Genomic DNA, 55,438 nt, shown 5'->3' with positions numbered 1-55,438 from the left:
CGGCTTGCCGAAGCTGATGGCGTGACCATGGCTGCGCCCAATTAACTTCTCGTCCACCATCCGCCCCGGCCCGCCGCCGGTAACCATCGCAATTAACAGACCCTCAACGCACCCCCGACAAATCTATCAATGTTTCTGGAGATTTCGCCGTGGATCTGTTGGTTTTCGAGTTCCTGGGATTGGCCTTGGTCGCCATGTGCGTGATCGTGGTGGCGCTGCCCTGCGCCCGCAAATCCTCGCACCGGATCCGTTACGAATAGGAATTTCGTCGGAAAGGGACGATTCCGGCCCGATGCAAGGCTCGAATTCGCTTAGAGCCCCTTGACATCACAGCACTTTCGGCGGAACGGCTGATACCAAGTGTCATGGGCCGTTCATGGATTTAATTACCACCACCGCTGACCTCGCGGCTGCCTGCAGCCGGCTGGCCAAGCACCCCGTCATAACAGTCGATACCGAATTCCTGCGCGAGACCACTTACTACCCGCTGCTGTGCGTGGTGCAGATGGCCAGCGCCGAGGAAGCCGTGGTCATCGACACCCTGGCCGAGGGGATCGATCTCAAGCCGTTCTTCGAGCTGATGGGCAACGAGGGCGTGCTCAAGGTGTTTCACGCCGCCCGCCAGGACATTGAGATCATCTGGCACCAGGCGGGCATCATCCCGCACCCGGTGTTCGACACCCAGGTGGCTGCGATGGTGCTCGGTTACGGCGACAGCATCGCCTATGACGCGCTGGTCGAGAAGGTCACCGGCCACCGTCCGGACAAGACCCACCGCTTCACCGACTGGTCGCGCCGGCCGCTGACCAAGGAGCAGATGCATTACGCGGTCTCCGACGTCACCCATCTGCGCGACGTGTTCGCCGCGCTCGACGCCGACCTGAAGAAGCGCCGCCGCAGCGAATGGGTCTCCATCGAGATGGAGGTCCTGACCTCCCCCCGCACCTATGATTTCCATCCCGAGCGCGCCTGGGAGCGCCTGAAGACGCGGGTCCGCAAGCCCAAAGACCTCGCGGTGCTGATGGAGGTCGCGGCCTGGCGCGAACAGGAGGCGCAGAGCCGCGACGTGCCGCGCGGCCGCGTGCTGCGCGACGAAGCCGTCACCGATATCGCGACCCACGCGCCGACCACGCTGGAGAAGCTCGCCCATCTGCGCTCGGTGCCGAAGGGGTTCGAGAAATCCAAATGGGGCGCGGACATCATCGCCGCGGTCGAGCGGGGGCTGGCGCGGGACTTCTCGAAGCTGCCCAAGCTGGAGAAACCGCGCAACAATTCCAACGGCGCCGCCATCGTCGAGCTGTTGAAGGTGCTGTTGCGGATGACCGCCGAGCGCCACGCAGTCGCAAGCAAGGTGATCGCGACCGTCGACGACTTAGAGGAGATCGCGGCGGACGATGAGGCCGACGTGCCCGCCTTGCGCGGTTGGCGCCGCGAGCTGTTCGGCGACGCCGCGCTGAAGCTCAAGCGCGGCGAGCTCGCGCTCGCGATCGAGAAAGGCCGCGTGATCGGGGTGCAGCGGGCGTAGGGGCACGCTGTCGCGCCGATTTCCCGTCATTGCGAGCCAACGGGTCCGCGCGAAGCGCGGCCCGATGACAGGTTCAGGGAAGCAATCCAGAATCCCTCGTCGGAAACAGTCTGGATTGCTTCGTCGCAAGAGCTCCTCGCAATGACGACGGAGAGAGCGACGAAGCCTTACGCCGGCGTCAGCTTCGCCACTTCGCTCTTCATGTCGTTCAGCACGCCGGAGATCGCGTCCACCAGTTCGTCGATCTGGATCTTGGTCGTGATCAGCGGCGGGCAGATCGCGATGGCATCGAGCATGTTGCGCGAGATCACGCCGCGCTCCTGGAGCATGCGGCTGGCGATGCCGCCGACGGCGCCCGGCGTTGCCGCCGCGGTCTTGCGCGCCTTGTCGAGCACGAGCTCGAGCGCGGCGATCATGCCGACGCCGCGGACCTCGCCGACCAGCGGGTGGCTGGCGAGTTCACGCAAGCGGCCCTGCATGTAGCCACCGAGCTCGGCCGCGTGTGCGACGAGGCCGCGCTCCTCGATGATCTTGAGGTTCTCCAGCGCAATCGCCGAGCCGACCGGATGGCCGCCCGCGGTGAAGCCGTGGCCGAGCACGCCGATCTTGTTGCTCTCGTCCGCGATCGGCTCGAACATGCGGTCGTTCAGGATGATCGCCGAGAGCGGGAAATAGCTCGATGTGATCTGCTTGGAGACGACGATCGCATCGGGCTTAATGCCGTAGGTCTCGCAGCCGAACATCTTGCCAGTGCGGCCGAAACCGCAGATCACCTCGTCGGCGACCAGGAGAATGTCGTACTTCTTCAGGACCTTCTGGATCTTGTCCCAATAGGTCGCCGGCGGCACCACGACACCGCCCGCCCCCATCACCGGCTCGCCGAAGAACGCCGCGATCGTATCCGGCCCTTCCTTCTGGATCAGGGCGTCGAGCTCCTCGGCCCGGCGCGTGGCGAAGGCTTCCTCGCTCTCGCCGGGGGCGCCGTCCTTGTAGAAGTGCGGCGAGCCCGTATGCAGGATGTTCGGCAGCGGCAGGTCGAACGAGCGGTGGTTGTTCGGCAGGCCCGTGAGGCTGGCGGATGCGATGGTGACGCCGTGATAGGCACGCAGGCGGCTGATCACCTTCTTGCGCTGCGGTTGGCCGAGCGCGTTGGAGCGATAGGCGATCAGCTTCAACACGGTGTCGTTCGCTTCCGAGCCGGAATTGGTGAAGAACACCTTGCTCATGGGCACCGGCGCGAGCGCGACCAGTTTCTCGGCGAGGTCGATCGAGGGACCGTGCGATTTGGCGGAGAACGTATGGTAGAACGGCAGCGCCTGCATCTGCTTGTGCGCCGCCTCGACCAGTCGCTTCTCGTTGAAGCCGAGCCCGACGCTCCACAGGCCCGCCATGGCTTCGAAATAGCGCTTGCCCGACGCGTCGAAGACGTAAGGCCCCTCGCCGCGCTCGATCACCAGCGGACCGGCCTGCTGATGCGTGCGCGCATTGGTGTAGGGATGGAGCTGATAGGCCACATCCCGGGCCTCTTGCGAATTGGGCAGCATGGACATTTGCGATGATCCCTAAAAGCGTCACGCCGCCGGCGGGCCGGCGTCATCACTCGATGGCGAGTACTTGTCTCAAGTACTTGGCTATTGCCACGACGCAAAACTTGCAATGCCAATTCGTCGGCGGCAAGCGCTCAGCAGCGATGCACAAAGCCGCACATGATAGGACCGCGGATCGCAGAATCGGGCTGGGCAGCTCTCACGCCGCGCCGTCGTCGTCCACTTCGTCGGTGGCGGAAACGGCTTCCCTCACCTCCACCAGCGCCATCGAGAGCAAGTAGACCGTGGTAGGCAGCCCAAGTCTGCGCGCCTTCTCGGCGGCATGCGACAGATCGCTCGCCAGCTCCTTGAGCTCGTCTCCCCGCGACAATTCTCAACCCCATCGACCGGCCGCGGCCGCCTACACCGCAACGGCGCCGCTGGTTCTGATCAGTTCGGCGCTGGACTGGATTGTAGCAAAATTCGCAATGACATCCACTACCGCATGCCGGTAGGCCGCGGCATCGTCCGTGCCCGGCTGCCGGCAAGCCACCGCGTCGGTGATCACATGGTAGCGATGACTGCGGTGAAACCCCTCGACGGCAGTGGCCAGGATGGTCTCGTCCAGGGAAAAGCCGATCAGGATGCAGCGTGTGGTGCGGATAGCGGACATGTGGCCGCCAAACCGCGACGAGCTGTAGGCGGACGGCAGTGGGTGCTCGAACGTCATCTCGCCCGGTTGTGGCCTGGTCTCCGCGATCCAATCGGTCAGCCTGGATGACGGATTGAACCAAGCCGCCTGCGCGATGCGCTTCAGATGCATCACCGGCCATAGATTGCTGCGCCACAGCGTCAGGAGTTCCAGGCAGCGCGCTGTCGTCGCATCGCCCTCGCGGATAACGTGACGGCGGCCGGGGGTCAGGTACTCGACCTGAAGATCCGCACAGACCAGGATCGGCGGATCATCGTGCATTGAAACCAGCATCGAGTTGCGCGCAGCTGCACCTGTTTCAGCGGTCGGCGAGCGCGAGGTCCCGCAGCGGCGAGGTCACCGCCCGCCCGGCCGAGGCATCGAGCACGCCAGGACGGTCCCAATCGCCCTCGGGACGAATAATCACATAGGGATCGCTATCCAGCGTGATGGCGTCCGGGCCCGGCTCGATCTCCAGCAGCATCTCCGTGTAGGAGAAATCCGAGAACGTGATCTTGCGGTTGTGACCGAGCGGCTTGGCACCGAAATGGGCCCAGAAATCGACCAGCCGGTCCTGCGCCTGGCCGTAGATCTTGCGAAAGCCCTTGCGCTTCACATAATCGACACTGGCCTGCACCAGCTTGAACGAGACGCGCGAGCGCCGATATTGGTGACGCACCGCAAGCCGCTCCACCTTGGCGAAATCGCCGAAGAAGCGCACCCGCAGGCAGCCCGCAGGCTCGTTGCCGACGAAGCCGATGAAATGCGCCGCGACCATGTCGTTGCCGTCGAACTCCTCCTCGAACGGACAATCCTGCTCGGCGAGGTAGACCGCCGAGCGGATGGCGGTCACCAGCATGAGATCGCTTGGGTCGCGCGCGAGGCGGATGGTGATAGCGCGGGAACAGGGCTTGGCGACTGGAATCCTAGTACCGTGCATCTGCAAAGCTCCTTGATTGGATGATCGCTCCCGGCATGCGCATCGGCTGTCGATGCCAGGGCCGCTCGTAGCACCAAAGGTCGGGTTGGAAGCTCGGGACGGGCGCAAAGCCTGTCGCCTTCATGATGTCGCGTCCGGCCACCGTTGACGGCTGCGCATAGCAATCCGCATCGCGAAACCTTATCTGCCGCAGATGAGCCGCGGCCTTACCGAGACCGGCGATGCCGCGGCCCGTCGCCGCGATCGCCCAGATGTAGATGGCAGCGACGTCTTCGTCTGCCGATGCGAGATAACGCGTCTCGGGCGCGGTGAGGCAAATCTCGTCGAGCAGCAGCGCGTCATGTCCGCGGTCATTGAGAAACAGGAAGGCCATGCCGCCGACGAGCTTGCCTTTGCGGCTGAATGTCAGGATGCTCTGGGGATCGAAGACGTAATATTTGGCAAGCTCCGCCGTCCCGATCTGCACGCCCGGCACCAGCCGGTGCGCCATCTCCGAAAGCGCTCCAATTTCGGAAAATTGCGCACAGCGGACGTCGACGTCCGGGCTCAGCGGCAAGGCATCGAAATCATGCCTTGCGGCAAACGTGCCCCTTTCCATACTCATGTCGCGCCTCTATCGTTCGAGGCTTTCATGCCCCGCTACGACGAGCTTAGCGGTTGGGGATCAGGAGTATGCAGCAGTTATTGCACCGGGGTGCTGCGATGATGCAGCACCGTGAAGAAGCCCTGGGCGCGTCCTGGGATGATTTGAAGCTGTTTTTAGCGTGCGCAAAATTTAAAAGTTTTCGGAATGCCGCCGAAGAGCTCGGCCTCACCTCCACCACGCTGATGCGCCGCATCGACCGGCTCGAGGAGAGCATTGGGTGCAAGCTGTTCCTGCGCGACCAGAGCGGGCTGACGCTCAGCGATGAAGGCGCCGCGATGATCGCCGACGTCACGCATATGGAGCGTCATGCCTTCAACGTCTTCCGCCGCGCCGCGCGGTCCTCGAACGACACCTCGGGCACCGTTCGCGTCGCGGTGACGGAAGGCCCCGGCAATTTCTGGATCCTGCCGCGGTTGATCGACTTCCAGAAGACGTACCGCAAGATCACGGTCGATCTGCGCTGCGCGATGGAGCAGGCCGACGTCGCGCGGCTCGAATCCGATATCGCGATCCAGCTCGAGCCGCCGACCAATCCCGATCTGATCGTCGCCAAGCTCGGCCGCCTCCACATCTATCCCTTCGTCTCCAAGGAGTATGAAAGCCTCTACGGCGTGCCGGCAACGCTCGCCGAACTGAACAATCACCGCATCATCAAGCAGAGCGCGCCGCAGGTCGACGACGGCGCCTATGCCCGCGTGCTCGGGCTGAAGTCGCTCGAAGGCATCGTCGGGATCAAGACCAATTCGTCGGTGGGCGTGCTCTACGCGGTGGAGCGCGGCGCCGGCATCGGCTTCCTGCCGACGGTATCGATCGCGCTCGGTGCGCCGCTCGTTGCGGTCGATCTCGGCGTCAGCCATCACGCCGATCTCTGGCTCACCTATCACAAGGAGTTCCGCAGCTCCGAGCGGCACAAGATCGTGGTCGACTGGCTGAAGAAGATCTTCGATGCCAGGACCTATCCCTGCTTCCGCGACGAGTTCATCCATCCGAACGCGCTGGTGCCGATGATGACGGCGGCGCGCGAGGGCTTTGGCCTGGCGGGATACGTGGCGACGGCGCCGACTTAACGCAGGCGAGCGTCAGCTCACCATTTGTATTCGAAGCCGAGCGTGCCCTGGTGCGAGGTGAGCTCGTTGCGAAATTTGCCGTCGTAATTGACGTAGAGCCTCGCCACGTTGGTCAGGCTGAGCGAAGCCGAGGCGCCGGCATCCGCGCCGTAACGGCTCTCGCCGATGCCGGGGACGATGACGTTCTGGGCGCCCAGACTGACCTGGATGGATCCGAGGTCCTGGTGGAAATTGTCGACGAACTTGCCGTAGGCCGAGAGGTCCAGGATCTTCTGGTCGATGATGAAATAGCGGCCGACCTCGGCCCCGAGCATGATGCGCGCGCGCGAGAGCGCCGACGAGCCGACGTTGAGCGGATCGAGCCCGCCGGTCTCCTGGAACGCGGCGCTGGTGGCACGCACATATTCCAGCGCGCCCTTGGGCACGATGCGCATCTCGTCCTTGGTCCAGTAATAGCTGATCTCGGTCAGCGCGCCGTCCACGGCGGCGCGATAGCGCGCGGTCGCAAGGCCAAGGCCGGTATCGCGGCTGGAATGGACCTTGCCGAAGCCGTGCACCATGGCAAAGGCCCAGGTCCACGGGCCCTTGTCGATTGAGCCGCTGAAGCCGAGCTGGGTGAGATCGAGGGTTGCGGATTGCAGCGCCAGCGGCACGTCGATGTCGGTGTGGCTGTGGTCGACGGAGAATCCGATGTTGACGCCGGGTGCGAGCCGCGCGCCAAAGCCGGCAACGCCGCCGAAGGTCTTGCGCTTGTCGCCGACGAAGTCGCCTTGCGCTTCGGTGCGGACCGACAGGCCATAGCCCTCGAACCAGGTGCGGTAGCGCGGATCTTCCGCAGCCACCGAGGCGCCGCCGCCGCCCGGATTGGTGCGGAACGCCCGGCTGACGCCGCTCGAGGCCTGATTGCCGAGCCGCTCCAGAAAGCCTGAGCCGAAATTGAGCATGCTGTTGCCGGCTGACTGATTTTGATTGGTCGAGGTCGGCGACGGAATCGGGGTCGGTGACGGCGTGGGTGTCGGCGTGGGCGTCGGGGTCGGCGTGGGCGTGCTTTGCGCGAAGCCGGGCGTTACGGCCGCCATCGTCACGACCAGGGCAAACGCCATCGCGAGCGCAGCCACGATCCGGCGGACGCGGTCCAGCCCGATCGTCTGCCGTGTCCCGAAGAGCTGCGCGGCGCAGCGCATGCGATGAATCCCGAAAGCGAAGTGGCGGGCGCGCAAAAATGCAACACGGTCTGCGGCGCTTGCGGCGATTTGGGCCGAACTGCCACGAGGGGTCAACCGGTTGGCGCATAACGGCCGAGGCTATTGCACCGATTGTGGTTCTGCTGCCACAGGTCGCAAATTGCGCTTGAAGGCACCTGGCTTGCTCTTGAAATCCGCGCGCGGCTTGCTAGCCGGCGAATTTCATGTTGCAATAACGTTCACAATCGGAATTGGCCGTTTGCTGTGCGTTTCGCGACATTGCGCCTCAAGACTCGAACAGACTTCCGGGAGCCCGTTTGTGGCGTGGCACGCGAAAAAGCGGCCGCGTCGTTTTTATATCTAGTGGAGGAGACGAGCGATGCCGCAAAAGGGCACCGTCAAATGGTTCAACCCGACAAAGGGCTATGGGTTCATCAAGCCGAATGGCAGCGACAAGGACGTGTTCGTCCACATCTCCGCCGTCGAGCGTGCGGGACTCTCTACCCTCAACGAGAACCAGGTGGTTGAATTCGACCTCGTGGAGAACCGCGGCAAATCATCCGCGGAGAACCTCAAGGTTTCCTGATGTCTCTCGCGGCATGCGAGCGATCATGACGTTGCCCCCGGCTCTGCCGGGGGATTTTGTTTGTGGCGCCGAAACGGCGACGACTCTTCAGCGCGCCACCGGCGCAACCAGAAAATTCTCCGACGCTGCGCTTCCCGCCGTCCTGCAGACATCGCCCTCGATGCGGACCTTACCGGCCGCGAGCAGCCGCAGCGCCTCGGGATAGATGCGGTGCTCGACTTCGAGGATGCGCTCGGACAGCGTCTCCGCGGTATCGTGGTCGCTGACGGGAACCGCGCCCTGCATCACGATCGGGCCGGCATCGGTCTCGGGAATGACGAAGTGGACCGTCGCGCCGGAGAGCTTGACGCCGGCGCGCAGGGCCTGGCCGTGCGGGTCGAGGCCGGGGAACGATGGCAGCAGCGAGGGATGGATGTTGAGCATCCGCCCGTACCAGGCCTTGGTGAACTCGGCCGTGAACAGGCGCATGAAGCCGCCGAGACAAATCAGCTCGATGCCGTGCTTGTCGAGCGCGGCCTGCAGCACCGTCTCGAAGCCGGCGCGGTCCCTGCCGAACGGCTTGCTTTCGATCACCTCGGTGGTCACGCCGCTCGCTCTGGCACGTTCGAGCCCGGGCGCATCCGCCTTGTTCGAGATGACGAGCGATATCTCCGCCGGGAAATCCGCGGCGGCGGCTGCCCTGATCAGCGCAGCCATGTTGGAGCCGCGCCCGGAAATCAGGATGGCGACGCGGCGCTTCATCACGGCGCCAGTCATTAAAGCGCCATGTCGAGGTGGCCGTTATAGACGACGCGGTGCTCGCCCTCGGCCGGAATCACGGTGCCGAGCTGCGCCACGGTCTCGCCTGCGTCGGTGAAGACTTCGACGACCTTGTCGACCTTGTCGGGCTCGACGATCGCGATCATGCCGATGCCGCAATTGAAGGTGCGCAGCATTTCCAGCTCGGCGATGCCGGCTTGGGCCGCCAGCCATTTGAACACCGGCAGCACCGGCAGGCGTGCCAGGTCGATGCCGACACCGAGATGCTTCGGCAGCACGCGCGGGATGTTGTCGGTGAAGCCGCCGCCGGTGATGTGGGCGAGCCCCTTCACCGCCCCGGTCTCGCGGATCGCGCGCAGGCACGATTTCACGTACAGCCTGGTCGGCGTCAGCAGCGCGCCGCCGAGCGTCATCACCGGCGCGAACGGCGCCTGCGCCTCGAAGCCGAGGCCCGACTGCTCGACGATCTTGCGGACCAGGGAGAAGCCGTTGGAATGCACGCCGGACGAAGCGAGACCGATCACGGCATCGCCCGCGGCGATGTCCTTGCGCGGCAACAACGTACCGCGCTCGGCGGCGCCGACGGCAAAGCCGCCGAGATCGTAGTCGCCGTCCTTGTAGAGGCCGGGCATTTCGGCAGTCTCCCCGCCGATCAAAGCGCAGCCGGATTCGCGGCATCCCTCCGCAACGCCCGCGACGATGGCGGCCGTGGCCTCCGGATCGAGCTTGCCGCAGGCGAAATAGTCCAGGAAAAACAGCGGCTCGGCGCCCTGGACCACGAGGTCGTTGACGCTCATGGCGACGAGGTCGATGCCGATGCCGCCATGCAGGCCGGTCTCGATCGCGATCTTGACCTTGGTGCCGACACCGTCGGTCGCGGCCACGAGGACCGGATCCTTGAAGCCGGCCGCCTTGAGGTCGAACAGGCCGCCGAAGCCGCCGATCTCGGCATCGGCGCCCGGCCGCGCGGTGGCGCGCACCATCGGCTTGATCAGGTCGACCAGGCGGTTGCCCGCGTCGATATCGACGCCTGAATCGGCGTAAGTGAGGCCGTTTTTGCGGTCGGTCATGCCCGATTTCCAGTGGGTTTGCGGCTGGTTACGTTGAATTCCGGGGACGCGCAATGGCTCGCATGGCGCTCCCCGCTATACTATGTAGACATATCAACCGGTTCAGCCTGCAACGGGCCGGATTTGAGGTCAGAACCGGTGCCGGGAAGCGCTTTCGTGAGTATTCCGAATATCATTACCTTGGGCCGCATCATGCTGGTCCCGATCATCGTCTGGGCCATCGTGTCGAGCCAAATGGAGGTGGCGTTCGCCGTCTTCCTGATCGCCGGCATCAGCGATGCCGTGGACGGCTTTTTGGCCAAGCGCTTCAACATGACGAGCGAGCTCGGCGCCCTGCTCGATCCGCTCGCCGACAAGGCGCTGCTGGTCTCGATCTACATGGCGCTCGGCATCTGGGGTGCGATCCCGCGCTGGATCGTGATCCTGGTGGTCTCGCGCGACATCATGATTGTCGCCGCCGTGATCGTGTCCTGGTTGTTCGACCGGCCGGTCGAGATGAAGCCGTCGAAAGTGTCCAAGCTCAACACGGTGGCACAAGTGGCATTCGCAGCTTTGGTGCTGGCGGCGCTTGCCTTCGGCTTCAAGCCCGCGCCTTATGATATCATCCTGATGGGTCTCGTCACGGTCTTCACGCTCTCCTCCGTGTCGCTCTATCTCGTCGAGTGGCTGCGGCACATGAGCACGATCGAGGCCAAATGAGCGAGGAAGCAGCCCAGCAAAAGGCCAAGTCCCGCACCATCAAGTCGAATCTCTACAAGCGGGCCGGCGCGCCGGCATGGAGCAGAGCAAGCGTGGCAGGCCGCGTTCATCCCCGACAATTGGCGTTTGCGCTTCCGCATGCGGAGAGCCTCAGCCGGGACAACTTCCTCGAAGGCCCCGCCAATGCGGCCGGTCTAGGCCTCATCGACGGCTGGCCGGAATGGCCGAACCGGATCATGTGGCTGGCGGGCCCGGAAGGAAGCGGCAAGAGCCATCTCGCCGCGATCTGGGCCGAGGAAGCCGGCGCCCGCTCGACCACCGCCAATGCGCTGACCGCGATGGACGTGCCCGGTGCGCTCGCCACCGGCGCGCTGGTGGTCGAGGATCTCAAGGCTGGGGACTTCGACGAGCGTGCCCTGTTTCACCTGATGAACCTCGCCCGCGAGGACGGCGCCTACGTCCTGTTCACCGGCCGCGAGGCGCCGGCCGCGCTTCCGATCGAGCTTCGCGACCTGCGCTCGCGCCTGCGGGCCGTTCCGGCGGTCACGCTGCTGCCTCCAGACGACCAGCTGTTCCGCGGCCTCATCGTCAAGTTCTGCGCCGACCGCCAGCTCAATGTGGACGAGAGCGTGGTCGGCTACCTCGCGACGCGCCTGGAGCGGTCCTCGGCCGCCGCCCGGCGGGCCGTCGAGCTGCTCGACAGCGAAGCCCTGCGGCTCGGCCGTCCCGTCACCCGGGCGCTGGCCGCCGAGCTGCTCCGGGACGCCTGACAGGCTCGCAGGCCTCCCCGAAGTCCGCTTGACGCGGCGCAGGGGCGGAACATCAATGTCATCGAAACGTCATGGCTCTAACACATGCTCCCGCCGATTTTTGCGCTTGAGTCGCAATTGGGGTGAACTGGATGGACCGACTTCTGATGGACTCTGCGCAAGCTGTTGAAACGAAAGAGAAAGCCCCGGAAACCGAGAGCCTTCCGGCGATCGCGTCCAGTCCCGAGCGGTTCATCAATCGCGAGCTGTCCTGGCTGCATTTCAATCGCCGCGTCCTGGAGGAATCAGTCAATCCCAGCCACCCCGTGCTGGAGCGGGTGCGATTCCTGTCGATTTCGGCCAATAACCTCGACGAGTTCTTCATGGTTCGCGTCGCCGGCATCAAGGCCCAAGTCCGCGAGGGCATCGCCGAGCGCAGCCCCGACGGCCTGACGCCGTCCGAACAGCTCGCGCTGATCAACCGCACCGTCTCCCAGCTCGCCTCCGACCAGCAGGCGATCTGGCGCGACCTGCGCGCCACGTTGGCCGAGGTCGGCATCGTGCTGGTCGACGGCAAGGACGTCACAAAGGCGGAACGAACCTGGATCGAGGACTACTTCCTCCACAACGTGTTCCCTCTCCTGACCCCGCTGGCGATCGATCCGGCCCACCCCTTCCCGTTCATTCCGAGCCTCGGCTTCACCATCGCGCTGCAGCTCACGCGCGCCGCCGACGGCAAGCAGATGAACGCGCTGATCCGCATGCCCGGCAAGATCGACCGCTTCATCCGCCTGCCGGCGGATGGCACGGTGCGCCTGATCTCGCTGGAGCAGGCCACCGCCCTGTTCATCAACCGCCTGTTCCCCGGCTACAATCTGCACGGCCAAGGCGCCTTCCGGATCATCCGCGACTCCGAGCTCGAAATCGAGGAGGAGGCCGAAGATCTCGTCCGCCTGTTCGAGACCGCACTGAAGCGCCGCCGCCGCGGATCGGTGATCCGGCTCGAGATCGACGCCAAGATGCCGGAGCAGCTGCGCAGCTTCGTGCAGCACGCGCTCTCCGCCGCCGACGACGAGATCTTCCTGGTCGACGGCGTGCAGGCGATGAACGAGCTCTCGCAGCTCACCCGCCTCGACCGGCCCGACCTCGAATTCACCCCTTACGTGCCGCGCCACCCCGAACGCGTGCGCGAGCATGGCGGCGACATCTTCGCCGCGATCCGGCAGAAGGACCTGATCGTCCACCATCCCTACGAATCGTTCGACGTGGTGGTGCAATTCCTGCAGCAGGCCACGCGCGACCCCGACGTCGTTGCGATCAAGCAGACGCTCTACCGCACCTCCAACAATTCACCGATCGTGCGCGCGCTGGCCGAAGCGGCCGAAGCCGGCAAATCAGTCACCGCGCTGATCGAGCTGAAAGCGCGGTTCGACGAAGAAGCCAACATCCGCTGGGCACGCGATCTCGAACGCGCCGGCGTGCAGGTCGTCTACGGCTTCCTCGAATTGAAGACGCACGCGAAGCTCTCGATGGTGGTGCGCCGCGAGGGCGGCAGCCTGACGACCTACGTCCATACCGGCACCGGCAATTATCACCCGGTCACCGCGCGCATCTACACCGATCTCTCCTACTTCACCTCGGACCCGACGATCGGCCGCGATGCCGCGCGCGTGTTCAATTTCATCACCGGCTATGCCGCGCCGAGCGATCTGGAAAAGATGGCGGTGTCGCCGCTGACCTTGCGCAAGCGCATCATCGAGCACATCCAGGGCGAGACCGCACATGCGCGGCATGGCCGTCCCGGCGCGGTCTGGATGAAGATGAACGCGCTGGTCGATCCTGATATCATCGACGCGCTCTACGAGGCCTCGCAGGCCGGTGTCCAGGTCGAGCTCGTGGTGCGCGGCATCTGCTGCCTCAGGCCCGGCATTCCCGGTCTGTCGGAGAACATCCGCGTCAAGTCGATCATCGGCCGCTTCCTGGAACATGGCCGAATCTACTGCTTCGGCATGGGCCAGGGACTGCCGAGCGCGAAAGCGGCTGTGTATATCTCGTCCGCCGACATGATGCCGCGCAACCTTGACCGCCGCGTCGAGGTGCTGTGTCCGCTGCAAAATCCGACGGTGCATCAGCAGGTTCTCGAACAGATCATGGTCGCGAACCTGAAGGACAATGAGCAGAGCTGGCAGTTGTTGCCGGATGGGTCTTCAACGCGTATGAAGACCGCGAAGGGCGAGGAGCCTTTCAACGTCCACAACTACTTCATGACGAATCCGAGTCTGTCTGGCCGTGGAAAGTCGCTCAAGGAATCCTCGCCGCGTCGTCTCACGCGCCGGAACGAACGTCATCAATCCTGATCGGGGGTTTGCGACGTGAAGCGGCCGCGCAAGCGCGGCTCGAGCGTCGCGGTTATCGACATAGGCTCCAACTCGGTCCGCCTCGTCGTCTACGAGGCGCTGGCGCGCAGCCTGATCCCGATCTTCAACGAGAAGACGCTGTGCGGCCTCGGGCGCGAGGTGCAGAGCACGGGCCTGCTCGCGCCCGACGCCATCGACAAGGCGCTGAGCTCGCTGAAACGGTTTCGCGCGCTGTGCCGGGTGATGAAGGTCGGACGCGTGTTCGCGATCGCGACCGCCGCATGCCGCGACGCCTCCAACGGCCCCGATTTCATCGCCAGGGCCGAGCGGATCTGCGCGGTGAAGATCGAGATCCTGTCGGGCTCGCGCGAAGCACGACTGTCCGCGCTCGGCGTGATCTCCGGCATCCACCATCCAGACGGCATCGTCGGCGACCTCGGCGGCGGCTCGCTCGAGCTGATCGACGTGCGCAGGAACGCCGTACGCAGCGGCGTGACGCTGCCGCTCGGCGGCCTCGCACTGCAGGACCTCGCCCACAAATCGCTCAAGCGCGCCGACCGCATCGTGCGCGAGGAGATCGACGGGGTCCAGTTACTCACTGCCGGCCGCGGTCGCACCTTCTATGCCGTCGGCGGCACCTGGCGCGCGCTCGCGCGCATCCACATCATCCAGAGCGGCTATCCGCTCCAGGTGATGCACGGCTATTCCATTCCGGCTGCCGAGGCGCTCGACTTCTCGCGCCGCCTGCGGCGCCTCGCCGCCGCCGACATGCTTGCCGACATCGAGATCGTCGCCGATGCGCGGCGCCCTCTCCTCACCTATGCGGCGCTGGTGCTCGAGCACATCATCCGCGTCGCGAAGCCAAAGAACATCGTGTTCTCCACCTTCGGCGTGCGCGAGGGCCTGCTGCACGAGAAGCTGCCCGAGACCGAACGCAACAAGGACGGGCTGATCTGCGCGGCGGAGGAGCTGAACCAGCTGCTGTCGCGTTCGGCCAGGCACGCGCGCGAGCTGATTGCCTGGACCGACCGCTTGGTGCGCGTCGTCAAGCTGCGCGAGACGGAAGTGGACCGCCGCCTCCGCCACACCGCGTGCCTGCTCTCCGACATCGGCTGGCGCGTGCATCCCGATCATCGCGGCGAGCAGACGCTCAGCCTCGTCGTCAACGGCAATTTCGGCGCGATCACCCACACCGAACGCGCCTTCGTCGGCCTGTCGGTGTTCTATCGCTATGCCGGCCTCAGCGAGGAAAACCAGCCGCCGGTCACCACGCAGGAGCTGCTGACGCCGGCCCAGCTCGAACGCGCGCGCCTCCTGGGCGCTGCGTTCCGCGTTGCGCATCTGATCTCGGCCGCACGTCCCGGCGTCCTGCCAGCCACGCATTTCCGCAGCCAGGGCCGCAAATTGATGCTGGTGTTCGAGCACCGGCTCGGCGACCTCGTCGCCGACCGCGTCGGCAGCCGCTTCCGTCAGCTCGCCCGCCTGGTTGGCCGCGCCGGTTCAATCGTCAGGCGCTGACCTCTCAGCCGGGCCTCATCCTCCCGGGCCGTCTCTTGAGCCACATCATCGCGCCGCTGACGAAGAGGACTAGCGGTGCGAAGCCGGCCGCGAACACCAGTAGGCGTCCTGCGAATCCGAACGTCGCGCCATTGTGGAGCCAGAGCTGCTCGGCCAGATAGCGATCCCCCATCGACATGGTGCCCGGCGTGCGGTCGTGCACCACAGCGCCGCTCCACGGATCGAGCCAGATCGCTCCACGCGACCGCACCGCGGGATCAGCTCCATCAGGACGGAATTGCACCCGCCAGGTGTTGCGCGTTGCGGTCGGCGGATTGAGCATGGCGACCGTCGCACCGGGCTTGACCTCTTGCGCGCGTCGCATGATCGCGTCAGGTGAGAGCACCGGCGTCCCTGCCGGAGGCGGCATTTCGACTCGCGGCGAGCGATCAGGCGTCGGCTGCGACACGAGGCCGACGATGGGCCGCACCAGGTCGGGAAAAACGATGCCGACGCCGGTGATCGAGATCAACAAGAGCACGGCCAGCGCCCAAAAGCCTGCCGCACCGTGAAGGTCCAGAACAAATCGAAGCAGCGAGACGTTCTTGCGCACCGAGATCGATCGCCAAAATCGCCCCGGCTTCGGCCACCAAAGGAAGAGACCCGAGACCGCCAAGCCGAGCAGCACGAACCCGGCCACGCCGACCAGTTCCTTGCCCCAGAACTCGTAGAGCAGCAGCGTGAAATGGAGACGGTAAACCTTGAGCGCGAACGCGTTGGCGTAGTCACGCTGCCCGAGCACCTTGCCGTTGGAAGGATCGACCATAGTCGTCCACCGGTTCGGGTAGCTGCCTGGCGTGGTCTCGTGCGAATGGATCACGATCCAGACCGGCCAGGTCCGGTCTGGCGCCAGGATCGTCGCGATCGGCGCGGGATCCGCTGCCGCGGCGGCGTGCATCACCTCCGCTAACGTGACGCTCTGCTCCGGACCGGCGGGCGCATAGAGCGCCGGATTCAGGGCGACATCGATCTCCCGGTAGAAGACGATGAAGCTTCCAGTCAGGCCGATCAGCACCACGACGATGCCGCCGATCAATCCGAACCAACGGTGCACCCACAGCAGCGCGCGCTGCACGCGTCCGGGCATCATCCTGGATCGGGCGGGCGCCGAGCCGCCTCGACGTGGCGCCCTGATTGTTTGGTCCATTCAGAGCACCCGTCGTCTGCGCCTGATCCAGCTCCGCAGCCGGCCCGAGGAGGCCAAAGCTCAGAAGTCGGTCGACATCGACAAGAGCAGGGTTCGGGGCGAGCCTTGCGCTAGCGCAGAGAAGCTCGCGACGCCAGCCCAGTAGTTGGTGTCGAACACATTCTGGACCAGGGCCCGAACCGTCACTGGCCGGTTGTTGATGCGCGTGGTGTAGCGCGCGCCCAGATCGAGCCTCGTCCAGGCCGGAACAACCTGCGTGTTTGCCCCATTCAGATATTGGTGCCCGGTATAGATGGTGTTGGCGACCAATGTCAGCCCTGGTGCGAACGGGGTGTCCCATTCGGCGGACAGATTGGCCTGCACCTCGGGCACTCCGATCGGCGTCTTGCCGAAATTGGCCAGCGTGCTCGTCTTCGTCAGCTCCGCATCGATCAATGTCACGCCGCCAAGAACGCGAATGCCCGGCTGCACTTCTCCAAACACGGTGAATTCCACGCCGCGATTGCGCTGCTCCTGATCAGCCCGGAAGACGTTGCCGGCACCCGTCTGCCCCGACGGCTTGGTGATCTCGAACAGGCTGATCGTGGTCGCGAGCGTGCCGAAATCGACCTTGACGCCTGCTTCCTTCTGCTTGCTCAAATACGGCGCAAGGACCTCGCCCTGATTTGCGGCCGTCGTCGGCGCGGTGTCGCCCTTGCTGAGCCCTTCGATATAGTTGGCGTAGAGCGAAACGTTGCTCCAGGGCTTGACGACCACGCCGACCATCGGTGTGAACGCCGTCTGGTCATAGGCCGAGCTCACGGCGCCCGTGGTGGTGTTGTAGTTGTTCGACCTAACGCCCTGCTGCCTCACGCCGACCGTCAGCTGAAGCCGCTCCTGGAGAACCGACATGGTGTCCGCCAGCGCAATGCCGGTCAGCTCGGTGTCCGACAGCCGCGGCACGGTCGCGGGAGCCGCAACGAACTGCTGGGGACGGGCGATCGGCGCATAGATGTTGGACGACACTGCCGTGCCGTTCACCGAGCCCCGCGAGATCTCATCCCCGTAGTAGCTCCCCTGCAAGCTCACGGCATGACTGATCGCGCCAGTCTCGATCCGGGCCCGCACGCCGACGTCGGCCACGTTCCTGTCGATGTCGAACTTGAACCGTCCCGGGGTCGACGTGGTGTTGCCGGCCGCATTCAGGATCGTTGGCGTCCCGAACAGACGGTCGACCTGGGTCCTGCCGCCTCCGACATCTGCAAACACCGTCACGGCGTCAGTCACATCGTACTCGGCGCGCGCCAGAAGCGAATTGTCGTGAACCTTGGCGAATTCCCAGGCCTGGGTGACATTGCGCCGTCCGACCGGCGCGGTCGGAACGGCCACGCCGGTTGCGACCAGGAACGGTCTCGTCGGCGCGTCGAACTTTTCCTCCTGCTCGATGAAATCGAGCGAGGCCCTGAACTTCTCGCCGCGATAGTCGAAGGCTGCAGAGCCGACATGCGCCTCCCGCGTCTGGTTGTCCAACGGCGTATCGCCGTTGTGATAGCTGCCATTGACGCGAATACCGAATTCGCGATTTTCACCGAACCGCCGGCTCACGTCGAGATGTGTGCCGAGCTGGGTGTTCGACGCGTAGTCGGTCGTGACGCGCGTGAGATCGATGTCCCCGGCACGCTTCGGCACGATGTTGATGGTGCCGCCGACACTACTGTTCGGCGCCATGCCGTAGAGCAGCGCCGTCGGGCCCTTGATGATCTCGATGCGTTCGACGTAATCGGTGAACACGCGGTAGTTCGGTGCAACGCCGTAGACGCCGTTGAAGGCGATTTCTCCGACATTGCCCTCCCCGATCGGAAAACCGCGGATGAAGAAAGAATCGAAAATGCCGCCGGGTTGGCTCCCCAAGCGGACTGAGGGATCGTTGGTGACGACATCGGCGACGGTGACGGCCTGTTGATCTTCGATCTTCTTCGCCGTGTAGCTTGTGATGTTGAAGGGCGTATCCATGAAATCCTTGTTGCCGAGCAAACCGACCTGGCCTCCACGTGCCACCTGCCCGCCTGCGTAAGTCCGCGGCAGTGCACCGGGCCTCGCAGCCGTCGGGGTCGCTTCCGCCTGCAATTTAGCCCGCTCGTTCGCGGGCGCGCCGCGGCCCGCCCTCCTGACTGGATTGGCTCGTGAACGCGCGCGCGGCTTCGGCGCGTCTGCGGTGACGGTCACCGCCGGCAACGTGCTTCCCCCCGCGGCCTGGGGCGCAGCGCTCTGCGCGCTGCTGGCGTGCAGGACGCCGTCGCTGCACAAGGCAATGGAGACCACGGAAACCGCGAGGGCTCTCGGGCTGGCGCACGTCAGAAGCGTCTTGATGCGAGCGGCAAGAACGGCAACAGGACGACAAAACACTTTCGACGACATCGCACCTTCCGATTTCATGAACATGAACGTCGGGGTGAGGTGCCGTGGGAACCCTCGTCGAGTCAACGAAAGCACCCTTGAATCTTAGTAGTTTATAATAAGACAAGGTCTAAATCGCGTGAGGGTTGCGAACGACCACTCTCCACGCAACGCCCGCGCGCACGCGCGCGCGACGCGAGCTTTCGCGAAGCGTGATGCGCGCCGGTCATACGAATGCAATGATGGGAGGACTCGGCCGAACCCGTGGCCGGTGATCGCTCGCGTCCTGCCAACGCGGGAAGCGGCCTCAGTGATGTGGACGCCTCTCATCGCTGGAGGGGCGGCCGCACCGATCAGCGCTTCAACGTCACTCCGTGGAGGCCTTGGCGTGCCGTTCGGAGGATTCGAGGGCAGCCGCGGTGAGACTGCGCCGGCGCCAGATGGTGCCGACCACCAGCACGACGACGACTCCGATCACAGCACAGAAATACTCGCCGCCGGCCCCGTCATGACCGAATTGCGGCGGGATGCGCGAGACCCCGAGCATGGCGTCGAGCGAGGCGCCGAACGGCCCCTCGAACAGCGCGTGCAGCCGCGGCGTGACCCCGGGATCGGTCGCCATCACCTCGCCCGCGATCCAGCCGAGCAGCGCCGCACCGGCCCAGACCAGCACCGGGAGCTTTGTGAGCAGTGCCATGATCAGCGCGGCGCCGGCGACGATCAGCGGCACGCTGATGGTAAGGCCGAGGATCAGCAGCGGCACGCTGCCATTGGCCGCGGCAGCGACAGCAATGACGTTATCGAGACTCATGACGATGTCGGCCACCACGACGATCTGGATGGCGTGCCACAGATGCGCGGCAGCGTCGACGTCGTTCTCGTCCTCGTTCTCCGGCACCAGGAGCTTTGCCGCGATCACGATCAGCGCAAGGCCGCCGAGCAGCTTGAGGTACGGCAGCTCCATCAGGGTAGCGACGACGCCGGTGAAGATGATCCGGAGCATCACCGCTGCGCCGGCGCCGAAGATCATGCCCCAGAGCCGATGCCGCGGCGACAGACCGCGGCACGCGAGCGCAATCACCAGCGCGTTGTCGCCGGAGAGCAGGATGTTGATCCAGATGATCTTGCCGACCGCGATCCAGAAAGTCGGTGCGGCCATCTCGTTGCGGAACTGGGTAAAGAAGGTCCCGATCGTAGCGGGATCGAAGATCTGCCAGAGCCAGTCCACAATGAGTCCCTTCGCCGGTCGCCTCTAGTCTGCCGACTGGATCAGCCGACGATCTCGTTACCCGAGAAGAACTGCGCGATCTCGATCGCGGCGGTCTCCGGCGCATCCGAACCGTGCACCGAGTTCTCGCCGATCGACTTGGCGTAGAGCTTGCGCACGGTGCCCTCGGCAGCCTTGGACGGATCGGTCGCGCCCATCACCTCGCGGTACTTGGCGATCGCGCCCTCGCCTTCCAGGACCTGAACCACGACCGGGCCGGAGGTCATGAATTCGACGAGCTCGCCGAAGAAGGGGCGCGCCTTGTGGACGGCATAGAAGGTCTCGGCCTGCTCCTTGGTCATGCGGATGCGCTTCTGCGCGACGATGCGCAGGCCCGCCTTCTCGATCACGGCGTTGACTGCGCCGGTCAAATTACGCTCGGTCGCGTCGGGCTTGATGATCGAGAAAGTGCGTTCGATGGCCATGATCTTGTCCTTGGGGAGAAAGCGGGGGTTCGGGGTTGCGGGGCTTATATCGGCGCCTTTGCCGGACGGCAAGCGACCGCGGAACAGCCTCATAGGCGGTTTCCGCGAGGGGATGGCTCCCGATCCGCTGGATGACGACAATTTCACCCAGATGAACCCAATCTGAAACCGCTGTCAGGATCCGGTTCAGCTTCCCCGGCGTAAGGTTGGGCCCATCGAAACCGAAGCCTGACCTCAGGCGACCGTTTCGGCGGCCTTTCCATCGGCGCGATAGCCCCGCGCTGGCAGTCTTCAGGAGATAACCATGTTGAGGAAACTTTCGCTTGCCGCTGTCGCCGCAGCCGCGCTGGGAGCTGCGCTGGCGCCGACCTCGGCCTCCGCTCATTGGCAAGGCGGCGGGCATGGCGGTGGCCGGCACCACGGGCACGCGCACCATCACCACGGCCATCACCACGGCCATGGCTGGGGCGGACCGCGCTTCTACGCCGGCGGTCCCGTCTCCTACGGTTATGGCGGCTGCTATGTGCGCCGGCTGGTCCCGACCCCCTGGGGACCCCGCTGGCGGCTGATCAACCGCTGCTACTGAATCCGTCAGCACCTTCCGAAGGCTACCTAAGCCCCCCAGGTACCTTCCAAGAGAAGCCCCGGCGCCCCCCTCGCCGGGGCTTTGCCTTGAGCGTACAAAGCGCCGCTCATACAATTTTTACGAGAATACCCGGCTTTCCCCAAAGCCAGCGAAACCATTTCGCCGGCAATGACTTGGTACCGTGTCTTTACTTCGAGAACACGGAACCTTGCGATGGCTGGGCTTTTTGCCAATGACAGCGAACAGATCGACCGGCGCACCAGCCGCTCGATTTGCGATGCCGTGGGCGAACGGCTGCAGCAGAGCCTCCGGCCCGAGCCGCGCCTTCCGACCCATCTCGAGCAGCTCCTGAACGAGCTGCAGCGGCGCGAGCGCGAGACGCACTAACGCAAAAACGAGTTGCGTTCGCCGCGCCTTGCGGTGACAAGGCCGCATGCTCGCCATCACCGACCTCTCCATCCGCCTCGCCGGACGCCTTTTGATCGACCAGAGTTCCGTGCAGATCACGCCCGGATCGCGCGTCGGCCTGGTCGGACGCAACGGCACCGGCAAGTCGACGCTGTTCAAGGTGATCCGCGGCGAGCTTGCGGCCGAGCACGGCTCGGTGACCCTGCCGCCGCGCTGGCGCATCGGCAGCCTGGCGCAGGAAGCGCCGAACGGTCCCGAAAGCCTGATCGCGGTCGTGCTCAAGGCCGACCTCGAACGCGACGCGCTGCTGACCGAGGCCGAGCACGCGACCGATCCGCACCGCATCGCCGAGATCCAGACCCGCCTCGTCGACATCGACGCGCACTCGGCGCCGAGCCGCGCGGCGGCGATCCTCTCCGGCCTCGGCTTCTCCGCCGCCGATCAGCTCCGCCCCTGCGCCGAGTTCTCCGGCGGCTGGCGCATGCGCGTCGCGCTCGCCGCAACGCTGTTCGCGGCGCCCGACCTTCTGCTGCTCGACGAGCCCACCAACTATCTCGACCTCGAAGGCACGCTGTGGCTGGAGGATCACCTTGCGCATTATCCGCGCACGGTGATCGTGATCAGCCACGACCGCGACCTCCTGGAAAGCTCGGTCGACCAGATCCTGCACCTGGAGCGCGGCAAGCTCACGCTCTACAAGGGCAGCTACTCCTCGTTCGAGGAGCAGCGCGCCGCGCGCGAGCTGCTCGACGCCAAGGCGGTCAAGCGCCAGGAGGCCGAGCGCGCCCGCCTGCAGTCCTTCGTCGCTCGCTTCAAGGCCAAGGCCTCGAAAGCCCGACAGGCACAGTCTCGCGTCAAGATGCTGGAGCGGCTGAAGCCGATCACGGCGCTGGTCACCGAGGACGTGCGCGAGATCAGCTTCCCGGCACCGGAGAAGATCTTGTCGCCACCGATCATCGCCGTCGACAACGCTTCGGTCGGCTACGACCCGGCGAGCCCGGTGCTGGGCCGCGTCACCTTGCGCATCGACAACGACGACCGCATCGCGCTGCTCGGCGCCAACGGCAACGGCAAGTCGACGCTTGTAAAACTGCTCGCCGGACGGCTCGCGCCGTTCTCGGGCAAGGTGACGCGCGCGGACAAGCTGTCGATCGCCTATTTCGCGCAGCACCAGCTCGACGAGCTCAACGAGGACGCCTCCGCCTACGACCACGTCCGCAAGCTGATGGGCGATGCGCCCGAAGCCAAGGTGCGGGCGCGCGCCGGCGCGATCGGCTTCTCCGGCAAGGCGGCCGATACCAAGGCCGGCAAATTGTCAGGAGGCGAGAAGGCGCGCCTTCTCCTGGGCCTTGCGACCTTCTTCGGCCCCAACATGATCATCCTGGACGAGCCGACCAACCATCTCGACATCGACAGCCGCGGCGCGCTTGCAGAAGCGATCAACGAGTTTCCCGGCGCGGTGATCATGGTCTCGCACGATCGCTACCTGATCGAGGCCTGCGCCGATCGGCTGTGGATCGTGGCCGATCGCACCGTGACCAATTACGACGGCGACCTCGACGAGTATCGCCGCCTGGTGCTGTCCACGCGCAACGCGGAAGCCCCGCGCGAGCGCAGTGCGCCGCCTGAGAAGCCGCAGCGGCCGAAAGCGGACAATCGCGGCTCGCTGAAGAAGCGCATCGCCGAAGCCGAGGCCGAGATCGCCCGCGTGAGCGAGATCATCGCCAAGATCGACACGGCGCTGGCCCTGCCCGACATTTTCACGCGCGATCCCAAGCAGGCGGCGCAGCTGTCCAAGGCGCGTGCCAATGCCGCCGACGCGCTGGCACGCGCCGAGGAGCAATGGCTCGAGGCGAGCGCGCAGTTCGACGAGGCGGCGGGCTAACGTCTCCACCGCACTCCAACCAAACGTGCAAAACAACCCCATGCACAGTACCGGCATGATGGCACCGGCGAACTAGCCTTTGAAGGAGTTGCTTTTTGCCCGCTCGGCCGGCAAGCCCAGCGGGGCGCCATAACTCAATCCGCGTATTGCCCGGCCGCCTTGATGATCGGCGCCCAGCGGTCGATCTCGCTCGCCAGCATCGCACCCAACGCCTCCGGCGTCGCCTTGTCCTGCGGGACCGGCTCGGTGTTGATGTCGTTGAATCGGGCGATCAGCGCAGGATCTCTGAGCGCGGTCTGCAGCGCCGCGGTCAGCTTCTGAACGACCGCCGGCGGCGTTCCCTTGGGCGCATAGATGCCGTGCCAGACACCGAGCTCGAAGCCTTTGAGGCCGGCCTCGTCGGCCGTCGGCAGATCGGGCAGGCTCTTCAGCCGCTCCTTGGTGGTGATCGCGTAGGCCTTGACCTGCTTGGCCGTGATCGGCCCGGTGGTGTTGGTCGCCTGGTCGCAGGTGAGATCGATCTGCTTGCCGAGCAGGTCGTTCATGATCGGGCCGTTGCCCTTGTAGGGCACCGTGGTGAGCTGCTTCTGGATCGCGGTCATGAACAGCATGCCGCACAGATGGGAGGCCGCACCCAGGCCGGCGTTGGCGTAGGTCAGCTTGTCGCCCTGCTGCTGGGCGTAGGCGACGAGCTCCTTGAGCGTGTTGGCCGGGAAATCGGGCCGCGCAATGATGGTCATCGGCGCGTTGGTCACGAGCCCGATCGGCGCAAAGGCCGTCTTGGTGTCGTAGCTGAGGTTGCGGTAGAGCGTCGCCGCTGTGGAGATGCCGACGTGATGGATCAGCAGCGTGTAGCCGTCCGGTTGGGCGCGCGCAGCGCGGGTCGTGCCGATGGTGCCGCCGGCACCGGTCGCGTTCTCGACGATGACCTGCTGTCCCAGCGATTTCGCCATGCCGGCCGCGGTCAGGCGCGCGATGGTGTCGGTCGGCCCGCCCGCGGCGAATGGAACCAGCATGGTGATGGGCCGGGTCGGATAGTCCTGGGCGAACGCCGCACCGAGCGGCAGAAGAAGCGCCGATACAAGGGCAATGAACCGCATAGTTTCCTCCGGATTGTTGTTTGCGCCATCAAAGCGCATTCCGGGGCGCGCGGCAAAGGATTACGGTCAGCGCTTGCGAGCCGCTGTTTTTGTCGAGGCCGGCTCTGGTGGCGCCGCCGAAACCGCGAACGTCACCCATGTGCTCCAAGTGCTTGCGCGGTTCTCGACCTCCACGTCCTTGTAGCCCTTGATGTTCAGATATCCCTGGTAGCCGTCAGACATCGGAATGATGAAGCCGACCTGCGGTCCGATACCAATCGCGCGTCCCCGAAAACCTCCGAGCTTGGCACCGGGACCGGAATCATCGGTGATCTGCTGGTAGAAGTAGCCGGCTACGCCAATCTGAAAGTGCTTGCCCAGAAATTGTGACGCCGCCCAGTCCACGTGGAAGTCGATGCCGTTCTGATACTGCAGATACGGATTGGGCAGGCTGTAGGTCAGTCCGCCGACGACCGAGAATTCATGGCCGGTCTTCGGGTCGAAGTAGGTGTAGCCGGCTCCTGCATCCCAGGCGACAAAGCCGAGATTGAGATTCGCGAGCCGGGTCGGATCGTAGGTGCCGCTCGGGATATTGCTGGTGATGTAGACCATCTCGTTGTGGACGCCCTGATTCCATTTCAGCGTGCCTTGGTAGAACACATCCGAGAGCGTGGTCCGATTGTCGCTTCTGCCCCCTGAAATGACATTTCCGGCGGGGCCGGTCAGCGTGGCGTCGATGCCGACACCGACATTGCCGGGCGCAGTGATCAACGAGATCGCGGCTTGCCCGCCAAGCACGGGAGTCGGTGAGACGTAGGTGATGCCGATGGCGAGCGCATCGCCATGCGCGTTCAGCCCGGTGACGACGGAACCGCTGGCTCCGCCGCTCGTGACGAAATTCTTGGTGGCTCCCGCATCGGCCTGCAGGTGCAGATAGATCGAAGCATAGGCCCAGCCCGGCACCGTCGGCGCGGCGGCCAGGCTGCCGAAGATGCCGGGGAGCCAGAAGCCGACACCGCCGGCGTCCGCCAAGGCTTGGGATGGAAGCGAAATGATCGCCCATCCGAGGGTCGCCACAGCCGCGAATGATGCCTTTGTTCTCATGGTGCCCTCCATTCAGAACGGAACGACGTAGTTGAGGATTGGCTTGGGCTCCGCCGGTAGCCGCGCCGGCACGTCGACATAGGCCCAGATCATCGCGATCGGCCACCGCGCGAAGCCGAAGATCAGCGTGATCCAGCGAGCGACGCCCACCGCCTCGGCCCACGGGTGCCCGCGCCGCCTGGCCACGTGACCTGGCAAGGATCCCAGGAGCCAGACCACCAAAACGATGACAACGACCAGAATGGTCAAGACGACCCAGGAGAGGAGATCGAGTCCGTTCACGGCATGAAGCTCACGGCGTCACGATGTTGAACCAGAACGGCGGCTTCTCGAATAAGCCGACGAACTCAGTCACCGCCTCCTTTCGACCTTCGACCTTGATGTCGCCGGAAGCGATAGCCTTGTCCGCTGTGATCTCGCCGGCCTGGATCCGGTCGAATGTGGCTTTGCTCAGCGTCAGCTTCGCGTCTGTCGACGCCGGCTTCTTCGAGTAGTTCAGCACGCTGTTCTCGACGACGAGAGCGTAGGCTTCCCTCAGGTCGCTGAAGTCCATTGTGACCGAAAGCTTTTTGCCCGCCGCCTTCTGCGCGTCGAGCTGCACGGCCAGATAGTCGAAGGTCATTTCCGGCGGCATCACCCTGATGGTGTCGGGACCAGCGGTGTCGATGCTGCCGGCGCTCGGCAGCCCGTGCCGAAGCTCCAGCGCGCCCTGCAGGTACACCGAACGCCAGGGCCCGGATTCCGCCTGATAGCCCATCTGCTCGTAGCTGTCGGCCAGAAGCTCCTTCGCCTCCTTGTTGTTGGAATCGGCGAAGACCACATGCTTCAGCGCCTCGGCGACCCAGCGATATTCTCCCTTGTCGAAGTCCGCCTTGGCTTTCTGCAGCACCGAGGTGGCGCCACCCATGTAGTCGACGTACTTCTTCGCGGCTTCCTCAGGAGGCAATTGGTCGAGGGTTGTCGGATTGCCGTCATAGAAGCCCATGTAGAACTGGTACACGGCGCGGCTGTCGTGCTTCAGCGAGCCGTAATAGCCGCGGTTGAACCAGGCCTTGTCGAGCTCGGGCGGCAGCTTGATGATGTTGGAGATCTCGACGCCGGTGTAGCCGCGGTTCATCAGGCTCACCGACTGGTCGTGCATGTATTTGTAGAGGTCGCGCTGCTTCTTCCAGTACGCGATGATCTTGTCGTTGCCCCACATCGGCCAGTGATGGGCCTGGAATTTGACGTCCGTTCCCTCGCCGTAGAGATCGATGGTCTCGTTGATGTACTTGGCCCAGTTCAGGGCATTGCGGACCTGCGCGCCGCGCAAGGTGAGAACGTTGTGCATCGTGTTGGTGGTGTTCTCGGCCATCCACATCGCGCGGAACTGAGGCAGGTAGGTGTTCATCTCGGCCGGCGCCTCCGTGCCCGGCGTCAGCTGGAACACCATCCGGACGCCATCGATGACGATCTCCTCGCCGGTCTTTTTGATCTCCCGTGTGGGTAGGATCAGTCCCGAATTGCCGTGCCCGATGGTCTGGCCCAGACCGGCGTTGACGCCGCCTTGGGCGTTGCGGGCCAGCAGAGGTCCGTACATGTAGATGCCGCGGCGGCCCATCGCATTGCCGGCGATGACGAACTCGCTGATCGCATGCTCGGTGAAGTTCTGCGGTGCGAAGATCTGCACCTTGCCCGCCCTGACATCCGCTTCGTCGACGAGACCGCGCACGCCACCAAAATGGTCACCGTGGCTGTGGCTGTAAACCACGGCCAGCACGGGCCGCTTGCCGAGGTGCTGGCTAACGATGTCGTAGGCCGCCCTGCCCGTCTCAAGATTGCTCCCGGTGTCGAGGATGATCCACCCCGTCTCACCTTGGACGAAAGTGACATTGGCGAGGTCGTAGCCGCGGACCTGAAAAATGCGATCATGGACCTTGAACAGACCATACTGCATGCAGAGCTGCGCGTTGCGCCACAAGCTCGGATTCACGGTGTCCGGCGCCGGCTTGTCGACATCGATGAACTTCTTGTAGGTTTCCAGATCCCAGACGATGCCGCCCTTCTCGTCGCGGATTGTCAGCGTTTCGGGCTTGGCGATCAGGCCGCGCGCGGCGTTCTCGAAGTCTTCCTTGTCATCGAAATTGAGGTACTTCCTGAGCGCATCGTTGGCCGCCTTGGTCGCGGCTGTTGCAGGCTTGGGTTGTGTGCCGGTTGAGGATTGCGCGGCCGCGGCGGGAATGACACCAGGCGACCACCCGAGCCATGCTAGGGCAGAGCCGGCCAACATGAGCTGGCGTCTATCAGGGCCAGCGGAGGCAGTGTCGGGGGTCGCTGGAGATTGTCGCGCATCGCGAGAGATCATTGCTTCACTCCGATAATGAGACGATGAAGCGACCCCCACAATGCGGGGGGTCGGCCTGAACCATCTATTGGGGGCAATAGTCCCAGAAGCCCTGGGTGCGGGACGGATCCGTGTAGTACCAGCACATCCCGGGCGCCGGCGCCGCGCCGGCCCAAGCAGCTGCTGTCGCTGCCGTTACGAAGCCGATCGCGGCACCGGCTGCGATGGCGCCACCGACCGGCCAGCGGTACCAGCCAGGACGCGCCCAACGTACGCCACCGCCATGATAGCCAGGCCGAACAACGGTCGTTCGTCGCACCGCGGCATTGCCGCGCGGCCCGACGACCGCCGTGCCGCTGCGGACCGCGGCCCCTCCGCGTGGTCCGACCGCTGCGCCGCGGCGATGCACAGCGGCACGCACCTGTGTGAGGTCGTCTTGGAACTGGAAGGCTGACGGGTCAGGCGCCAAGGGCGCTGCTCGAACTGCGCTCGGAACGGCGCAGCAAATAGCTACCAAGATCAGGAGGAAGTTCACGGCAGGCCCGTGATCGAACGTCATGCGAAATGTCGGCATTGTCAGGCCCTCCAATTTTCTTATCGGCTCACAGATCGTGCGAGCGCCTATGTCAGCCTCTCGTCTTCCTTCCCCTTGCTCCTCCTTTGCGACCTTTCGGCTTCATCTCGCAGCGGTTGCACATCTAGGATAGCTCACCTCCCTCCCGCTGTGATGTGCAGTTTGTGCCGATGCGACGCCTTGCCGCCTTCCGTCGAAAAATGAAGGATTTTCAACTGGATGTTGTGAGCGCAATTCGAGGCAAATTGCCCACGCCGCTTTTTCGTCGCAATGAAAGCGAAGCTTAGGGTGCCGAGCCAGAGTGCAAGAGATGCCGGGCGTCGTTGGGATCATCGATCAGGGCCGTGGCGGCAGCACGATCAGTTGCCGCGAGATTACGATCAACGGGTTCGAGCAACTTCGCGCCGCGACGCCCACGAGCAGCGCAGAGATCATCCAGATCCAGCCCGGCCGCATGCAAGGACATCTGAAGCACGCGAGCGTCGCCGGACTATCGCTCGGGTTTGGCACGTTCTCGCACGGGGTGATTTCGCGCGGCGTCTACAGCGACGACCGCGTGACGATCGGGTTCCTGACGCAGGTCAATCGGCGACGCAGCTCCCAGCGAGGGATCGGCGGCATTCGGATCTGGTCTCCCGGCGTGGAGCATCAAAGCCGCTACGTCGCGGGCGTTTCCTTTGGCGCCATCTCTGTCTCGACGGAGGATATGGCTCGGTTCTTCGGACCCGACAGCCGGTTCAGCGAGCCGACAGCATGGCTGGGAAGAAGCGCGTTCCACACCAACCCTGAAACGGGCGACGCTCCGGCCCGCGTGCTGAGAAGCATCATGGCCGGCTTCGACCGATGCGCTGGCAAACTGGGTCCGTCCGAGGCGGAGTACTGGAAGCGGGCCATCATCGAAAGCGCGTGCTACGCGATTGCGAACTCGGAACAGTCGGCCGTCTTCGTCTCTTCACCGCAACGGCTGGTGAGACGAGCGCAGGAGTATCTCGACGCTTCGGGCGACGCTCCAATTCACATCTCTGAGCTTCTCGCGTATCTGCGCGTGTCCCGACGCGCGCTGCACAGAGCCTTCGACGAAGTCCTCGGCATTCCGCCAATGAGATACCTTCGGCAGAAGCGGTTGTGCGAGGCGCGGCTGCTTCTGCAACACGGAGCTGCAACCGGCGTCACCGTGGCGGAGGTTGCCTTCAGGCAGGGCTTCTCCGATTTCAGCAGGTTCTCGGCCTATTATCGCGTCCTTTTCGGCGAGAATCCGTCCGAGACGTTGAACAGACATTCGATGCGGAGCTGAAAGCCGGCCGGACCTGAATGGCACGTCCGGAGCTCCACCTGTTCGGGCTCAAGCTTCCGCTGGCCGAGGCACGTCGCACATCGTGCGGCTTCATGGTACGAGGTAGGCGCTCTTATTTTGAATAGGTAATTTCAAGGAGATCCCGGATGTCATCGCCCGAACCGATCAAATTCACCGACGGCGCGGCTTACGAGCGCTTCATGTCGCCCTGGAGCCGATCGGCCGGCAACCTGTTTCTCGACTGGCTCGCGCCCCGTCCGGGACTAGCCTGGGTGGACGTCGGTGCCGGCAATGGCGCGTTCACCGAACTCCTTCTTGCAAGAGGTGCCCCTTCGTCGGTTTGCGCGATCGATCCCTCCGATGCGCAGATTGCAACGGCGCGCGAAAAGTTGGCGGCAAAGCAGGTCGAGCTCTCGATCGGCGATGCGATGGCCCTGCCCTATGAGGCCAACCGCTTCGACATCGCGGTGATGGCGCTGGTGTTGTTCTTCGTCCCCGATCCGCGCAAGGGCGCCGCGGAAATGGTCCGCGTCGCCAAGCCGGGCGGCCTGGTCGCGTCCTACACTTGGGATATTTTGCGCGGCGGCACGCCCACGCAACCATTGTGGGAGGAGTTGGATGCGCTTGGCATTCCGGCAGCGCGCCCGCCGAGTGCAGAGATCTCGCGTTTCGAGGCGCTGAAGGCGCTCTGGGCGGAGCTCGGTCTACGCGATATCGAAACCCGCGAACTGGTGGTCGATCGAACGTTCTCTGACTTCGACGACTACTGGCTGTCCATGGTCGTGAGCAGCCCGACCGGCATCGTGGGAAAGCTATCGGAGGCCGAGGGTGCGGAGCTCAAACGTCGACTCCAGGCGCGACTGCCGGCAAGCGCGACCGGCGCGATCACCTTTCATGCCTCGGCGACCGCGATCAAGGGCCGGAAAGCGGGTTGATGACCTGGACTGCATCCGCGTTCGGGAGCCACACATCGCATTCGATGTAACCTGCGCGCGACCTTGCCGTTCGCCCAAGGGCTACGTCTGCTGCTCGGCATCGCTCTCGAGCTTGTTACGGAGTGCCGCGACGATACGATGAACCGTTTGCAGATCCTTGACCGCAAGCCCTTCGGAAAGGCTGTTGACCCACGGCATTTGCAAAGCCATGGCGGCGTCGAAAGCGCGCCGCCCCTTGTCGGTGAGGACGACGAGCTGTGCGCGGCGGTGATGCGGATTGGCCTCGAAGGCAACGAGGCCTTCCGCATGGAGGTCGTTGACGATCCGCTGCACGTTCTGGCGATTGCCGCCGAGATCGCGGGCGAGCCAGGCTACCGGCTGCGGTCGCTCTGCCTGCACGATGGCGCCGAGAATCTGCCAGCGGGCGCTGGTGAGCCCGAGCGGGGCCACCAAACGGTCCCCTGCGGTCAGGAGCAGGCTGTTCAGCCGGAACAAGTCAAGCATGAGGTTCGTCAGGGCATCGCCGGCCGGCGTCCGTTGGGATTTCCGCATCCGTCACCATAGACAGTTATTGACATCATGATGTCAAATTACTAGATTGCATATAGTACCATATTGACATCATAAAACCATCTCGACGGAGTTCGTCATGGCACGCTTACGCCCACTGGACCCCGACTTTCCCATCGAGCGTCAGCTCGGCATCGACACCGGCCCTTTGGTACTGGTGAATCTGTTCACGCTCGACAAGGCCGACGAACAAAGCTTTCTCCAGGTCTGGCAGGACGATGCCGCCTTCATGAAGCGGCAGCCCGGCTTCATCTCCACCCAGCTTCACCGCGCGATCGGCGAAAGCCCCACCTATCTGAACTACGCAGTTTGGCAGACGAATGCCGACTTCCGGGCTGCGTTCACGCACCCCGAGTTCAGGTCGAAGATCTCGGCTTACCCTGCATCCGCGGTCGCCTCCCCGCACCTGTTCCAGAAAGTCGCGGTGCCCGGCATCTGCGTCGCGTAGCTCGCTTCGAAAACGGCAGACCCATGACCAAGATCATCCACCCAGTCGCGGGAGCGGTCGCACTGATCACCATTGCGACTTTCTGGCTTTCCACGGCTCTCACCGAGCTGTTTGCGTCACACGAGACCATAGCCATGGTGAAGACCGCCATACCGTGGGGCTTCCTGCTGCTCATTCCGATGCTTGCGGCGACGGGAGGCTCGGGATTCGTCCTGGCAAAGCAGCGGCGCGCCGGCCTGATCGGTGCGAAGATCAGACGCATGCCGTTCATTGCCGGCAACGGCATCCTGATTCTGATTCCCGCCGCGTTGTTTCTTGCCTACAAGGCAAAGGCCGCGGAGTTCGACACCGCGTTCTACGCCGTGCAGGCTCTCGAACTGGCCGCCGGAGCAACGAACATCGTTCTGCTCGGTCTCAATATGCGTGACGGCTTCAAGATGAAGGGCGGTTTCCGCGTTCGCGAGCCTGATCGCTTGAGCACCAAGCCGATCCTCTGAGTGCGAAGATTCTTTCACTGCTGCGGAAGTGATCCCCGCCTATGCCTGCTTCTTCTTCCCCTTGGCCGCCCTCGGCACCGGCTGCGGGTCCGGATTGCCTTCGATCGAGGACAGACGTCCAGCGGTGAACGTGTAGATGCCGGCGCGCGGACCGGTGGTCCAGGTGACGACGGCGACGCGGCGGCCGCCAGCGTCGTTGGACAGGTTGACGGTCGAGGGCGCGCCGATGCCGCGCACCACGTCGCATTCGGTGTGGCCGAGCGCGACCGTGCCGCCGATCGGCGCGGGCGTCGTCGAGGCATTGGCATCGGCCGGTCCGGGCGGCGGCGCCATGCCGGGACAGGCGCCGTCGGCGCTGACGAGATCCTCAGCCCGCACCGGCTTGTCGGGGGTCAGCGGCGGCGATTCGATCGAGATGTTCTTGATGAAGAGGCGGCCGGGTTTCTGGAACCATTCGGCATCCTTCGACAGCAAATCGGCCCCGCCCGCGCAGCCCGCGACCAGCGGTGCTACGGCAGCCAACGCAATCAAGAGCGAGCCGGGAAGCTTTTGATGTCGCACGATAAACGAATTCCCCACGTGAAGGACCAGCCCTAAGCGATTGTCCCAACATCCCTTTGCGGCATGAAGGTGGCCGAAGCCAGCATCGCCCGAAAACTGCAAATTATCATTAATTGCGGCTAATTGCGCTTCTGCCACCGGCCGCGGTCGTCGGCCTGCCAATAGGTGACATCAAATCCCCGCGCCTTGCAATCCGTCCAGGCGCTGCGGGCGAGCGCAAGCGCGTCGGGATCGTCGCCGTTGAACAGCAGCACCATGCGCTCATAGCCCTCTGCGTCCTCGGGCAGCGCGGCGTTGTCGACCAGGAAGCGGACATTGGCACCGTTGGGATTGCCGCCCTCGATCGCCAGCACGATCGGCTGGTCGGCCACATCGTTCACCCGCCATGTCGCGTGCGGCAGGAATGAATCGTCGCGATAGGTCCACAAGTGCGAGTCGAGCGCATCGGCGCGCTCCTCCGAGGTCGACTGCACCACGACGCGCCAGCCGCGCTCGAGCGATTTCTCGAGAAGCGGCGGCAACACATTCTCCACCGTCATGTTTTGCAGATGGTAAAACAGCACTTCAGTCATGTCGGGTCATTTGCGCTCGTAATGGTCGGCGACCAGGCGGTCCAGCAGGCGGACGCCGTAGCCGCTGCCCCAGCTCTGGTTGATGTCGGTCTTCGGCGCGCCCATGGCGGTGCCGGCGATGTCGAGATGGGCCCAGGGCACGCCGTCAACGAAGCGCTGCAGGAACTGCGCGGCGGTGATCGAGCCGCCATGGCGGCCGCCGGTGTTCTTCATGTCGGCGAACTGGGAATCGATCAGCTTGTCGTATTCCGGGCCGAGCGGCATGCGCCAGACCTTCTCTCCGCTCTCGATGCCGGCCGTGAGCAGCCGGTCGGCCAGTTCGTCGTTGTTGGAGAACATGCCGGCATGCTCGGTGCCGAGCGCCACCATGATGGCGCCGGTCAGCGTCGCAAGGTCCACCATGAATTTCGGCTTCACCTTCTTGGCGACGTACCAGAGCACGTCGGCGAGCACGAGGCGGCCCTCGGCGTCGGTGTTGATGATCTCGATGGTCTGGCCGGACATCGAGGTGACGATGTCGCCCGGCCGCTGCGCGTTGCCGTCGGGCATGTTCTCGACGAGGCCGATGGCGCCGACCGCGTTGACCTTCGCCTTGCGCGCGGCGAGCGCATGCATCAGACCGACGACGCAGGCCGCGCCGCCCATGTCGCCCTTCATGTCCTCCATGCTGCCGGCCGGCTTGATCGAGATGCCGCCGGTGTCGAAGCAGACGCCCTTGCCGACGAAGGCGACGGGGGCCTCGCCCTTCTTGGCGCCGTCCCAGCGCATGATCACGGTGCGGCTCGGCCGCGCCGAGCCCTGGCCGACGCCGAGCAGCGCGCCCATGCCGAGCTTCTGCATCGCCTTGACGTCGAGCACCTCGACCTTGACGCCGAGCTTGCGGAGCTGACCCGCTCTGCGGGCGAACTCCTCCGGGAAAAGCACGTTCGGCGGCTCGTTGACGAAGTCGCGTGCGATGATCACACCGTCGACGACATGGCCGGCCGCGGCGAACGCTTTCTTCGCCGCACCGGCATCGCCGACCGCAAGCGAGACGTCGGCGCGCGCGCCGCCCTCCTCGCCGTCCTTCTTCTTGGTTTTGTAGCGATCGAACTTGTAAGCGCGTAAGCGCAGGCCCGAGGCGATCGCAACCGCCTGCTCGCTGGTCAGGGCGCCACCCGGCAGCTCCGCCAGGATGGTCATGGCGCTGGTGCCGGCGGGCAGCTTGCTGGCCGCCACACCGCCGAACTTGAGGAAATCGTTGGCCTTGAGGCCGGTCGCCTTGCCGGCGCCGATCACGATCAGCCGGGTCGCCTTCACCCCCTCCGGCGCCAGAATGTCCAGCGCAGCACCACTCTTGCCCTTGAAGGCGGCCGCAGCCGCCGCGCGCTTCACAATCTCGGCAGCGCCGCCGAGGGCCTTGACCGTCGCCGGACCGAGCTTCAGGCCGTCGTCGCAGAACACGACCAGGATGCCACGAGGGGCGGCAGACAGCGGGACAAAGCCGACCTTGATGGCATCGGACATGGATAACTCCTCCAAAAGATGGGGCTTTTCGTCGTTCGGGCGTTCCAGCCACAACCGGAGCTGAACGGCGATTCACTGAGGCGTCCCCCACTATGGGCCACCCGCCCGGCAGATGCCAAGCTCCGCCGTGGCCCCCACGCCACAACAGCGAAATATTAACCATATGATGAGGGTGCCACGGGGCAGCCATTTTGTTGACGGATCAAAGGGATGGTAGTGAGAGGATGAACTGGCGGAAGAGCTGTTGGCCGACCTTGGGGATCCCCTGATCGGGGATTGGTTGGGCAGCCGGAATTCCGATCGGAATTGGGGCTTGGTGGGAATTCGTGCGGTAGCGCATGGGATCGATCGATAGGTATATCTTCCGCACGACGCTGGCGTCGTTTGCGCTGGTCCTGGTCAGCCTCACCGGCGTGATCTGGATTACGCAGGCGTTGCGCGGCATCGACCTGATGACGAGCCAGGGTCAGACCATCCTCACCTTCCTCGGCATCACCAGCCTCGTGATCCCGGCCCTGGTCCTGATCATCTCGCCGATCGCGCTGATGATCGCGATCTCGCACACACTGAACAAGCTCGCGACCGATTCCGAGATCATCGTGATGAATGCCGCCGGCTTCTCGCCGATCCGGCTGTTCGTTCCGTTCTTCTATGCCACCTGCGTGGTGGCGCTGCTGGTCGCCTTCATCGCGGCCTATCTCGCCCCAGACGGGATGCGGCGCATCAAGCAGTGGGATGCCGAGATCACCGCGGACGTGCTCACCAACATCCTGCAGCCCGGCCGCTTCGCCCGGCTCGACGAGAACCTCACGATCCGGATTCGCGAACGCCAACCGGGCGGCATCCTCGCCGGCATCTTCATCGACGACCGCCGCGATCCGAACGAGCGCGTCTCGATCGTCGCCGAGCACGGCGAGGTCGTGAAGAACGAGACCGGCTCGTTCCTGGTGCTGGAAACCGGCAATCTCCAGCGCTTCGAGGCGGGCAAGCGCGATCCGGCGCTCGTGGCCTTCGGCCGCTACGGCTTCGACATGTCGAAATTCGCCAAGGGCCGCGACGTCACCCTCGGCATCCGCGAGCGCTATCTCTGGGAGCTGTTCTCGCCATCCGACAACGATCCCGTCTACAAGCAGATTCCAGGGCAGTTCCGCGCGGCCTTGCATGACAGCCTACTCGCGCCGATGTATCCGTTCGCCTTTGCGGTGCTGACCTTTGCCTTTCTCGGAGCGCCGCGCACCACTCGCCAGAGCCGCAACTTCTCCATCGCCTCCTCGATCGTGGCGGTGTTCGGCCTGCGCATGGCCGGTTTCGCCTGCTCGGTGATGGCGGTGAAGTCGCCGGGCGCGGTGCTGGCTCAATATGCGATGGTTTTCGGCGCCATCGGCGTCGGGCTGTGGATGATCATCCGCGGTGTCGTGGTCGAGCCGCCTCCCGGCCTGATGGAGGCCATCAACCGGTCGAATGCACGGATCGCGCGGCTGTTCGGACGTCCGGCCACCGCATGAGCATGCTCACCAACACACTGGGGCGCTATTTCGCCGGCCGCTTCGTGGTCGCGGCGCTCGGCGTCTTCGGCGGCATTTTCCTGCTGCTCGTGCTGGTCGACTACATCGAGATGGTGCGCAAGACCTCGGGCCTTGCATCCGCCTCCGCGATCATGGTGGCCGAGACCTCGCTGTTCCGGGTGCCGCAGCTCCTGGAGAAGCTGACGCCGTTCTGCATGCTGATCGGCGCCATGACCTGCTATCTTGCCCTCTCCCGCCGGCTCGAGCTCGTGGTGGCGCGCGCCGCGGGCATCTCCGCCTGGCAGTTCATTGCGCCCGCGCTCGGCAGCGCGCTTCTGATCGGGGTGATCGCCACCGTCGCCTACAACCCGATGTCGGCCAATTTGCGCGAGCTGTCCAAGCGCATGGAAGCCGAGCTGTTCGGCTCGGCACCCGGCGGCGGCATCCAGGACGCCTCCGGCTTCTGGCTCAACCAGATGACCAGCGACGGGCAGACCATCATCAATGCGGCGCGCAGCGAGCAGCAGGGCATCCGGCTGACCGGGCTGACGCTGTTCCGGTTCGACCAGGACCAGCACTTCAAGGAGCGGGTCGAGGCGCGCGAGGCGACGCTGGATGCCGGCCGCTGGCTGTTCAAGGGCGTCCGCCGCTTCTCGCTGGACGGACCGCCCATCGACCAGGCCACCCTGGAAATTCCGACCACGCTGACCGAGGCGCAGGTCCGCAACAGCTTTTCCACCCCCGAGACTGTGTCCTTTTGGCAACTACCGAGCTACATCCGCTCCTCCGAAAGCTCGGGCTTCGCGACAGCGGGATACCGACTCCAGTATCAGAAGCTTCTGGCACAGCCGTTTTTGCTCGCAGCCATGGTGATGCTCGCGGCCTCCGTGTCGTTGCGCTTCTTCCGGATGGGCGGCGTGCAGAAGATGGTTTTGAGTGGCGTGGGCGCAGGCTTTCTGCTCTACGTTCTGTCGAAAGTAACTGAGGACTTGAGCAAGGCTGAGTTGATGCATCCGATCGCTGCGGCGTGGTTGCCCGTTGTGGTGGGCGGCCTCACCGGCTTTTTGGCCTTGCTCTATCAGGAGGACGGATAGTGACTGCCGTCCGCCGAGGGCACGTGTCTCGTTTGACGCGGCGCACATGGGTGCGCGCGAACGGGCGCGACTTGTCCGTCCGCAGGCTCCTGATTGCCGCCGTCGCGGCTGCCTCGCTCGGCGGCTTGATCGACGCTGCCGCCGTGGCGCCGGCGAAGGCCCAGAGCTTCACCTACAATCCGCTGCCGCCGCGTGCGAAGCCGCCAAAGGCCCCCAACGACAACCAGATGCTGGTTCAGGCCACCGAGGTGAACTACGACTACAACAACTCGCGCGTCTCCGCGGTCGGTAACGTGCAGCTGTTCTACAACGGCACCAGCGTCGAGGCCGACCGGGTCATCTACGACCAGAAGACCAAGCGGCTGCATGCCGAGGGCAACATCCGCATGACGGATGCCGACGGCAAGATCACCTATGCCGAGATCCTGGATCTCTCCGACGATTACCGCGACGGTTTCGTCGATTCGCTGCGCGTGGACACGGCGGACCAGACCCGCATGGCCGCGAGCCGCGCCGACCGCTCCAGCGGCAATTACACGGTGTTCGAGAATGGCGTCTACACGGCCTGCGCGCCGTGTAAGGACGATCCGAAGAAGCCGCCGCTGTGGCAGGTCAAGGGTGCCCGCATCATCCACGACCAGCAGGAGAAGATGCTGTACTTCGAGACGGCACAGATCGAGTTCTTCGGCGTGCCGCTCGCCTACATGCCCTATTTCTCGACGCCCGACCCGACCGTGAAGCGTAAATCCGGCTTCCTGATGCCGGGCTATATTTCGGGCACGGACAGAACGGGCTATGGCGTCGAGGTCCCCTATTACTGGGCGATCGCGCCCGACATGGACGCAACCATCACCCCGCGCTTCTTGTCGCGGCAAGGCGCGCTGCTGCAGGGCGAATTCCGCCAGCGCCTGATCGACGGCGCCTACCAGATCCGTGCCTACGGCATCTACCAGCTCGATCCCGGAGCATTCGCCGGGCTGCCCGGCGACCGCGAGTTCCGCGGCGCCATCGACACCAAGGGTCAGTTCGCCCTCAACGACAAATGGGTCTGGGGCTGGGACGGCGTGCTGATGTCCGACTACTACTTCTTCTCGGACTACCGGCTCTATCAGTACCGCGATCCGCTCGGCTCGTTCCTGTTGCTGCCGACGGAAGCGCTGTCGCAGCTCTATCTGACCGGCGTCGGCAACCGCAGCTTCTTCGATGCGCGCACGATGTACTGGCTGAGCTATTCGGGCAACCAGAGCCAGGTGCCGATCGTCTACCCGGTGATCGACTATTCCAACGTGCTCAACTATCCCGTCTTCGGCGGCGAGGTCAGCTACAAGACCAATTTCGTGAACCTGTCGCGCGACGATGCGGTGTTCGACCCGATCACGACGCTCGCCAACACCAACAGCCTGTGCACCACGGCATCGGCCGATCCGCTGGCGCGGATGCCCTCGCAGTGCCTGCTGCGCGGCTTCCCCGGCACCTACACCCGCCTCACCGCGGAAGCGCAGTGGCGCAAGTCCTTCACCGACCCGTTCGGCCAGATCTGGACGCCGTTCGCGAGCCTGCGTGCCGACGCGATCAGGTCCTCGGTCTCCAACCAGCCCGGCGTGTCGAACTACCTGCCCGTCGGCGACACCGAGGCGTTCCGCCTGATGCCGACCCTGGGCCTGGAGTACCGCTATCCCTTCATCAACGTTCAGCCCTGGGGCTCGACCACCCTCGAGCCGATCGCGCAGATCATCATCCGGCCGAACGAGACCTATGCCGGCAGGCTGCCGAACGAGGACGCCCAGAGCCTGGTGTTCGACGCCTCGAACCTGTTCAGCGTCGACAAGTTCTCCGGCTACGACCGCGTCGAGGGCGGCGGCCGCGCCAATGTCGGCGTGCAGTCCACCACGCAGTTCGACAGGGGCGGCGCCGTTAAGGTGCTGTTCGGCCAGTCCTACCACCTGTTCGGCCTGAACTCCTTCACGGTGCAGGATGCCATCAATACCGGCCTCAACTCCGGCCTCGACAAGCCGCGGTCGGATTACGTTGCGAGCGCCAACTACTCGCCGAACAGCACCTACACGTTCAGCGTCCGCTCCCGCATGGACGAGCAGACCTGGAACGTGCAGCGCTTCGAGGCGGAAGGCCGCGCCAACTTCAATCGCTGGTCGGTCAGCGTGTTGTACGGCAATTACGCAGAGCAGCCGGAGCTGGGCTATCTGACCCGCCGCGAAGGCATCCTGACGACGGGCTCGCTGAAGGTCGCGACCAACTGGGTGGTGTCGGGCTCGGCGCGCTGGGACCTCGAGACCAACAAGATCAACCAATATGTGCTCGGTGCCGGCTATGTCGACGATTGCTTCGTGCTGGCGGCGAATTACGTAACTTCGTATAGCTATTCGGCGGGCACCGCACCGCCCACGCTGAGCCACGCGTTCATGTTCCAAATCGGCCTGCGCACGCTGGCGAACTCAACGACGTCCAGCAGTTCCGCCGGCCTCCAGTAAATGGTTTGAAGTGCCGGCCGCGTTTGCCCTATCTCGACGCGGCCGACATGCGAGCGACATCATGACGACGCCATTGCCTGTCTTCCGCCTCCTTCTCGCCATCGGTGCCGGGCTGATCTTGGCCGCCCTGCCCTCGCCGTCGCGCGCGCAGAACATCGCCGTGATGGTCAACGGCGATCCCATCACCGATTTCGACATCGAGCAGCGCATCAAGCTCGACCAGCTGTCGACACAGAAGACCCCCAGCCGGCAGGAGGTCATCAACGTGCTGATCGACGACAAGGTCAAGATCAAGGAAGGCAAGAAATACGGCGTCGATCCCAGCGTCTCCGACATCAACCAGTCCTATGACGGCATGGCGCAGCGCATGCGCATCACGCCGGATCAGCTCACCAAGTCGCTCGAATCCAAGGGCGTCCGCCCGGAGACGCTGAAGAGCCGCATGAGGGCCGAGATGGTCTGGGGCAGCCTCGTGCGCGGTCGCTTCAAGGAGAAGCTGCTGGTCGGCGAGCGCGACGTCGCGCAGGCCGTGCAGGCGCAGACCGGCGAAAAGCTTCAGATCGAGGGCACCGAGTACAAGATGCAGCCGATCGTGCTGATCGTGCCGCGCGGCTCGTCGGCGGCGTTCCTGGAAACCCGGAAGAAAGAAGCCGAGTCCTATCGCGCCCGCGTCGGGAGCTGCGAGGAGGCCAATTCGCTGTTCCGCTCGACACCGAACGCGACCATCCGCGACACCGTCACCAAGACCACCGCGGAGCTGCCGGAGCCGCTGCGCAAGGTGCTCGATGACACCCCGATCGGCCGCCTGACCGCGCCCGAGATGACCAAGAACGGCATCGAGATGGTGGTGCTGTGCTCGCGCAAGCCGACCATGATCGACACGCCGAAGAAGCGTGAGGTCCGCGAGAAGATGTATCAGGAGAAGTACGAGAAGACGCAGAAGGCCTATCTCGACGAGCTGCGCAAGGCGGCGATGATCGAATATCGCAACCGCTGATGGCCAAGCCCTTCTCAGAGCCCTCAACCGAGTCCGCAGCCAAGCCTCTTGCAACCAAGCCCCATGCAGCCAAGCCCCTTGCCCTCACCCTGGGAGAGCCCGCCGGCATCGGCCCCGACATCACGATCGCGGCCTGGCTCAGGCGGGGCGAGCTGAACCTGCCCGCCTTCTATCTGCTCGGCGACGAGGCCCTGATCGCGCGCCGCGCCAAGGCGCTCGGCGCCGATATCAGGATCGCCGCGGTGGGCCCCAGTGAAGCGGGTTCCGCGTTCACGGACGCCCTGCCCGTGGTCGCGACCGGCGAGCGCGCCACCGCCGAGCCCGGCAAGCCCGATTCATCCAGCGCGCCGGCCGCGCTCGCCTCGATCCGGCAGGCGGTCCTCGACGTGCGCGCGGGCCGTGCCGGCGCCGTCGTCACCAACCCGATCGCCAAGAGCGTGCTCTACCGCGCCGGCTTCCGTCATCCCGGCCATACCGAATTCCTCGCCGAGCTCGCCGCGGAGAACGGCCGCGTGCCGCAGCCGGTGATGATGCTGTGGTCGCCCCAGCTCGCCGTCGTGCCCGTGACCATCCACGTCTCGCTGCGCGATGCGCTGGGCGAGCTCACCAGCGAGCTGATCGTCTCGACCGTCCGCATCGTCGCCACCGAGCTGAAGTCCCGCTTCGGCATCGCAAGGCCGCGCATCGCGGTCTCCGGTCTCAATCCCCATGCCGGCGAGGACGGCTCGCTCGGCCACGAGGAGCAGACCGTCATCGTCCCGGCGCTGAAAGCGCTGCGCAACGACGGCATCGAGGCCAGAGGGCCGCTGCCCGCCGACACCATGTTCCACGAGGCGGCGCGACGGACCTATGATTGCGCGGTCTGCATGTATCACGACCAGGCGCTGATCCCGATCAAGACCGTCGCCTTCGATGACGCCGTCAACGTCACGCTCGGACTGCCCTTCATCCGCACATCGCCCGATCACGGCACCGCCTTCGACATCGCCGGCACGGGCAAGGCCAATCCGGCGAGCCTGATCGCCGCGCTGCGGCTCGCCAGCCGCATGGCGGCTGCGACAAGCTGATGAGCGCGATCGACGACCTCCCGCCGCTGCGCGAGGTCATTCGCCAGCACGCGCTGTCGGCGCGCAAATCGCTCGGCCAGAACTTCCTGCTGGACCTCAATCTCACCGCGCGCATCGCGCGTGCGGCCGCACCGCTCGAGGATTCCACCATCGTCGAGATTGGCCCCGGCCCGGGCGGGCTGACGCGGGCGCTGCTCGCGCTCGGCGCCCGCCGCGTCATCGCCATCGAGCACGACGAGCGCGCGATCCCCGCCTTGCAGGATATTTCCGCGCGCTACCCGGGCAGACTCGAGATCGTGCATGGCGATGCCATGACCTTCGATCCACGCCCGCTGCTCGCGGGCGAACGCGCCAAGATCGTCGCCAACTTGCCCTACAACATTGCGACCCAGCTTCTCATCAACTGGCTCATTACCGAGCCCTGGCCGCCCTGGTACGAGATGATGGTGCTGATGTTCCAGCGCGAGGTCGGCGAGCGCATCGTCGCGCGCGAGGACGAGGAGGCCTATGGCCGGCTCGGCGTGCTCGCCAATTGGCGCTGCGAGACCAAGATCCTGTTCGACATTGCGCCATCCGCCTTCGTGCCGCCGCCGAAGGTCACCTCCTCGGTCGTGCGCCTCAAGCCGCGCGCAGAGCCGCTTGCCTGCGATCGCAGGATGCTCGAGCAGGTCGCCGCCGCCGCCTTCGGCCAGCGCCGGAAAATGCTGCGGCAAAGCTTGAAATCACTGAATGTCGACCCCGCATGGCTTGCACGAGCCGCCGGCGTCGACGCGACACGGCGCGCCGAGACCATTCCAGTTTCGGGCTTTGTTGCCATGGCGCGTGAATTGGCGGATATACGCAGCGAAACCGAGTAACCAAGAATTCCGGAGGAAAGAAAATGGCCTTGATGCGTCGGCAGTCCCTGGTCAAGTTCGATGCGCCGCTGTGCGAGACCATCGTCGAGACGCCCAAGCCGCAAGGCCGTGAGGTCCTGGTCCGCATCGAGCGCTGCGGTCTCTGCCATTCCGATCTCCACATCCAGGACGGCTATGCCGATCTCGGCGGCGGCAAGAAGCTCGACACCACGCGCGGCATGACGCTGCCCTTCACGCTCGGCCACGAGATCGCGGGCGTCGTCGACGAGGTCGGCCCCGATGTTCCGGCCAGCCTCGTCGGCGCCAAGAAGGCGGTGTTTCCGTGGATCGGCTGCGGCCAGTGCCGCGACTGCGCCAATGGCGACGAGAATCTTTGTGTGAAGCAACGCTTCCTCGGCGTTTCCATCGACGGCGGCTTCGCCACCCACGTTCTGGTCCCCGACGCCAAATATCTGCTCGACTACGATCCCCTGCCCGTCAACCAGGCCGCCACCCTGATGTGCTCCGGCGTCACCGCCTATGGCGCGCTCAAGCGCCTGGTCGACCGTCCGCGCCAGCGCAATCTGTTGCTGATCGGCCTCGGCGGCGTCGGCATGATGGGCCTGTCGTTCGCGCAGGCGATGTTCAAGCAGCCAATCACGGTCGCCGACCTCTCGCCGGCCGCGCGCGAGACCGCCCTCAAGAACGGTGCGGCGGCGGCCTATGATCCGGCCGAGCCCGACGTGATCAAGCGCATCCTGAAGGAGACCGAGGGCGGCTTCGACGAGATCGTCGATTTCGCCGGCAACGAGAAGTCGATGGCCTTTGCCGTCGCCGTTGCCGCGCGCGGCGGCAAGATCGTGGTCTCCGGCCTGATGGGCGGCCAGTTCACGCTGCCGATGGTGCAATGGGTCTACAAGCGCATGACCATCGAAGGTTTCATGGTCGGCACGCTCGCGGAGGCTCACGAGCTGATGGCGCTCGCCCGCGCCGGCAAGATCAAGCCGACGCCGATGCGCGAGGAGCCGATGGGCGACGTGCAGAAATGGATCGACGAATTGCGTGCCGGCAAGGTCGTCGGCCGCATCGTCCTGAAGAACTGACCGCGGCGCGGCGGGTCCGACGCAAGTCTCGCCCGCCGCACGGAACGCCTGCGGCCGCGCCGCGTTGGCTGCGCATGTCGATCCGTTGCACCGTCGAAAGCGCATTCTTCATCGCCTGGAGCTGCCTGGAGAAGAGCGGCGAGCTCGGGCCGCCGGACGCGAGCGCGAACTTCCTGCTCGACGCCATCGAGGCCCAGCTTCGAACCGGTGAGCGCCGGCAATTGATGCTCGCCAACCGGGCGATCGACGCTTACCGCGCCGCTGCGTCACAGGGCCGACTGACGGGGGATCGCGAAGTCCGCTGCGGCTGACGATCCTCGCTGCCGTCCAGCCCGCTGAAGCCGCGACGCCGTGCTCTGGTTTTCAACGTTCGAACGTCCGTTGTGTGCACTTTGGAACCGTCGGTTCCGCCGCGGAAACGTAGGTTTGCCGCTGGCGCCGATTCCCGGCCCGCCCAAGAGAACACAATGTGACCGGTCGGCCCCAGAACGATCTGCTCCGCCAGCTCAATCATCAGGATTTCGAACTGCTCGCGCCTCACCTCCAGCCGATCGACGTCGAGGCGAGCTACGTCCTGCATCATGCCGGCGACGACGTCGCCGCGGTCCATTTTCCATGCGGTCCCGCGCTGGTGTCGTTCGCCGTGCCGGTCGAGGACGATCGCGAGGTCGAAAGCCTGCTGGTGGGGCGCGAGGGCGCGGTCGGCATCGCCGCCGGCCCCAGCCCTTCGCTCGCCTATTCGCGCATGGTCGTGAAGTTTGGCGGCACCCTGGTGCGGCTGCCGTTGCGCGCGCTCGAGCAGGCGCAGCAGAGATCGGCGACGCTCCAGGAGGCCTTCGCGCGCTATGCCGACTGCCAGTTCGCGCAGCTCTTGCAGACTGCGGCTTGCAACGCTGCGCATTCGATCGAGCAGCGGGCCGCCAAGTGGATCATGTCCGCGCAGGAACATATCGGCGGAGCCGAGATTCCTCTCACCCACGAGCAGCTCGCCGGCATGCTGGGCGTCTCCCGCAGCTATGCCAGCCGCGTCATCCAGATGTTCAAGGCGCGGCGCATCCTCGCGACCCGCCGCGGCGCCATCCTGATCCTCGACGCAGCAGCGCTCGAAGCGAGAGCCTGCTGCTGTAACGATTGGGTGAAGAAGCATTTCCACGAGGTGCGCGGTGGAGCGGCACCCGCGGAGGGTTGATGCCTCCGCCTCACGCATGCGGCGGCGACTGCCGCTTCAGATGCAGATAGGTCGGACTGAAATCGCCGAGCCGCTGCAGCTCGCGCCATTTCAGCACGACCAGCTCGCCATCACGAAGATCCATCGCGCCGCTGCGCCTGAGATCGGCGAGCGTCCGGTTCACCGTCGCGATCGCCATGCCGAGCGTCTCGCCGAGTTGCGTGAGACTGATCGGCATGCGGCAACGATTGCCGCGCACCAGCTGCGCAGCGCGGGCGCGGTAGAACAGCTCGCAAAACAAGTGCGCCATGCGCGTCTGCATCGGCCGGGCGCTGTTGTTGGTGATGGCCTCGCGAAAGATCGCGGCATCGAGCAGCGTCTCGCGCCAGACCGCGAGGGCGAAGGTCGGCCGCCGCCGGAACGCGATGAACAGTTCGCGGTGCGGGATGAACGCCACCGACGCCGGCCCGAGCGCACTGAGCCCGTGATCCATCTGGTCGATGAACAACCCCTGCGCATCCGGAAGATCGCCGGTGAGATGGAACGCCAGATATTGCCGCCGCCCGCTGCCGAGCAGGTGATAGCGGGCAACCATGCCGGAGACGACCAAAGCGGAATGCTCGGGCTCATCGCCTTGACGGATGAAATCCTCATTGGTTGCGAAATCGCGCAGCATGAAGGTCAACGCGCGAATCTCGCCAATATCCTCCTCTGCGAGCGCGGTGTGCTCGCCGAGGTTCCGTATCAGCACGTCGTGAGCCTTTTCCATGGAGCCGCCAAAAATCGCGCCGGTTCTATCAAATGATACGTCCGGCTTGCGTTCAGCGGACTAGAACGCAGATCGGAAGCACAGGTTGCTAACCGGCTTGCGACGCATCGATCGCAGCCACCCCATTCCCCCCATTCGGACCAGCCGGCCTTAACATGAAAAGCACCACTCTCCTGGAGCGCATCCGGCGCCTGTTCGCATCCGATGCCGGCGAGCATCTGGACAGCATCAGCGACGCCTTGCTGAAGGGAACGCTGAGGGAGCCGGTCCGGCCGATGTCGGATCAGGAGCTCGCTCGCGCCATCCGCGAGTTCCGCTCCGTGCCGGTTTCCGACTGGACGCTTGCGAAACTGTCGCGTCGCCTGGCCGAGGCGTCCGTGCCGCGGGACGGCTGAAGCTGCACGCGAGGCCCATGCCACATCCGAAATTCATCGTCCGTCTGCAGACGATCGAAGGCCTGTCCGAGGACGAGCGCCGCCAGATCGCGGGCTTGCCGTCCACGCTGCGCCAGGTCGCGGATGGCGAGATCGTGCTGCGCCAAGGCGAGGCCGCGAGCCGCTGCGTCTTCGTCGTCAGCGGCTTCCTCTACCAGTCGCGCATCGTCGGCGATCGCAGCCAGACCCTCGCCTTCCATGTTCCCGGCGACATGCCATGCCTGCACACGCTGCTGGTCTCGCCGATGGACGCGGATCTCGTGGGGCTCGGCCCGACCATCGTCGGCACCGTCGCCCACAGCCAGCTCCGCCAGCTGCTCGACAGCTCGATCCACCTGACCCGCGCCTTCTGGCGCGAGACGCTGATCGACGCGGCCATCTCGCGGCAATGGATCGCCCGCCTCGGCGCGCAGGCGGCGCTGCCCAAGGTCGCGCACCTCATCTGCGAGCTCGCGGCAAGGCTGGAGATCGTCGGCCTCGTCAAGCGCAACTGCTTCCAGATGCCGATGACGCAGCGTCACGTCGCGGACGCCTGCGGACTGTCGATCGTCCACGTCAACCGCACCATCCAGGAGCTGAGGCATCGCGGGTTGATCGCCTGGGACGGCAGCGAGATCGAACTGCTCCAGCCCGACGAGCTGCGCAGACTTGCGGATTTCTCGCCTGATTATCTAAGCTGAGCGGACCGCCACGCGGCGAGCAGCGGTCCGCCGCTCCCCAGCACGGGATCCGTCTTCGGCTTGCGGACCTTGGCGATGCGCTTGACCGCGTCGGGACGCTGGCGTGTGTCGGTGCACTCGTCATAGGTGCCGTCCTGCGGGTAGGCGCCGACGACCATAAAGTCCCGGCTGGATTCGATCAGCCGGTGGCCGGTGCCCGCGGGCAGGACCAGCACGTCCCCGGCTTTCAGTTTCAGGATGCGGCCCTTGATCCCGCCGCACTCGATCCTCGCCGTGCCGCGCGCCACGCCCATCACTTCATGGATCTGCGAATGATAGTGGACGAAGTCGTACACGGTGTCGCGCCACGACCGGCCCCAGCCATTGGTGTCGAACAGCGTGTCGATGACGACCTCGGGCGGAAAGCGCCGACCGTTCAGCTTCACCGCGCCGCGATATAGCAGCGCCGGGAAGCGCGGATGGTTCGGCACGATGCCGTCATCGCGAAAGTGCATGGCCGTGGGCTTGCGGGCCCGTACCAGCCCCCGCAGCGTCGCTGCATCGGGCTGCTCCTCTACCAGCTTCTTGGCGAAGTTCTTGATCTGATCCTTGACCGGCATGACGTCTCCTCAGCCGCGAAATAACGGCTGCGGAGGTGAGAAGTTTCCGGGCCCGATCGGAGCAAGGCCCGACAGGGCCTCTCCTCGTCATGACGCGGCGTCGGAAGGAAGCGCGTCAACGCTTGGCGGCAATCAGTTCGGCAAACTGCCGCAGATAGAGCGGCCAACCCTGATCGCTGTCAACGCCGCTGCGGACGCCTTCCCAGCCCTCGCCATGCCGATCGAGGTGACGGTGCTCCAGCTCCAAGCGGGTCCGGCTTGGTGTCTCCGCAATGAACCGGACCTCCCATTCACTCGTCTTGGCGGGATCGGTCTCGATTTGCCAGCGCGGGCTGATGTCCCAGCTCAAGAGGACTCGATTGGGTGGTTCGAACGCCAACACGCGCGCCCAGCGGCATTCGCTGCCGTCGATCCCCCGATCATAAATGCTTCCGCCCACCCGAGGTTCGAATACGGTCTCTGCGATGGGAACGGCGAGCAGATTGTGCTCGCGCGGCTTGAAGCTGCCGAAGTCTTCGGTGAAGACCTTGAACGCGCGCTCGATCGGCGCCTCGACGACGATGGAATGTTTGACGGGCGCAATCGATACACGTGTGTTCATCTGGATCCCTCCGATGGTTTTTCGACGGCTAGTTTGTAAGCGGCCAACGTGTCGCTCCAGAACCGGTCGAGCCAGGCTCGCATCTGGCCGAGTCCCGCCGGATCGACGTAATAGACGTTGCTGGCGCCCTTCGGCTCTGCACGAACCAAGCGGGATTCGCGCAGCACCTTGAGATGCTGTGAGACGGCCGACTGGGACACGGGCAGCTGTCGCGTGATCTCGGCGACCGTGCGTGGCCGTGCACCGACAAGCTCGAAGATCCGCCTGCGGGTGGGATCGCCGAGTGCGGCCAGTTGTGCGCTGTCCTTAGCCATAGACACTCCCCGCCCCATGCCACGCTTGTTCGACCTGTCATAAGTTACTACTAATGATTAGTACTGACTTATGATCGTGTCAACCGGCTCAGGTCGTGGCGTGGAACTCTGATCGTGACGTTGGGAGAGTCTCATCCGGGGGCGGAACGAACGTCGCGCAGGCCCGATTCAAGCCACATCCTCTCCGGATTTGCGGCTCATTGCCACCCAAGTCTTTGACGAGAAGGGGCTCGTTGAGAGTTGCGTCATGCGTAACCGGGAGACCAGGATGGGCAACCGCGCCGCAAAGTTCATTTCGACCCTCGTCGCCAGCATCCTCGCGGGCGCGCCATTGGCCGCGGTATCGCAGAACGCGCCGACGCCATCGAGCACGGCCGCCGCGGCGCCCGACTGCCTGGCTTCGCCGAAGGATGCCACGCCGCAGGGCCAGCACTGGTACTACCGCCTCGATCGCACGACGAAGCGCAAGTGCTGGTATCTGCGCGCCGCAGGCGGCAAAGCCGCACAGACCGCGCAGGCGACGACCGATACATCCGAGCCGGATGCAGCACCGCCGCAGGCCGTGCAGAACGCGCGCGCGGAATATATCGCGCCGCAGACGAGTGCCGCAGCGGGCACGCCGAACATGGCCGCGCCCGCGCCGGCTGCAGCGAATGCACCCGCGGTCGCGCCGCAGCCGCCGAGCAGCGTCGCCGAAACCAACGCGCAGCAGCCGGCCGTGACCGCGCGCTGGCCCGAGGCTTCCACAGCGTCCACCGCGCCAGCGCATCAGCCGGCGGAAACCACGGTTGCAGCAGCCGCGCAGCCAAACGCGAAGCTGTCAAAATCCCCTGCTCCGCTCCCGCCCGCGGCCGATGGCACGACTGACAAGTCCGGCGGTTCGCTGCAGATGCTGATGCTCGTGATCGGCGGTGCGCTGGCGCTCGCCGGCATCCTCGCCAGCGTCATCTACCGCTTCGCCGGCGGACGGGTCCGCGCCAGGGCCGCCGACCGCCGCGGGCATTGGGACGATTGGGCGCCGCAGGACCATGACGGAAGCCACGCGCCCTGGCGCGATTCACCGCCGGCCGCCGCCCAGCCGCCCCGCCCGATCGACTTCGATGCGGCACGTCCGCAACCGACAAGACAGGCGACGAAACTCGCCGCGATCGGCCGCGAGATCGAGCTGATCGACGCACGCAGGCAACGTGCCGCCGCTCCGGCCGCAAAACCGGTCGAGTCCAGAAGCGACAAGGTCGAGATCAAGTTGTTCGATCGGGCTGCTGCACCCAAGCTTGCCGCCAACGAAATTGAGGCGGATCGCGATGACGCGCCGGCAGGTCGGGATACCGATGCCGTCGATGTCGACGCGATCACGACGATGCTGGAGCAGCTGGCGAAGGAAGGGCCGCGCCTGTCGCGGCCTAACCTTGAAGCTGACCTTGCAAACTTCGCACGAAGCCTACGAGGCCAATCCGCCGCTCGCGCTTGAGACGCTCGGCCTTCAGGATCGACTGCACCTCGGCGAAGGCTTCGTCGACCGCGTGGTTGATCACGATGTAGTCGTACTCGGCCCAGTGACTCATCTCGTCGCTGGCGCGGCTCATGCGCTTGCGGATCACCTCGTCGGAATCCTGCGCGCGCGAATGCAGGCGCTTCTCGAGGTCGGCGGCCGAGGGCGGCAGGATGAAGACGCTGACGACATCGGCGCGCGCCTTCTGTTTCAATTGCTGGGTGCCCTGCCAGTCGATGTCGAACAGCACATCCTGGCCGGCCGACAACGCCGCATCCACGGGGCCGCGCGGCGTACCATAGCTGTTGTCGAACACCGTCGCCCATTCCAGCAGTTCGTCGGCCTTCACCATGGCATCGAACGTCGCCTTATCGACAAACGTATAGTCCTTGCCGTTGACCTCGCCCGGCCGCATCGCGCGCGTGGTCGCAGATACCGACATTTTCAAGCCCGGCATCCGGTCGATCAGCATGCGCGACAGCGTCGTCTTGCCCGCGCCTGATGGCGAGGACAGCACGAACATCAATCCGCGCCGCTCGACACCGTCAGTTCCGTGACCGCCCGTCGTCATCGATCACTCCAGATTCTGCACCTGCTCGCGGAACTGCTCGACCACGTTCTTCATGGCGAGGCCCGTGTTGGTCAACTCGATGTCGTTCGACTTCGAGCAGCAGGTGTTGACCTCGCGGTGAAACTCCTGCGCAAGGAAATCCAGCTTGCGCCCGATCGGGCCGCCCTTGCCGATCAGCTCGCGCGCCTGCGTGATGTGGGAGGCGATGCGGTCGAGCTCCTCGCGGATGTCGGCCTTGGTCGCGATCAGGATCGCCTCCTGCATCAGGCGGTCGGAGTCGAAACGGTCGGAGGTGTCGAGCAGCGCTGCGATCTGCTCAGCGAGCTTCGCCTTGATCGCCTCCGGCTTGCGGCCGGGCGCGGCCTCCGCTCTCTTCGCCAGCTGCTCGATCTCGTCGACGCGCTGGGTCAGGATCTGCCCAAGCGAAGTGCCCTCGCGCTTGCGCATCGCAACGAGCTCGTCGAGCGCCTTGTCGAAGGCCTCGGCGGCAGCAGTGCGCGCTGCCTTGTCCTCCTCCTCGTCGCCCTCGGGCTCGGCGACCTCGACGACGCCCTTGATGGCGAGCAGGCCGTCGATGCTCGGCGCCACCGCGTCGACCTTCCCCGAGATCAGCGCGGCGGCCTTCAGCACCGCGTTGAGCACGTCCTCGTTGATGCGGACGGTGGCGGCGGCATTGGTGCGCTTGACGGTGAGATTGGCATAGACGGTGCCGCGCGAGAGCAGCTCGCCGGCGCGCTTCTTGGCATGGGCCTCGAGCTCATCAAACCCCTGCGGCAGCCGCACGCGCAAGTCGAAGCCCTTGGCATTGACCGACTTCAACTCCCATTCGAACGTATACGGCCCGCTTGCGCCGTGGCATCTCGCAAAGCCGGTCATGGACGACAGCGCCATCAGTTCAAATTCTCCAGGAACACGGGATTCGCGAGGCTATCAAGCCACGCGAATCTTAAGACTATTTTGCCGGAAAGTGGAATCGGCAATGTCCGCAAGCCGGTCTGCGCGCAAGGCTCAGCGCTGAACCACCGGCGGCGAGCCCTGCACCGCGCCCTGCCGGGCCGGTGGGGGATTGGCTGGAGCAGCCGGGCGTGCTGCCGGCGGCCTCTTCTGCTGATTGGGCCGTGCCGGCGTGGCCGCGGTCGGCGCGTCGGCAGCGCCAGGCGCGGCAACGGCCGGCGGCTGCGCGTCCTCGGGCGGCTCGACCGTGTCGTTCTGGATCTGCTTCTCCATCGCGCGGAGCTTGGCGACGTTCTTCTGGTGCGCGTCGTAGGTTTCGGTGAAGGCATGCCCGCCGGTGCCGTCGGCGACGAAATAGAGGTCGCGGGTACGGGCCGGGTTGGCGGCAGCTTCGAGCGAGGCGCGGCCCGGATTGGAGATCGGGCCCGGCGGCAGGCCGTCGATCACATAGGTGTTGTAGGGCGAGGGCTGCGTGATCTCGCTGCGTTTGATCGGCCGGCCCAGCGTTCCCTTGCCGCCGACGAGGCCGTAGATGATGGTCGGATCGGACTGCAGCTTGATCCGCTGCTTCAGCCGGTTGACGAACACCGCGGCGACACGGCTGCGCTCGTCCGCCTTGCCGGTTTCCTTCTCGATGATGGACGCCAGCGTGACCAGCTGCTCCGGCGTCTTGACTGGAATGTCCTGATTGCGGCGTTCCCAGATCTCCGACAGCACACGCTTGTGCGCCTGCTGCATGCGCTGGACCACCTGCTCGCGCGGGGTGCCGCGCGGGAATTTGTAGGTCTCCGGGAGCAGCGTGCCTTCGCGCGGCAGCTCGCGCACGCTGCCGGTGAAGATGTCGTTGTCGGACAGCCGCGCCACGATCTGCTCGGAGGTCAGGCCTTCGGGAATCGTCACGGCGTGCTGCACCACCTTGCCCTCGACGATGGTGCCGATGACGTCGCGCAGCGAGGCGTTCTTCTGGAAGGAATACTCACCCGGCTTGAGGTCCGAGCTCGCCTTCAACGCGGCGACGCTGGCGATGAACACCCAGGGATTGACGTCGGTCACGCCTTCCCGGTTCAGCGTCTCGGCGATGTCGCGCTTGCCCGCACGCTGCGGGATGTTGACGATCTTGTCCTCCTTCAGCGGTCCGGGCGCCTCGAGCACCTGGCGGCCGTAATAATAGACGCCGCCGGCGCCGAGCATGGCGATCAGCAGAAGGGTGATGATGGCGTTGCCGACGACGACGAACGGATTGCGCGCGCGGTCCGACCGCTTGGGCGGCGGCGGAAGTTGCTCGGGCTCGAGCGCGGCCCGCGGACTCCGGGGTGAAATGGGCGGCCTTTCACTCATCGAAACAACCTGAATCCTGCCGGTTCAATAGCGGCCCGACAATCGCTTGCCCTGCCAAAAACGCACGCGCCCACGTCCATGACTATCGCCGAATACGGCAAAACGGTGGATTCGTCTCAAACACAAACTAACTGACTAGGCGCCGGACGATCACCGACGCATTGGTACCGCCAAAACCAAAAGAGTTCGACAACGCGACGTTGACCTCACGCTGCTTCGACTTGTGCGGCACGAGATCGATCGCGGTCTCGACCGACGGATTGTCGAGATTGATCGTCGGCGGCACGACATTATCGCGAATCGCCAGAATCGCGAAAATCGCTTCGATCGCACCGGCCGCGCCGAGCAGATGGCCGGTCGACGACTTGGTCGAGGACATCGCGACCTTGGAGGCGGCGTTGCCGAGCAGACGCTCGACCGCGCCGAGCTCGATCTCGTCGCCGAGCGGCGTCGAGGTCCCGTGCGCGTTGATGTAATCGAGATCGGACGGCGTCAGCCCGGCACGCTTGAGCGCGGCCGACATGCTGCGGAAGCCGCCATCGCCGTCGGGCGACGGCGACGTGATGTGATAGGCATCACCCGACAGACCATAGCCGATCACCTCGGCATAGATCTTCGCGCCGCGCCGCCTGGCGTGCTCCAGTTCCTCCAGCACGAGGACGCCGGCGCCCTCGCCCATCACGAAGCCGTCGCGGTCTTTATCGTAGGGACGCGAGGCCTTTTCGGGAGTCTCGTTGAAACCGGTCGACAGCGCGCGCGCGGCGTTGAAGCCGGCAATGCCGATGCGGCTGATCGGCGACTCGGCGCCGCCCGCGACCATCACGTCGGCATCGCCCAGCGCGATCAGGCGGGCGGCATCGCCAACCGCATGCGCGCCGGTCGAGCATGCCGTGACCACCGAATGGTTCGGCCCCTTCAGCCCGTGCGCGATCGAGACGTAGCCGGAGGCGAGATTGATCAAGCGGCCGGGAATGAAGAACGGCGACACCCGGCGCGGCCCGCGCTCCTTCAGCAGGATCGCGGTATCGGCGATGCCGTTGAGGCCGCCGATGCCGGAGCCGATCATGGTGCCGGTCGCGCATTTGTCCTCTTCGGTCTCGGGATGCCAGTTGGCGTCGTCGAGCGCCTGGCCGGCCGCGGCCATGCCGAAGATGATGAAGTCGTCGACCTTGCGCTGGTCCTTCGGCTCCATCCACTTGTCCGGATTGAAGCTGTCGTTCGAGCCGTCGCCGCGCACGACCGTGCAGGCGATCTTGGTCTGCAGATCGGAGACATCGAAGCTCTCGATCCTGCGCGCACCGCTTTCGCCGTTGAGGATGCGCTTCCAGGTCGGCTCGACGCCACAGCCGAGTGGCGAGACCATGCCGAGACCCGTGACGACAACCCGCCTCATATCCGAAAACTCCGCATCGAAAGATTCACGGCCAATAACAAGAAACCGGCTGACCGCTGCGAAGCGGCCCGTCCGGTTTCAATGTTGTCCCCGCGAAATTGAAGAGCCTTAGCTCTTCGCGTTCTTCTCGAGAAACTTCGTAGCGTCGCCGACGGTGAGAATCGTTTCCGCAGCGTCGTCCGGAATCTCGCAACCGAATTCCTCTTCGAACGCCATCACCAGCTCGACGGTATCCAGACTGTCGGCGCCGAGGTCGTCGATGAAGCTCGCGTTGTCGACAACCTTCTCGGGTTCAACACCAAGGTGTTCGACCACGATCTTCTTAACCCGCTCGCCAATGTCACTCATTGCTTAACCTCGTGTTGTTCCCTGTAGACCCGACCCCCCGGGACGATACGAGCCGTCGTGGTCGTTTGACTGCCTTCGCTTACGAACTTTGATTTGGCCCATCCTAACCGATGGAGGCCCCGGCGAACGACGGCCAAAGGCTCCGCATCGCCAATATACAGGGTTTCAAAAACCTGCAATGGCGTTCTTTGCCCATCCGTTGGAGGTCCGGTTATCATACTTCAATTGCCTTGACTACAAGCCTCATTTCGCTCCGGAAACGGCCGTTTGCCGCATGCCGCACCGCCGTGACAGGCGACGCGGCACGAGACGTCAGATCATGGCCATGCCGCCGTTGACGTGGATGGTCTGCCCGGTGACGTAGGCTGCTTCGTTCGAGCTCAGATAGACAGCGGCCGCTGCGATGTCCTCGGGCGTCCCCAGGCGGGCGGCCGGAACCTTGGTGAGAATCGTTTCGCGCTGCTTGTCGTTGAGCGCATCGGTCATCGGCGTCTTGATGAAGCCCGGCGCGATGCAGTTCGCGGTCACGCCACGCTTGGCGTATTCGGCCCCTAACGTCTTGATCATGCCGATCAGGCCGGCTTTCGACGCCGTATAATTGCCCTGCCCGGGATTGCCGGTGACGCCGACCACCGAGGTGATGGCGACGATGCGGCCGAAGCGCTTGCGCATCATCAGCTTGGTCGCGGCGCGCGCCAGGCGGAAGGTCGCGGTCAGATTGACGTTGATAACCTCGTCCCAATCCTCGTCGCGAAGCTGCACGAAGAGATTGT

General features: G+C 64.8%; 57 protein-coding genes (2 of these 57 running past the window's edge). 27 read left to right on the top strand and 30 right to left on the bottom strand.

Translation table 11 applies throughout. The annotated features are described in order from the left end of the window. Positions 1–25, top strand: partial view of a LysR family transcriptional regulator gene (locus I6F31_RS19115; RefSeq protein WP_036000535.1) — the 3' portion only. The gene continues 875 nt to the left of window position 1, outside the view; 25 of the gene's 900 nt are visible here — the last part of the coding sequence; its start codon lies off the left edge, out of view; its stop codon occupies positions 23–25. A 351-nt stretch (positions 26–376) separates the two neighbouring features. Continuing rightward, the gene (gene rnd, locus I6F31_RS19110) at positions 377–1,525 is read left to right on the top strand and encodes a ribonuclease D (RefSeq protein WP_036000537.1); all 1,149 of its coding nucleotides are present in this window, start codon (positions 377–379) and stop codon (positions 1,523–1,525) included. Positions 1,526–1,692: 167 nt separating this feature from the next. On the opposite strand, the gene I6F31_RS19105 is transcribed toward rnd, so the two are convergent. The 5 genes from I6F31_RS19105 to I6F31_RS19085 form a co-directional block, all read right to left on the bottom strand. Continuing rightward, positions 1,693–3,075, bottom strand: coding sequence for an aspartate aminotransferase family protein (locus I6F31_RS19105; RefSeq protein ID WP_225140277.1), 1,383 nt, complete (start codon positions 3,073–3,075; stop codon positions 1,693–1,695). Positions 3,076–3,271: 196 nt separating this feature from the next. Then, positions 3,272–3,442: a hypothetical protein gene (locus I6F31_RS19100; protein WP_225133048.1), complete on the bottom strand. Its 171-nt coding sequence runs from the start codon at positions 3,440–3,442 to the stop codon at positions 3,272–3,274. 30 nt (positions 3,443–3,472) lie between these two features. Beyond that, on the bottom strand, positions 3,473–4,036 hold the full coding sequence (locus I6F31_RS19095) for an isochorismatase family protein (protein ID WP_225140276.1): 564 nt from the start codon (positions 4,034–4,036) through the stop codon (positions 3,473–3,475). 25 nt (positions 4,037–4,061) lie between these two features. Then, positions 4,062–4,682 carry a GNAT family N-acetyltransferase gene (locus I6F31_RS19090; RefSeq protein WP_036000546.1) on the bottom strand — a complete coding sequence of 207 codons (621 nt, stop codon included), beginning with the start codon at positions 4,680–4,682 and terminating at the stop codon, positions 4,062–4,064. Then, complete coding sequence (locus I6F31_RS19085; RefSeq protein ID WP_036000548.1) at positions 4,669–5,286, bottom strand: hypothetical protein; 618 nt, start codon at positions 5,284–5,286, stop codon at positions 4,669–4,671. The genes I6F31_RS19090 and I6F31_RS19085 overlap by 14 nt, the downstream gene beginning before the upstream one ends. A 68-nt stretch (positions 5,287–5,354) precedes the next feature. Between I6F31_RS19085 and I6F31_RS19080 the strand changes: the two genes are divergently transcribed. Then, complete coding sequence (locus tag I6F31_RS19080; RefSeq protein ID WP_036000552.1) at positions 5,355–6,395, top strand: LysR family transcriptional regulator; 1,041 nt, start codon at positions 5,355–5,357, stop codon at positions 6,393–6,395. A 17-nt stretch (positions 6,396–6,412) separates the two neighbouring features. Here I6F31_RS19080 and I6F31_RS19075 read toward each other — a convergent pair whose 3' ends face one another. Further along, positions 6,413–7,579: an autotransporter outer membrane beta-barrel domain-containing protein gene (locus I6F31_RS19075; RefSeq protein WP_036000554.1), complete on the bottom strand. Its 1,167-nt coding sequence runs from the start codon at positions 7,577–7,579 to the stop codon at positions 6,413–6,415. Between the two features lie 379 nt (positions 7,580–7,958). On the opposite strand from I6F31_RS19075, the gene I6F31_RS19070 reads away from it, so the two are divergent. Continuing rightward, on the top strand, positions 7,959–8,165 hold the full coding sequence (locus I6F31_RS19070) for a cold-shock protein (protein ID WP_027576280.1): 207 nt from the start codon (positions 7,959–7,961) through the stop codon (positions 8,163–8,165). 87 nt (positions 8,166–8,252) lie between these two features. Here the strand turns inward: I6F31_RS19070 and purN are convergent, their stop codons facing one another. Beyond that, positions 8,253–8,906, bottom strand: a complete 654-nt coding sequence (gene purN, locus I6F31_RS19065) for a phosphoribosylglycinamide formyltransferase (protein WP_036000572.1) — start codon at positions 8,904–8,906, stop codon at positions 8,253–8,255. 14 nt (positions 8,907–8,920) lie between these two features. Then, the gene (purM, locus tag I6F31_RS19060) at positions 8,921–9,994 is read right to left on the bottom strand and encodes a phosphoribosylformylglycinamidine cyclo-ligase (RefSeq protein WP_036000563.1); all 1,074 of its coding nucleotides are present in this window, start codon (positions 9,992–9,994) and stop codon (positions 8,921–8,923) included. Positions 9,995–10,150: 156 nt separating this feature from the next. On the opposite strand from purM, the gene I6F31_RS19055 reads away from it, so the two are divergent. The 4 genes from I6F31_RS19055 (at position 10,151) to ppx (ending at position 15,317) form a co-directional block, all read left to right on the top strand. Beyond that, on the top strand, positions 10,151–10,693 hold the full coding sequence (locus I6F31_RS19055) for a CDP-alcohol phosphatidyltransferase family protein (protein ID WP_025035876.1): 543 nt from the start codon (positions 10,151–10,153) through the stop codon (positions 10,691–10,693). Between the two features lie 92 nt (positions 10,694–10,785). Continuing rightward, a complete protein-coding gene (locus I6F31_RS19050) occupies positions 10,786–11,463 on the top strand; it encodes a DnaA/Hda family protein (protein ID WP_057029312.1) in 678 nt (225 codons plus the stop codon). A gap of 146 nt (positions 11,464–11,609) precedes the next feature. Beyond that, entirely contained in the window at positions 11,610–13,799 is a 2,190-nt protein-coding gene (locus tag I6F31_RS19045) for an RNA degradosome polyphosphate kinase (protein ID WP_036000566.1), read from the top strand. A 15-nt stretch (positions 13,800–13,814) separates the two neighbouring features. After that, positions 13,815–15,317 carry an exopolyphosphatase gene (ppx, locus tag I6F31_RS19040; RefSeq protein WP_225185937.1) on the top strand — a complete coding sequence of 501 codons (1,503 nt, stop codon included), beginning with the start codon at positions 13,815–13,817 and terminating at the stop codon, positions 15,315–15,317. Between the two features lie 4 nt (positions 15,318–15,321). On the opposite strand, the gene I6F31_RS19035 is transcribed toward ppx, so the two are convergent. The 4 genes from I6F31_RS19035 to ndk all read right to left on the bottom strand — a co-directional run bounded on the left by I6F31_RS19035 (position 15,322) and on the right by ndk (position 20,571). Beyond that, a complete protein-coding gene (locus I6F31_RS19035; protein ID WP_225146666.1) occupies positions 15,322–16,446 on the bottom strand; it encodes a PepSY-associated TM helix domain-containing protein in 1,125 nt (374 codons plus the stop codon). A 117-nt stretch (positions 16,447–16,563) separates the two neighbouring features. Then, a complete protein-coding gene (locus tag I6F31_RS19030) occupies positions 16,564–18,540 on the bottom strand; it encodes a TonB-dependent siderophore receptor (protein WP_225185936.1) in 1,977 nt (658 codons plus the stop codon). A 706-nt stretch (positions 18,541–19,246) separates the two neighbouring features. Beyond that, positions 19,247–20,107, bottom strand: a complete 861-nt coding sequence (locus I6F31_RS19025; protein WP_225185935.1) for a TerC family protein — start codon at positions 20,105–20,107, stop codon at positions 19,247–19,249. Between the two features lie 41 nt (positions 20,108–20,148). Further along, entirely contained in the window at positions 20,149–20,571 is a 423-nt protein-coding gene (gene ndk / locus I6F31_RS19020) for a nucleoside-diphosphate kinase (RefSeq protein WP_036000620.1), read from the bottom strand. 304 nt (positions 20,572–20,875) lie between these two features. Here ndk and I6F31_RS19015 point away from each other — a divergent pair, with 304 nt between their 5' ends. From I6F31_RS19015 to I6F31_RS19005, 3 genes are all read left to right on the top strand, one after another. After that, positions 20,876–21,157 carry a sulfur globule protein precursor gene (locus I6F31_RS19015; RefSeq protein ID WP_225140273.1) on the top strand — a complete coding sequence of 94 codons (282 nt, stop codon included), beginning with the start codon at positions 20,876–20,878 and terminating at the stop codon, positions 21,155–21,157. A gap of 213 nt (positions 21,158–21,370) precedes the next feature. Next, a complete protein-coding gene (locus tag I6F31_RS19010) occupies positions 21,371–21,544 on the top strand; it encodes a hypothetical protein (RefSeq protein WP_167361656.1) in 174 nt (57 codons plus the stop codon). 46 nt (positions 21,545–21,590) lie between these two features. Continuing rightward, positions 21,591–23,450, top strand: coding sequence for an ABC-F family ATP-binding cassette domain-containing protein (locus I6F31_RS19005; protein WP_225185934.1), 1,860 nt, complete (start codon positions 21,591–21,593; stop codon positions 23,448–23,450). A 134-nt stretch (positions 23,451–23,584) separates the two neighbouring features. On the opposite strand, the gene I6F31_RS19000 is transcribed toward I6F31_RS19005, so the two are convergent. The 4 genes from I6F31_RS19000 to I6F31_RS18985 form a co-directional block, all read right to left on the bottom strand. Beyond that, a complete protein-coding gene (locus I6F31_RS19000) occupies positions 23,585–24,550 on the bottom strand; it encodes a tripartite tricarboxylate transporter substrate-binding protein (protein ID WP_225185933.1) in 966 nt (321 codons plus the stop codon). A gap of 66 nt (positions 24,551–24,616) precedes the next feature. Continuing rightward, a complete protein-coding gene (locus I6F31_RS18995; protein ID WP_063824084.1) occupies positions 24,617–25,645 on the bottom strand; it encodes a transporter in 1,029 nt (342 codons plus the stop codon). Continuing rightward, the gene (locus I6F31_RS18990; RefSeq protein ID WP_036000593.1) at positions 25,646–25,915 is read right to left on the bottom strand and encodes a DUF3302 domain-containing protein; all 270 of its coding nucleotides are present in this window, start codon (positions 25,913–25,915) and stop codon (positions 25,646–25,648) included. Between the two features lie 10 nt (positions 25,916–25,925). Further along, positions 25,926–27,902 (bottom strand): alkyl sulfatase dimerization domain-containing protein, encoded by a 1,977-nt coding sequence (locus tag I6F31_RS18985; protein ID WP_225185932.1) that lies wholly within the window; start codon positions 27,900–27,902, stop codon positions 25,926–25,928. Positions 27,903–28,840: 938 nt separating this feature from the next. On the opposite strand from I6F31_RS18985, the gene I6F31_RS18980 reads away from it, so the two are divergent. Both I6F31_RS18980 and I6F31_RS18975 read left to right on the top strand, forming a co-directional pair. Next, entirely contained in the window at positions 28,841–29,824 is a 984-nt protein-coding gene (locus tag I6F31_RS18980) for a helix-turn-helix domain-containing protein (RefSeq protein WP_225146657.1), read from the top strand. A 146-nt stretch (positions 29,825–29,970) separates the two neighbouring features. Then, a complete protein-coding gene (locus I6F31_RS18975) occupies positions 29,971–30,759 on the top strand; it encodes a class I SAM-dependent methyltransferase (RefSeq protein WP_036000597.1) in 789 nt (262 codons plus the stop codon). Between the two features lie 81 nt (positions 30,760–30,840). Here the strand turns inward: I6F31_RS18975 and I6F31_RS18970 are convergent, their stop codons facing one another. Beyond that, complete coding sequence (locus tag I6F31_RS18970; protein WP_036000600.1) at positions 30,841–31,311, bottom strand: MarR family winged helix-turn-helix transcriptional regulator; 471 nt, start codon at positions 31,309–31,311, stop codon at positions 30,841–30,843. A gap of 97 nt (positions 31,312–31,408) precedes the next feature. Between I6F31_RS18970 and I6F31_RS18965 the strand changes: the two genes are divergently transcribed. Continuing rightward, positions 31,409–31,777: an antibiotic biosynthesis monooxygenase family protein gene (locus I6F31_RS18965; RefSeq protein ID WP_036000602.1), complete on the top strand. Its 369-nt coding sequence runs from the start codon at positions 31,409–31,411 to the stop codon at positions 31,775–31,777. 23 nt (positions 31,778–31,800) lie between these two features. Then, positions 31,801–32,274, top strand: a complete 474-nt coding sequence (locus I6F31_RS18960) for a hypothetical protein (RefSeq protein WP_036000605.1) — start codon at positions 31,801–31,803, stop codon at positions 32,272–32,274. 39 nt (positions 32,275–32,313) lie between these two features. Here the strand turns inward: I6F31_RS18960 and I6F31_RS18955 are convergent, their stop codons facing one another. The 3 genes from I6F31_RS18955 to I6F31_RS18945 all read right to left on the bottom strand — a co-directional run bounded on the left by I6F31_RS18955 (position 32,314) and on the right by I6F31_RS18945 (position 34,913). After that, entirely contained in the window at positions 32,314–32,796 is a 483-nt protein-coding gene (locus tag I6F31_RS18955; RefSeq protein WP_081494469.1) for a hypothetical protein, read from the bottom strand. A gap of 158 nt (positions 32,797–32,954) precedes the next feature. Then, positions 32,955–33,407, bottom strand: coding sequence for a DNA polymerase III subunit chi (locus I6F31_RS18950; RefSeq protein WP_225133039.1), 453 nt, complete (start codon positions 33,405–33,407; stop codon positions 32,955–32,957). Between the two features lie 6 nt (positions 33,408–33,413). Then, positions 33,414–34,913: a leucyl aminopeptidase gene (locus tag I6F31_RS18945; protein ID WP_057028975.1), complete on the bottom strand. Its 1,500-nt coding sequence runs from the start codon at positions 34,911–34,913 to the stop codon at positions 33,414–33,416. A gap of 338 nt (positions 34,914–35,251) precedes the next feature. Between I6F31_RS18945 and lptF the strand changes: the two genes are divergently transcribed. The 9 genes from lptF to I6F31_RS18900 all read left to right on the top strand — a co-directional run bounded on the left by lptF (position 35,252) and on the right by I6F31_RS18900 (position 45,193). Next, positions 35,252–36,418, top strand: a complete 1,167-nt coding sequence (lptF, locus tag I6F31_RS18940) for an LPS export ABC transporter permease LptF (protein ID WP_036000642.1) — start codon at positions 35,252–35,254, stop codon at positions 36,416–36,418. Continuing rightward, positions 36,415–37,512: an LPS export ABC transporter permease LptG gene (gene lptG / locus I6F31_RS18935; RefSeq protein ID WP_225140269.1), complete on the top strand. Its 1,098-nt coding sequence runs from the start codon at positions 36,415–36,417 to the stop codon at positions 37,510–37,512. The genes lptF and lptG overlap by 4 nt, the downstream gene beginning before the upstream one ends. Positions 37,513–37,583: 71 nt before the next feature. Next, entirely contained in the window at positions 37,584–40,001 is a 2,418-nt protein-coding gene (locus I6F31_RS18930; RefSeq protein ID WP_225146656.1) for an LPS-assembly protein LptD, read from the top strand. Positions 40,002–40,062: 61 nt separating this feature from the next. Next, complete coding sequence (locus I6F31_RS18925; RefSeq protein WP_036000650.1) at positions 40,063–40,998, top strand: SurA N-terminal domain-containing protein; 936 nt, start codon at positions 40,063–40,065, stop codon at positions 40,996–40,998. Further along, the gene (pdxA, locus tag I6F31_RS18920; protein WP_225146655.1) at positions 40,998–42,065 is read left to right on the top strand and encodes a 4-hydroxythreonine-4-phosphate dehydrogenase PdxA; all 1,068 of its coding nucleotides are present in this window, start codon (positions 40,998–41,000) and stop codon (positions 42,063–42,065) included. The genes I6F31_RS18925 and pdxA overlap by 1 nt, the downstream gene beginning before the upstream one ends. Continuing rightward, positions 42,065–42,922, top strand: a complete 858-nt coding sequence (gene rsmA / locus I6F31_RS18915; protein ID WP_225146654.1) for a 16S rRNA (adenine(1518)-N(6)/adenine(1519)-N(6))-dimethyltransferase RsmA — start codon at positions 42,065–42,067, stop codon at positions 42,920–42,922. Before pdxA ends, rsmA begins: the two co-directional genes overlap by 1 nt. Before the next feature lie 23 nt (positions 42,923–42,945). Next, positions 42,946–44,004 carry an alcohol dehydrogenase gene (locus I6F31_RS18910; RefSeq protein ID WP_225185931.1) on the top strand — a complete coding sequence of 353 codons (1,059 nt, stop codon included), beginning with the start codon at positions 42,946–42,948 and terminating at the stop codon, positions 44,002–44,004. A gap of 74 nt (positions 44,005–44,078) precedes the next feature. Further along, positions 44,079–44,315, top strand: a complete 237-nt coding sequence (locus I6F31_RS18905; RefSeq protein ID WP_036000665.1) for a hypothetical protein — start codon at positions 44,079–44,081, stop codon at positions 44,313–44,315. A 158-nt stretch (positions 44,316–44,473) separates the two neighbouring features. Next, entirely contained in the window at positions 44,474–45,193 is a 720-nt protein-coding gene (locus I6F31_RS18900; protein ID WP_225112265.1) for a Crp/Fnr family transcriptional regulator, read from the top strand. A 10-nt stretch (positions 45,194–45,203) separates the two neighbouring features. Here the strand turns inward: I6F31_RS18900 and I6F31_RS18895 are convergent, their stop codons facing one another. Beyond that, positions 45,204–45,941, bottom strand: coding sequence for a Crp/Fnr family transcriptional regulator (locus I6F31_RS18895; RefSeq protein ID WP_036000673.1), 738 nt, complete (start codon positions 45,939–45,941; stop codon positions 45,204–45,206). A 155-nt stretch (positions 45,942–46,096) separates the two neighbouring features. On the opposite strand from I6F31_RS18895, the gene I6F31_RS18890 reads away from it, so the two are divergent. Both I6F31_RS18890 and I6F31_RS18885 read left to right on the top strand, forming a co-directional pair. Continuing rightward, positions 46,097–46,336 (top strand): hypothetical protein, encoded by a 240-nt coding sequence (locus I6F31_RS18890; protein ID WP_036000675.1) that lies wholly within the window; start codon positions 46,097–46,099, stop codon positions 46,334–46,336. A gap of 17 nt (positions 46,337–46,353) precedes the next feature. Continuing rightward, on the top strand, positions 46,354–47,055 hold the full coding sequence (locus tag I6F31_RS18885) for a Crp/Fnr family transcriptional regulator (protein ID WP_036000678.1): 702 nt from the start codon (positions 46,354–46,356) through the stop codon (positions 47,053–47,055). Here the strand turns inward: I6F31_RS18885 and I6F31_RS18880 are convergent. The 3 genes from I6F31_RS18880 to I6F31_RS18870 all read right to left on the bottom strand — a co-directional run bounded on the left by I6F31_RS18880 (position 47,043) and on the right by I6F31_RS18870 (position 48,569). Next, positions 47,043–47,654, bottom strand: a complete 612-nt coding sequence (locus I6F31_RS18880; RefSeq protein ID WP_036000681.1) for a cupin — start codon at positions 47,652–47,654, stop codon at positions 47,043–47,045. The genes I6F31_RS18885 and I6F31_RS18880 overlap by 13 nt on opposite strands. A gap of 115 nt (positions 47,655–47,769) precedes the next feature. Then, positions 47,770–48,255, bottom strand: coding sequence for an SRPBCC family protein (locus I6F31_RS18875; protein ID WP_036000685.1), 486 nt, complete (start codon positions 48,253–48,255; stop codon positions 47,770–47,772). Further along, positions 48,252–48,569, bottom strand: coding sequence for a metalloregulator ArsR/SmtB family transcription factor (locus I6F31_RS18870; protein ID WP_036000689.1), 318 nt, complete (start codon positions 48,567–48,569; stop codon positions 48,252–48,254). The genes I6F31_RS18875 and I6F31_RS18870 overlap by 4 nt, the downstream gene beginning before the upstream one ends. Before the next feature lie 247 nt (positions 48,570–48,816). Here I6F31_RS18870 and I6F31_RS18865 point away from each other — a divergent pair, with 247 nt between their 5' ends. Further along, positions 48,817–50,040 (top strand): hypothetical protein, encoded by a 1,224-nt coding sequence (locus I6F31_RS18865; RefSeq protein WP_225185930.1) that lies wholly within the window; start codon positions 48,817–48,819, stop codon positions 50,038–50,040. On the opposite strand, the gene gmk is transcribed toward I6F31_RS18865, so the two are convergent. From gmk to fabG, 6 genes are all read right to left on the bottom strand, one after another. Continuing rightward, positions 49,973–50,632 (bottom strand): guanylate kinase, encoded by a 660-nt coding sequence (gmk, locus tag I6F31_RS18860; protein ID WP_036000695.1) that lies wholly within the window; start codon positions 50,630–50,632, stop codon positions 49,973–49,975. The genes I6F31_RS18865 and gmk overlap by 68 nt on opposite strands. Before the next feature lie 3 nt (positions 50,633–50,635). Then, positions 50,636–51,523 (bottom strand): YicC/YloC family endoribonuclease, encoded by an 888-nt coding sequence (locus I6F31_RS18855; protein WP_036022708.1) that lies wholly within the window; start codon positions 51,521–51,523, stop codon positions 50,636–50,638. Positions 51,524–51,640: 117 nt separating this feature from the next. Beyond that, positions 51,641–52,924, bottom strand: a complete 1,284-nt coding sequence (gene mltG / locus I6F31_RS18850; protein ID WP_036000702.1) for an endolytic transglycosylase MltG — start codon at positions 52,922–52,924, stop codon at positions 51,641–51,643. Between the two features lie 127 nt (positions 52,925–53,051). After that, positions 53,052–54,317, bottom strand: coding sequence for a beta-ketoacyl-ACP synthase II (fabF, locus tag I6F31_RS18845; RefSeq protein ID WP_109144009.1), 1,266 nt, complete (start codon positions 54,315–54,317; stop codon positions 53,052–53,054). A 108-nt stretch (positions 54,318–54,425) separates the two neighbouring features. Next, positions 54,426–54,665: an acyl carrier protein gene (locus I6F31_RS18840; protein ID WP_008551805.1), complete on the bottom strand. Its 240-nt coding sequence runs from the start codon at positions 54,663–54,665 to the stop codon at positions 54,426–54,428. A 312-nt stretch (positions 54,666–54,977) separates the two neighbouring features. Beyond that, positions 54,978–55,438, bottom strand: the 3' portion of a protein-coding gene (fabG, locus tag I6F31_RS18835) for a 3-oxoacyl-[acyl-carrier-protein] reductase (protein WP_025035827.1). 277 nt of this gene lie beyond the right edge of the window; only the last 461 of its 738 coding nucleotides appear in the window; its start codon lies off the right edge, out of view — the gene reads right to left on this strand; its stop codon occupies positions 54,978–54,980.

The organism is Bradyrhizobium sp. NBAIM01, assembly GCF_020194115.1.
Classification (GTDB): domain Bacteria; phylum Pseudomonadota; class Alphaproteobacteria; order Rhizobiales; family Xanthobacteraceae; genus Bradyrhizobium; species Bradyrhizobium yuanmingense.
The sequence above is the reverse complement of the archived record's forward strand: the minus strand, read 5'-3'. Positions and strand labels throughout refer to the sequence as shown.

Excerpts from the sequence above, each read along its gene's own strand:
- I6F31_RS18910 (WP_225185931.1), top strand. The coding sequence starts at position 42,946 with ATGGCCTTGATGCGTCGGCAGTCCCTGGTCAAGTTCGATGCGCCGCTG.
- I6F31_RS19015 (WP_225140273.1), top strand. The coding sequence starts at position 20,876 with ATGTTGAGGAAACTTTCGCTTGCCGCTGTCGCCGCAGCCGCGCTGGGA.
- pdxA (WP_225146655.1), top strand. The coding sequence starts at position 40,998 with ATGGCCAAGCCCTTCTCAGAGCCCTCAACCGAGTCCGCAGCCAAGCCT.
- I6F31_RS18890 (WP_036000675.1), top strand. The coding sequence starts at position 46,097 with ATGAAAAGCACCACTCTCCTGGAGCGCATCCGGCGCCTGTTCGCATCC.
- I6F31_RS19080 (WP_036000552.1), top strand. The coding sequence starts at position 5,355 with ATGCAGCAGTTATTGCACCGGGGTGCTGCGATGATGCAGCACCGTGAA.
- I6F31_RS19035 (WP_225146666.1), bottom strand. The coding sequence starts at position 16,446 with ATGATGCCCGGACGCGTGCAGCGCGCGCTGCTGTGGGTGCACCGTTGG.
- I6F31_RS18995 (WP_063824084.1), bottom strand. The coding sequence starts at position 25,645 with ATGGAGGGCACCATGAGAACAAAGGCATCATTCGCGGCTGTGGCGACC.
- I6F31_RS18985 (WP_225185932.1), bottom strand. The coding sequence starts at position 27,902 with ATGTTGGCCGGCTCTGCCCTAGCATGGCTCGGGTGGTCGCCTGGTGTC.
- I6F31_RS18970 (WP_036000600.1), bottom strand. The coding sequence starts at position 31,311 with ATGCGGAAATCCCAACGGACGCCGGCCGGCGATGCCCTGACGAACCTC.
- rnd (WP_036000537.1), top strand. The coding sequence starts at position 377 with ATGGATTTAATTACCACCACCGCTGACCTCGCGGCTGCCTGCAGCCGG.
- I6F31_RS18945 (WP_057028975.1), bottom strand. The coding sequence starts at position 34,913 with ATGTCCGATGCCATCAAGGTCGGCTTTGTCCCGCTGTCTGCCGCCCCT.
- lptF (WP_036000642.1), top strand. The coding sequence starts at position 35,252 with ATGGGATCGATCGATAGGTATATCTTCCGCACGACGCTGGCGTCGTTT.
- I6F31_RS18925 (WP_036000650.1), top strand. The coding sequence starts at position 40,063 with ATGACGACGCCATTGCCTGTCTTCCGCCTCCTTCTCGCCATCGGTGCC.
- I6F31_RS18960 (WP_036000605.1), top strand. The coding sequence starts at position 31,801 with ATGACCAAGATCATCCACCCAGTCGCGGGAGCGGTCGCACTGATCACC.
- I6F31_RS18895 (WP_036000673.1), bottom strand. The coding sequence starts at position 45,941 with ATGGAAAAGGCTCACGACGTGCTGATACGGAACCTCGGCGAGCACACC.
- I6F31_RS18980 (WP_225146657.1), top strand. The coding sequence starts at position 28,841 with ATGCCGGGCGTCGTTGGGATCATCGATCAGGGCCGTGGCGGCAGCACG.
- purM (WP_036000563.1), bottom strand. The coding sequence starts at position 9,994 with ATGACCGACCGCAAAAACGGCCTCACTTACGCCGATTCAGGCGTCGAT.
- I6F31_RS19090 (WP_036000546.1), bottom strand. The coding sequence starts at position 4,682 with ATGCACGGTACTAGGATTCCAGTCGCCAAGCCCTGTTCCCGCGCTATC.
- I6F31_RS18975 (WP_036000597.1), top strand. The coding sequence starts at position 29,971 with ATGTCATCGCCCGAACCGATCAAATTCACCGACGGCGCGGCTTACGAG.
- lptG (WP_225140269.1), top strand. The coding sequence starts at position 36,415 with ATGAGCATGCTCACCAACACACTGGGGCGCTATTTCGCCGGCCGCTTC.
- I6F31_RS18880 (WP_036000681.1), bottom strand. The coding sequence starts at position 47,654 with ATGCCGGTCAAGGATCAGATCAAGAACTTCGCCAAGAAGCTGGTAGAG.
- rsmA (WP_225146654.1), top strand. The coding sequence starts at position 42,065 with ATGAGCGCGATCGACGACCTCCCGCCGCTGCGCGAGGTCATTCGCCAG.
- I6F31_RS19045 (WP_036000566.1), top strand. The coding sequence starts at position 11,610 with ATGGACTCTGCGCAAGCTGTTGAAACGAAAGAGAAAGCCCCGGAAACC.
- I6F31_RS18865 (WP_225185930.1), top strand. The coding sequence starts at position 48,817 with ATGCGTAACCGGGAGACCAGGATGGGCAACCGCGCCGCAAAGTTCATT.
- I6F31_RS18950 (WP_225133039.1), bottom strand. The coding sequence starts at position 33,407 with ATGACTGAAGTGCTGTTTTACCATCTGCAAAACATGACGGTGGAGAAT.
- fabF (WP_109144009.1), bottom strand. The coding sequence starts at position 54,317 with ATGAGGCGGGTTGTCGTCACGGGTCTCGGCATGGTCTCGCCACTCGGC.
- I6F31_RS19010 (WP_167361656.1), top strand. The coding sequence starts at position 21,371 with ATGGCTGGGCTTTTTGCCAATGACAGCGAACAGATCGACCGGCGCACC.
- ndk (WP_036000620.1), bottom strand. The coding sequence starts at position 20,571 with ATGGCCATCGAACGCACTTTCTCGATCATCAAGCCCGACGCGACCGAG.
- I6F31_RS19070 (WP_027576280.1), top strand. The coding sequence starts at position 7,959 with ATGCCGCAAAAGGGCACCGTCAAATGGTTCAACCCGACAAAGGGCTAT.
- I6F31_RS19075 (WP_036000554.1), bottom strand. The coding sequence starts at position 7,579 with ATGCGCTGCGCCGCGCAGCTCTTCGGGACACGGCAGACGATCGGGCTG.
- I6F31_RS19000 (WP_225185933.1), bottom strand. The coding sequence starts at position 24,550 with ATGCGGTTCATTGCCCTTGTATCGGCGCTTCTTCTGCCGCTCGGTGCG.
- I6F31_RS18870 (WP_036000689.1), bottom strand. The coding sequence starts at position 48,569 with ATGGCTAAGGACAGCGCACAACTGGCCGCACTCGGCGATCCCACCCGC.
- mltG (WP_036000702.1), bottom strand. The coding sequence starts at position 52,924 with ATGAGTGAAAGGCCGCCCATTTCACCCCGGAGTCCGCGGGCCGCGCTC.
- purN (WP_036000572.1), bottom strand. The coding sequence starts at position 8,906 with ATGAAGCGCCGCGTCGCCATCCTGATTTCCGGGCGCGGCTCCAACATG.
- I6F31_RS18875 (WP_036000685.1), bottom strand. The coding sequence starts at position 48,255 with ATGAACACACGTGTATCGATTGCGCCCGTCAAACATTCCATCGTCGTC.
- I6F31_RS18855 (WP_036022708.1), bottom strand. The coding sequence starts at position 51,523 with ATGGCGCTGTCGTCCATGACCGGCTTTGCGAGATGCCACGGCGCAAGC.
- I6F31_RS19085 (WP_036000548.1), bottom strand. The coding sequence starts at position 5,286 with ATGAGTATGGAAAGGGGCACGTTTGCCGCAAGGCATGATTTCGATGCC.
- I6F31_RS18885 (WP_036000678.1), top strand. The coding sequence starts at position 46,354 with ATGCCACATCCGAAATTCATCGTCCGTCTGCAGACGATCGAAGGCCTG.
- I6F31_RS19105 (WP_225140277.1), bottom strand. The coding sequence starts at position 3,075 with ATGTCCATGCTGCCCAATTCGCAAGAGGCCCGGGATGTGGCCTATCAG.
- I6F31_RS18965 (WP_036000602.1), top strand. The coding sequence starts at position 31,409 with ATGGCACGCTTACGCCCACTGGACCCCGACTTTCCCATCGAGCGTCAG.
- I6F31_RS19005 (WP_225185934.1), top strand. The coding sequence starts at position 21,591 with ATGCTCGCCATCACCGACCTCTCCATCCGCCTCGCCGGACGCCTTTTG.
- gmk (WP_036000695.1), bottom strand. The coding sequence starts at position 50,632 with ATGACGACGGGCGGTCACGGAACTGACGGTGTCGAGCGGCGCGGATTG.
- I6F31_RS18840 (WP_008551805.1), bottom strand. The coding sequence starts at position 54,665 with ATGAGTGACATTGGCGAGCGGGTTAAGAAGATCGTGGTCGAACACCTT.
- I6F31_RS19095 (WP_225140276.1), bottom strand. The coding sequence starts at position 4,036 with ATGCTGGTTTCAATGCACGATGATCCGCCGATCCTGGTCTGTGCGGAT.
- I6F31_RS18905 (WP_036000665.1), top strand. The coding sequence starts at position 44,079 with ATGTCGATCCGTTGCACCGTCGAAAGCGCATTCTTCATCGCCTGGAGC.